This is a genomic window from Streptomyces afghaniensis, from assembly GCF_044327915.1.
GTDB lineage: Bacteria > Actinomycetota > Actinomycetes > Streptomycetales > Streptomycetaceae > Streptomyces > Streptomyces afghaniensis.
In genome coordinates this window covers 57,672-115,342 of record NZ_JBIRGJ010000001.1, presented here as the reverse complement: position 1 = coordinate 115,342, position 57,671 = coordinate 57,672, and the positions used below count along the sequence as shown (strand labels likewise).

Below are 57,671 nucleotides of genomic sequence, written 5' to 3'. Positions count from 1 at the left end.
TCCGTGCGATAGATCGCGTGCCCGAAGCCCATGATGCGCTCACCGGCGAGCACCCGCTGCCGCACCCAGGAGTCGATGCGGTCCGGGGTGCCGATCGCGTCCAGGGTGTCCAGCGCACGGCTGGGCGCACCTCCGTGCAACGGCCCCGACAGGGCCGCCACCGCGCCGGCGAGGCACGCCGCCACGTCCGCACCCGTCGACGCAATGACCCGAGCGGTGAATGTTGATGCATTGAATCCATGATCAATGGTTGAGATCAGGTATTGCTCGATCGCCCGTGCGTGCCGCTCGGTCGGCACCGAGCCGGTCAACATGTACAGATAGTTGGCCGCGTACGACAGATCCTCGCGCGGCTCCACCGGCTCGAGCCCCTGCCCCAGCCGGTGCAGCGCGGTGAGCAGCGTGGGTACGGCCGCGGTCGCCTCGATGGCGTCCTGCCTGCGCCGGTCGGCGTCGATGTCGTACCCGGGCCGGAAGCCCTTGGCCGCGCCCAGCAGCGACAGCGCCGTGCGCATCCCGGCGAGCGGGCCGGAGCGTCCGCCGGCCGCCGCGATGGCCGGCAGGGCCGCGCGGACCTCGTCGGGCAGCCGGCGCAGCGCCGCGGTCTGCGCCGCGAAGGCCGCGCTCTGCACGGCGTCCGGCAGTTCGCCGTGCACGAGCAGGTGCCAGACGTCCTCGAAGGCGCGGGTCCGCGCGAGGTCGACGGCCGAGTACTGGCGGTAGTGGTAAAAGCCCTCGACGCCACGGACATCACCGATCCGGGTGTCGGTGACGACGACCCCGGCGAGTCCCCGTGGTGCGTCGATGAGAGCGGTTGCGGACCTGTTGACGGACATGTCTTCCTCCCTGGACTTGATTTGACTGTCCATGGTTGACTTGAGATGTGTCAATATTGATTCAATCAATAGATCAGTCAATAGGCCGCTAGGCGGTTACGGTGACCCCCATGCGCGATCAAGAACCCGCCCCCCTCGACCCGGAACGGCGGTTGAGCACCAAGGAGGCCGCCGAGCTGCTCGGCGTGAAGCCGGAGACCGTGTACGCGTACGTGAGCCGCGGTCAGCTCAGCAGCCGGCGGGTGACCGGCGGCCGGGGCAGCACCTTCGACGCCAGGGAGGTCGAGGCGCTCGCCCGGCGCAACAGGCGGGAGAGCGCGGGGAGTTCCGCCTCCGGCGGCGAGTTGTCCGTACGGACCCGCATCACGCTCATCGAGAGCGACCGCTACTACTACCGCGGTGTGGACGCGGTCGACCTGGCCACGCGGCACACCTACGAGGAGGTCGCGGAGTGGCTGTGGACCGGCCGGATGCGGCCGGGCAGCACGTTCACCGCGCCGGCCGCCTCGGTCGCCGTGGCCCGCCGCGCCGTCGACGCGCTGCCCGAACACGCCGCGCCCACCGACCTGCTGCGCGTGGCGACGATCGCCGCAGCGACCGCCGACCCGCTGCGCTTCGACCTGTCCGAGGGCGCCGTGCTCGGCACCGTGCGCACGCTCATTCCCACACTGGTCGCCGCCCTGCCCCCGGCGTGGCGCGACCGCCGTGACGAAGGCCCTCTGGCCCACCGTCTGTGGACCAGGCTGTCGGTGCACAAGGATCCCGACGAGGCATCCTTGCGCGCTCTGGACACCGCGCTCGCCCTCCTCGTCGACCACGACCTGGCCGCCTCGACCCTCGCGGTGCGCGTCGCCGCGTCGGCCCGTGCCCACGCCTACGCGGCGGTCTCCGCCGGACTCGGCGTGATCGAGGGCCCGCTGCACGGCGCGGCCAGCGGACTCGCGCACCGGCTGCTCCAGGACGTGCTCGACCAGGGCGACGCGGCACCGGTGATCGCGGACGAGCTGCGCGCCGGCCGCCGTATCCCGGGACTCGGCCACCGGCTCTATCAGGGCGAGGACCCACGCGCGCGTGCCCTGTTCGCCCTCCTGGAGCAGATCCCGCGCGCGGAACCCGCCCTCCTCGCGGCCCGGGACATCGTCGAGACCACCGCCCGCCACGCCCCGCTGCACGCCAACGTCGACCTGGCGCTCGCCGTGCTCACCACGTCCTGCGGCATGCCCCCGACCGCGGGCGAGACGATCTTCGCGGTGGCCCGTACGGCGGGCTGGATCGCCCATGCTCTGGAGGAGTACGGCGAGCGCCCCCTGCGCATGCGCCCGAGCGGTCTCTACACGGGTCCGAAGCCGCCACAGCCACTGCCGGAGTAAGCGGAGCCGCCACAGCCACTGCCGGAGTAAGCAACGGCGGGGCCGGAATGAGTCGCAGCCCAACTTAGGTTAGGCTCACCTCTGTGCGTACGTGCTCAAGCGTCTCCCGTGTCTCGGACGAGCCCGTTTCGGGAACCGCGGCCACCGCGAGGACCTGGCTGTTGCTGGAACAGCCAGGTCCGTGGGGTGCCAAGGCGCTCACTTCGAGCAAGCTGGACCCCGCGCTGGGCCGTGCCCTGGAAGCGGCGGCGAAGGACACGGGCGTCCGGATCGTGCTCATCCGCCGCCCCGGACGCCAGGCGGACCGCCGGATGCCCGCCACCCGCCGGGTGTACGCGGCCCACACCGTCCCGGGAAACGTATGGCTGCACGGCGCCACGACCTCGGACCCCGGGCAGCTCCTCGATCTCGACTTCGCCGCACTCGGCCGGGGCGACCACGGCACCTTCGACGCGGTGCTCGGGGGACGGCCCCACGACGGCGATCCGCTCGCCCTCGTCTGCACCAACGGCAAGCGCGACCGCTGCTGCGCGCTCCTCGGCCGCCCTCTCGCGGCGGAACTCGCCACGTCCGGGGTCGAGGGCGTCTGGGAGGTCACCCATCTGGGTGGTCACCGCTTCTCCCCGACAGCACTCGTGCTGCCGTACGGATACGCGTATGGCAGGGCCGAGGCGCACACCCTCAAGGAGGTCCTGCACAGCGCGCGTCAGGGCCGGATCGTCGTGGAAGGGTGCCGGGGCAGCTCGGCCTGGGAACGGCCCGGCCAGGCGGCCGAACTCGCCGTGCGCGCACAGACCGGCGAATACGCCGCGGAGGCACTGAGCGTCGTACGGACGGCCGGCGCGGCCCCGCGCTGGGAGGTGACCGTCGCCCACGCCGACGGGCGCCGCTGGCAGGTCGAGGTGGCCCAGGGCGCGGCCCTGCCGCCACGGCCGGAGAGCTGCGGAGCGGCAGTCCTCGGTTCGCCCGCGCGGATGGACGTGGTTGCGGTGCGCGAGGTGAGGGTGACGACGGCGCTCGCGAGCTGACCGGTCCGCCGGGCACGGTCCGACCGTCTCCTCAAGCATTGATCAAGAGATCCACGCCACACCCGTTACGGCACCTGGGCAGCCCCACGTACCTTCTTGGGTATGAGCCCCACTCCCCCCGCACGCCGCCTGCGCCTCGGCCTGCCCCGGCGGGTGTTCTCGCAGGTGCTGCTGATGCAGGTGGCGATCGCCGCGGGAGTCGCGGTCCTCGCGACCGGACTGTTCCTCGCGCCCCTGAGCGACCAGCTGGACGACCAGGCGATGCGCCGCGCGCTCGCCATCGCGCAGACCACCGCGCAGCAGCCGGGCCTCGCGAGGGAGGTGAGGGACACGCCTCCCTCACCGAACGGTCCGGTGCAGAAGGAGGCGGAACGGATCCGGAAGGCCACCAAGGCCGAGTACATCGTGGTGATGGACTGGCGGGGCGTGCGGTGGTCGCACACCGACCCGAAGCAGATCGGCGGCATCGTCTCGACCGATCCCGGCCAGGCCCTGGCCGGCAAAGAGGTCATGGAGATCGACAGCGGCACCCTGGGCCGCTCCGCCCGCGGCAAGGTGCCGCTGCGCGACAGTGACGGCACGGTCGTCGGTGCCGTCTCGGTCGGCATCGCCTACGACAGCGTCCGGGCCCGGCTGATCCACGCGATCCCGGGGCTGCTCGCGTACGCCGGAGGTGCCCTGGCCGTCGGTGCGCTGGCCGCGTGGCTCATCTCCCGGCGGGTCCACCGGCAGACCAGGGACCTGGCCTTCTCGGACATCGCGTCGCTCCTGTCGGAACGTGAGGCGATGCTGCACGGCATCCGGGAGGGCGTCGTCGCCCTGGACCGCACCGGTCGCATCCGTCTCGTCAACGACGAGGCGCAACGCCTGCTGGGCATCGGGGACGCGGTGGTGGGCCGCTCCCCCGACGAGGCGCTCGGCGCGGGCCGTACGGCCGACGTACTGGCCGGGCGCGTGACCGGCACGGACCTGCTCACCGTGCGGGGCCAGCGGGTGCTGGTCGCCAACCGCATGCCCACGGACGACGGCGGAGCCGTGGCCACCCTGCGCGACCGCACCGAGCTGGAGCAGCTGGGCCGCGAGCTCGACTCCACCCGTGGTCTGATCGACGCCCTGCGCGCCCAGGACCACGAGCACGCCAACCGTATGCACACGCTCCTGGGGCTGCTCGAACTGGAGATGTACGACGACGCCGTGGAGTTCGTGGGCGAAGTGGTCGGTGACCACCGGGCCACCGCGGAACAGGTCACCGAACGCATCGCGGACCCGCTGCTCGCCGCCCTGCTGGTCGGCAAGGCGACCGTCGCGGCCGAGCGGGGCGTCGCCCTGTGGGTGTCGGACCGGACCCGGCTGCCCGACCGGCTGATCGATCCCCAGGGGCTCGTCACCGTCGTCGGCAACCTGGTGGACAACGCCCTCGACGCCGTTGCGGGCAAGCCGCACGCGCGCGTGGAGGTGGAACTGCGCGCCGAGGGCCGTACGGCGATCCTCCGGGTGCGCGACACGGGCCCGGGAATCCCGCCGGAGCACCAGGAGTTGATCTTCACCGAGGGATGGTCCACGAAGAAGCCGCCCGCGCACCGCGAGCGGGGCATCGGGCTCTCCCTGGTGCGCAGGCTCGCCGAGCGGCAGGGTGGCAGCGCGACCGTCGGGGAGGCTCACGGCGGGGGTGCGGAGTTCACCGTCGTCCTGCCGGAGGCGCTGGCCGACGCGGGCCCGGAGCCGGCCCTGACCGTGCCGTCAGCTCCGCAGACCGCCAAGGAGGAGTCCTGATGATCGAGGTCCTGGTCGTGGACGACGACACAAGGGTCGCGCGGGTCAACGCCGCCTACGTCGAGAAGGTGCCGGGCTTCCATGTCGCGGGTGAGGCCCACAGTGCCGCGGAAGCGCTGAGCCGGCTGGAGACGCTGCCCCGGCTCGACCTGGTGCTCATGGACCACTACCTGCCGGACGAGACGGGGATCGCGGTCGTCCAGGAGATGCGCCGTCGCGGCCACCAGACCGACGTGATCATGGTGACGGCGGCCCGGGACGTGTCCACCGTTCAGGCGGCGATGCGGCACGGCGCCTTGCAGTACCTGGTCAAGCCGTTCGCCTTCGCCGGGCTGCGCGCCAAGCTGGAGGCGTATGCGGAGTTGCGTCGCACCCTCGACGGCGGCGGTGAGGCGGAACAGGCGGAGGTGGACCGCATCTTCGGCGCACTGTCGGCCCCCTCCGAGCCGGACCTGCCCAAGGGGCACTCCCCCACCACCGCGGAGCTGGTCCGTCAGTCCCTGATGAACGCCGACGGGCCCCTGTCCGCCCAGGAGATCGCCGAACGCACCGGGGTGAGCCGCCAGACCGCCCAGCGCTATCTGAAGCTCCTGGAGCGCACGGGACGGGCCAGGCTGACCCTGAAGTACGGCGACGCGGGCCGCCCTGAACACCGTTACGTGTGGGCGACCCGCGCCTGAGCGGTCAGTGTGAGGCCGGTTCGGTTGTCAGCCCGTGGCCTTCTTCGCGAACTCGGTCGTGTAGGTCCGACTCAGGTCGATCTTGGCGTTCTTGATGTTGGGGTTGAACGCCTTGAGGACCTTCTCGACCGTCTCGGGACCGTCCGCGGGCATCACGCCGTCCTTGGTGAACATCGGCAGCGTGCTCTTGATCGCCTGCGCGTAGAGGGCCTTGTCGCCCTGCGAGTAGTCGGCCGGCATCTTCTCGGCGATCTGGGACGCGCTGTGGGTGGACATCCACGTGAGTGTCTTGACGAATGCGTCGACCAGCTTCTGGACGGTGGCCTTGTGGCTGTTCACCCAGTTCGTCTGCATGTACAGACTTGACGACGGATAGGGACCGCCGAGCGCCTCCTGGGACCCCTGCGGCGTCCGCATGTCGAGAAGGATTTTGCCTGCCTTCTTGTCCAGGACCTGCGCCACCGTCGGATCGGTCGTCATGCCGCCGTCGATCGAGCCCTTCTGGAGCGCGGAGATGAACGTCGGGCCGGCACCGACGGCGACGGGCGTGAAGTCACTGACGTTCACACCGTTCTTGACGGCGAGGTACTTGGTGAGGAAGTCGGTCGAGGAACCGAGGCCGGTGATGCCGAGCTTCTTCCCCTTGAAGTCCTTGGGCGAGGTGATGTCGCCGGCTGCCTTGGCGGAGACGATTTCGACCTCGCCCGGGGCGCGCGAGAACTGCACGACCGACTCGACCTGCTTGCCCTTGGTCTGGAGGTCGAGGGTGTGGTCGTAGAAGCCGACGGCCCCCTGGACCTGTCCGGAGACCAGCGCCGTCTCGGCCTGGACGCCGGCGGGCTCGCTCAGCAACTGCACGTCGAGTCCCTCGGCGTCGAAGTAGCCGAGCCGCTGGGTGAGCATGGCGGGCAGGTAGATGACCTTGTCCAGGCCACCGACCATGATCTTGACCTGCTCGCCCTTGCCGCCGCCTCCGCTGCCGGAGCCGGTCGACGCCGTACTGGCGGCGTCGTTGGCACAGGCGGTGAGCGAGGAGAGGGCGAGCAGGCCGGCGGCGGCCAGGGCTGCGTATCGGGCGTTGGTGCGCATGGCGGTTCACGTCCTTGTGAGGGGGAGGAGAGGGGGCGTCCGGGGTGAGTGTCAGTGCTCGGAGTCCGCGGGCTTCCAGCGGAAGATGCGGCTCTCGGCGAAGGTGAGCAGGCCTTCGGCGAGGAGCGCGACGACGGCGAGGATGACCATCGCCGCGTACACCCCGGCCGCGTTGAAGGTGCCCTGGGACTGCGCGACGAGCAGGCCGATGCCCTTGGTGGCGCCGATGTACTCGCCGACGATGGCGCCGATGAGGGCGAAGCCGAAGCTGACGTGGAGGCTGGTGAAGATCCAGGACGTGGCGGACGGGATGACCACCTGCAGAGTCACCCTGCGGTCGCTCGCGCCCAGGATCCGGGCGTTGGAGACGAGGTTCCGGTCCACCTCGCGGGCGCCTTGGAAGGCGTTGAAGAACACCGGGAAGAAGACCAGGACGACGGCCGAGGCCACCTTGGAGGCCGGGCCGAGCCCGAACCAGATCACGAAGATCGGCGCAAGGACGATCCTGGGAATCGAGTTGAGCACCTTGATGTATGGACCAAGAACATCGGCGAGCAATGTGATCCGCCCCAGCGCGATGCCAAGCACGACACCCGTGACCACACCGAGGACCCAGCCGAGCAGCGCCTCGTAGAGCGTGTACCAGATCTGCTCGCCCAGAGATCCGAGCGCCGTCCCGTGCATGACCCAGGTGGAGATCTGGTCCCAGATCTGCGAGGGCATCGAGAAGTTGAACGGATCGATGACCTTGGCCCGGGACAACGCCTCCCACAGGCCGAGGACTCCGACCAGCAGCAGCGCCCTGACGAGGTTGATCAGGACTTTCCGCTTGCGTGCGGCGCGGGCGCGCGAGTGGGCACGGTCCGGCGCCTTGGCCGCCTCCACGACCGGGGGGCCGATGGTCTCAGGCGACATGCGCGGCACCCCTCTCGCGGGTGATGCGCACCTCTTCGCCGAGGGACTCCCAGATCTCTCGGTAGATCTCTATGAACCGCGGCTCCAGGCGCACCGCCTCGACCTTGCGGGGCCGCGGCAGGTCGATGGTGAAGACCTCTTTGACGGTCGCGGGCCCGGCGGTCATCACGACGACCTTGTCGGCCAGGGCGATGGATTCCTCCAAGTCGTGCGTGACGAAGACGACCGAGGCGCGAGTGCCTTCCCACAGGTCGAGCAGTTCGTCCGACATCAGCGCCCTGGTCTGCACGTCGAGTGCCGAGAACGGCTCGTCCATGAGCAGGATCTCGGGGTCGTTGACGAACGTCGCGGCGAGCGCGACGCGTTTGCGCTGACCGCCGGAGAGCTGGTGCGGGTAGCGGTCCTCGAAGGCCTCGAGGCCGACCCGGGCCAGCCAGTCGCGCGCCTTCCGCTTCGCCTCCGCCTTGGGCACGCCACGGAAGCGCGGTCCCGCCATCACATTGGACAGCACCGTACGCCAGGGAAAGGTGGCGTCCTGCTGGAAGACGAAGCCGACCTTGTCGCCGACGCCGCGCACCGGCTCCCCGGCGACCAGCACGTCGCCCTCGGTGGGCTCCTCCAAGCCGCTGACCAGGGTCAACGTGGTCGACTTGCCGCAGCCCGTGGGGCCGACGACCGCGACGAACTCCCCACGGCCGACCGTGAGATCCAGGTCCCGGACGGCCGTGTGCAGGCCTCCCGACGGGGTCCTGAACGTCTTGCTCGCGCCCCGCAGCTCAATGGCGGGGCTGGTGTCTGCGCTCATGGCCGGGGACGGTAGGTCCGGCTCGGGAGGCGGCATCAGCCTTGTGAGCGCATACCGTTCTTTTGCTCGCAAGAGCCTGTTGTGCTCGTTTTGCGCGGGATACAAAAACGTAGCCGAAACAAGGGCTTGACGCCCGCATGGCCTTGAGGGAAAGAGGCCCGATGATTGACGTCCTGGTCGTGGACGACGACTTCCGTGTCGCCGAGATCAACGCCAAGTACGTGGGAAGGGTCCCCGGCTTCCGGGTGGCGGCCCGCGCGCACAGCGCTGCCCAGGCTCTGGCGGCGGTGCAGCGCGGTGGGATCGATCTGGTCCTGCTGGACCACTATCTCCCCGACGGGACAGGCCTCGAACTGGTCCACCACATGCGGGAACAGGGTCACGGCACCGACGTCATCATGATCACCGCGGCCGGAGATGTGGCGACCATCCAGACCGCCATGCGCCTGGGCGCCCTGCACTACCTGGTCAAACCGTTCACCTTCGCCGCACTGCACACCCGCCTGGAGTCCTACGCCGCCCTGCGTCGCACCGTCGAGCGGGTCGGCGGCGGCCGCGCCATCGCCGTCCAGGAACAGGTCGACCGCATCTTCAGCGCCCTGCGCACCACCCCGGTCCTCGCGTCACCTGGGCTGCCGAGCGGCCACTCGGAGCCGACGACGGAACTGATCTGCCGCGTCCTGCACCGCGCCGACCACCCGCTCTCCGCCCACGAGGTCGCCGCCGAGACCGGACTGAGCCGCTCCACCGCCCAGCGCTATCTGCGCCGCCTGGAGCAGTCCGGCCGCCTGCGCCTCTCCCTCAAGTACGGCGACACGGGCCGGCCCGAACACCGCTACGCGTGGGTGGCGCCCTAGCGGACGTCCCCTGGCCCCACGGCCGTACAGGAACCGCCCCTACGCCGCTCCCGCCCCGGTCAGCGACCGCACCTCGGTCTCCGCGTGCTTGGCCTCGTCCGGGAGCTCCGCCGCGGTGACCGTGCCCAGCCAGCCCGCGAGGAAGCCCAGCGGGATCGAGACCAGGCCCGGGTTCTGCAACGGGAAGTACTGGAGATCGACGTTCGGGAACAGCGAGTCGGGGCTTCCCGAGACCACCGGGGACAGCACCACGAGCACCAGGGCCGGCACCAGGCCACCGTAGACGGCCCACACGGCACCGCGTGTGGTGAAGCCGCGCCAGAACAGGGAGTAGAGCAGCACCGGAAGGTTCGCCGATGCGGCGACGGCGAAGGCCAGGCCCACCAGGAACGCGACGTTGAGATCCCGCGCCAGCAGACCGATGGCGATCGCCACCACCCCGACACCGACGGCCGCTACCCGGGCCACGGCCACCTCGCTGCGGGGTTTGCCGCCCCGGCGCCGCACAGACGCGTACAGGTCGTGGGCGACCGATGCCGATGACGCGAGCGTGATCCCGGCGACCACGGCGAGGATCGTGGCGAAGGCGACTGCGGCGACCACCGCGAAGAGAACCGTTCCACCCGTGGATCCGGCACCACCGCCCAGGTCGAGCGCCAGCAGCGGAACCGCTGTGTTCCCGGCCGCGTTCGACCCGCGTACCGCGTCCGGCCCCACGATGGCGGCCGCGCCGAACCCGAGCACGATCGTCATCAGGTAGAAACCGCCGATGAGCCCGACGGCCCAGACGACCGAGCGGCGCGCGGCGAGCGCGGTGGGCACGGTGTAGAACCGGGACAGGATGTGCGGCAGCCCGGCCGTCCCCAGCACCAGGGCCAGCCCCAGACTGATGAAGTCGAACCGGGCGGTCCAGTCCCCGCCGTACTTCAGCCCGGGCGCCAGAAACGCCTCCCCGTGACCACTGCGCTCGGCCGCCGTGAGCAGCAACCCGTCCAGGTCGCCATGGAAGCGCACCAGTACGAGCACCGTCAGCGCGATCGTGCCGCCGAGCAGCAGGACCGCCTTGACGATCTGGATCCATGTCGTCGCCCGCATCCCTCCCAGCGACACATAGATCACCATGAGGGCGCCGACGCCGATGACGGTCCAGGCCCGCGCCGCCCCGCTCGTGCCCCCGAGCAGCAGCGCCACCAGACTGCCCGCGCCGACCATCTGCGCCACCAGATACAGAACGGACACGGTGACCGAGGAGGTTCCCGCCGCGATCCGTACCGGCCGCTCCCTCATCCGCGCCGCCACGACGTCAGCGAGCGTGAACCGGCCGCAGTTGCGGACCAGTTCGGCCACGAGGAACAGCACCACCAGCCAGGCCACGAGGAAGCCGACGACATACAGCAACCCGTCGTAGCCGAACAGCGCGATGAGCCCGGTGACCCCGAGGAAGGAGGCGGCCGACATGTAGTCACCCGCGATGGCAAAACCATTCTCCATGGGCGAGAAGAGCCGCCCGCCCGCGTAGAACTCCTCCGCCGAGCCGCGCCGCTTGCGGCTCACCCATGTCGTGATCGCCAGCGTGACCGCGACGAATCCGCTGAACAGCAGCAGCGCCAGCGTCTGGTGCTCACCCGTCACGAGACACCGCCGTTCGCACCGCGCGTCAGCTCCTGTGTGTCCCAGCGCAGGTCGAGCGCCGCCCGGTCCCTGCGCAGCCGCGCGTGCCGCGAGTAGCCCCAGGTGAACAGGAACGTGGTCAGGAACTGCCCCAGCCCCGCCAGCAGCGCCACGTTCACCGCTCCCAGCACGGGCCGGGCCATCAGCTCCGGCGCGGTCGTGGCAGCCACGACGTAGGCCACGTACCAGGCGAAGAACGCCACGAAGGCCGGCACCACGAACCTCCGGTACCGCCGCCGCACTTCCTGGAAGGCCGCGCTGCGCTGCACCTCCAGATACACATCGGCCGCCGCGACCCCGGTCTCGCCCTCCCCGGGCGCCGACGGAACCACCTCCGGAGCCGGCACCGCGGCACCGGCCGACTCGCCCCACCCGGAGGCCAGGGCGTCGTACCAGGGATCGTCGTACCTCAGGTGTCCGGCCTCCTCGGCAGGGCCGGGGCCGACACCGTCGAGTCGCTCGACCGGACTTTCCTGACCAGCCCCATGTCTGCGGGGACGGCCCTTGCTTGGCTGCATGCCCAAGGATGGACAGAACGGGAAGATCCCCGACTCTTCTTCCCCTCGCTCTTCACCCCATCAGGTGACTCAACCCGCTGGTGGCCGCACCAGCCCCTTTCCGTACGCGTAACGCACCGCCTGCGCACGGTCCTTGAGCCCCGTCTTGGCGAACAGGTTGTTGATGTGGGTCTTCACGGTCGCGGTGGAGACATGCAGCCTGCGGCCGATCTCCTGGTTGCTGAGCCCCTCGGCGATGAGCAGCAGCACCTCCGTCTCCCGCACGGTGAGCCCGTCCGGCGCCTCGGGCGGCGCGGCAGGTCTGGCCTCGCTCTCGGTCAGACGCTCCAGCAGCCGTCTCTGGATGCCGGGCGACAGCCCCGCGTCCCCTGACAGCACACTGTGCACGGCCCGCACGATCTCCTCTCCGCCGGCGTCCTTCGTGAGGTAGCCGCGCGCTCCCGCCGCCAGTGCCGGGAAGAGCGACTCGTCGTCGGCGTACGTCGTGAGCACCACGACCTGCGTCCCGGGATACTCCGCGCGGATCCTGCGGGTCGCCTCCACCCCGTCACAGCGAGGCATGCGCAGGTCCATCAGCACCACGTCCGGAGCGACTTCGGCGACGAGCCGCACCGCCTCCTCCCCGTCCCCTGCCGCGCCGACCACCTCGATCCCGGGCAGCAGACCGAGCAGCATCACGATGCCCTCCCGCACCACGGTCTGGTCGTCCGCGACCACCACCCGAGCGGCCTTCCGCTCGGCCTCCTCCGTCATACCGGCACCTTCAACGTCACCACGTACCCCTCCTCGCCCGGCCCGGCCTCGAGCGAACCGCCCAGCAGCTCTGCTCGCTCCCGCATGCCGAGCAGACCGTACCCGGCTCCCGTCCCGGTCAGTTCGCCCGGCGAGCCGCCCGAGTCCCGCACATCCAGGGTCACTTCGTGCGGGTTGTAGTCGAGCCGCAGGCACACCTTGGCGCCCGGGGCGTGCTTGCGGGCGTTCGTCAGGGCCTCCTGAGCCGCTCTGCGTACGGCCTGCGAAGCCTCGGCCGGCAGCGCCCTGCGTTCACCCCTGATGGTGATCTCGGCGCCGTCGGTGGTTCCCACCAACTGGTTCAGGAACTCCTCCAGCGGGGTCAGCTCCCCGCGCAGGGCGGACAGCGCCTGCCGCGTTTCCGCGAGCCCGCCACGCGCCATCTCCCGTGCCGCCACCACTCGTTCGAGAATCTGGTCTCGCTCTCCTCCGCGCTCGATCAGCAACCGGGCCGCCTCCAGATGCACGAGCTGGGCAGACAGGCTGTGCGCCAGCACGTCGTGGATCTCCCGCGCTATGCGGGCTCGCTCCGCGAGCGCCGCCGACTCCGCCTCGGCCGCACGGGCGGCCCGCTCCTGGGCGAGCAGCCGCTGGGCACTGCCGCGGGCCTCGGCGTCCAGGCGCAGCGTGTACCCGGCCAGGGCGAGGCCGACGCCGGTGACCACGGAGGTCAGCGCGTCGTCGTTGTTGACGACCCCGAACGAACCGAGTGCCACGCCCGCTGCGCTGAGAGCGACTGCCGGTGGAAGCCGCTCCAGCGCCGAGACGGCGCACCCGCACCACATGACCAGGGCCGCGACTTTGAAGCCCGACATCTGGGCCGCGACGGCGACGCCCTGAAGCAGCGCGAGCGACGCCAGCGACGGCCACAGCCGGTGCTGGAGCGTGGTCCGGAAGAACACCCAGGCGAGCAGAGCCGCCAGAAGCACTCCGCCGGCTCCGGCAGCCGCCTTCCAGCCACGCGCCTCGCTCTCGGCGAAGGCTCCCCACATCAGCACGCCGAGCACCAGAGCCCTCACCGTCCAGGCCAGCAGGCACCGGGAGCGTGAGAGTCCCTCGCGGCTCAGCGCCTCCCTGGAGGGCCAGCGTGTCCAGGCGTTCTCCTTCACACGCGCTCCTTCCCCGCAGGCGCCAACGTGCTGTCACCGTACGCCCGGCCCGAGTTCACGGCAGGGCGCAGCAACCGACCGCGCCAGGCCAGGATTCCGGCCCTGACGAGCAGGGTGCCGGCAAGCCCCAGCAGCACGGCTGAGCTGTCCTGGTGAACGCCCACCGCGGCACCCAACGCGAAGAGACCGGCGCGCAGCCCGATTCCGACGACCCAGACGGCAACGCTCGCCGTGCTGCTCTTGCTCCACACGGTCCCGTCCGGCTCCGCCCATATGCGGGTGGTCCAGGCCCAGCCCGCCCCGGTGGCCAGGCCGACGAGCAGTTCGGCACCGAGCAGCAGCGCCGAAGCCGTGTGGTAGCGGTCGTCGAGTATGCCGGGTTCGCGCAGTGCGACAACGGCCAGTATCGCGGGCAGAAGCCACCAGCGGCGCTCGCCGTCGATGGGCGTTGCCCGGAACTGCCGGGCCAACACCAGCACGGCCACGACCACGATCACCAGCGCGTCGACGAGCCCGGCCATCACGACCTCCGTAAGCAGGAAAGGGGATGCCGGCAGCGGTGCCGCCGACGCCTTCGACGTTACGGAAATCGCCAGGTCATGGGATCGGAGTGCGGGTGGATCACGGGTGGATCCCCGACCGGGCGCCTCTCCACCCACGGGTGGAGAAAGGGCTCGGGCGCAGCGGGTGGAGAAGGTGCTCAGGCACAGCGATCTGGGCCGCGTGGGAGACCCCCCGGTCCGTCCGCTGGCACGACAACGGTCAGGCAAGGCACAGAACAGGCGTCCAGGGTCCACGTCCCGGCTGAGCCGGTCCCAACCGGAACCGCCAGAGCCGGCCTTGGCCGGAACTGGTCGTCACCGGAACTGGTCCCGGCCGGAAACCGGTCCTGGCCGGAACCGGTCCTGGCCGGACGCCCACCAGGATGGCTGGAGCCGAACCAGGCCGTATCAGCACCGTGCCTGCACCGCGCAGGCCCAGCACGACCAGCACCTGACCCCGCTCAGACCACCAACACCCCGGCCCCGCCCTGCCCCGCCCTGTCCAAGCCCAGCGCAGCGGCTACGCGTCGATCCGCGACCGGTCCAGCGTCGCCGCCGAGTTGGAGATGAACTCCTTTCGGGGCGCGACGTCGTTGCCCATCAGCAGATCGAAGACCTGCTCGGCGGCCTCGAGGTCGGAGAGGTTGATCCGGCGCAGGGTGCGGTGACGCGGGTCCATGGTCGTCTCGGCCAGTTGGTCGGCGTCCATCTCGCCGAGACCCTTGTAGCGCTGGATCGAGTCCTTGTAGCGGATGCCCTTGCTCTGGAGCTCCATGAGCTTGTCGCGCAGTTCCCGGTCCGAGTACGTGTAGACGTATTTGTCCTGGCCCTTCTTCGGCTGGACGATCTCGATGCGGTGCAGCGGCGGCACGGCCGCGAAGACTCGCCCGGCCTCGACCATGGGCCGCATGTAGCGGTGGAACAGGGTCAGGAGCAGCGTGCGGATGTGCGAGCCGTCGACGTCGGCGTCGGTCATCATGATGATCTTGCCGTAGCGAGCCGTGTCGATGTCGAAGGTCCGGCCCGATCCGGCTCCTATGACCTGGATGATCGCGCCACACTCGGCGTTCTTGAGCATGTCCGTCACAGACGACTTCTGGACGTTGAGGATCTTGCCCCGGATCGGCAGCAGCGCCTGGAACTCGGAGTTCCGGGCGAGCTTCGCCGTACCGAGCGCCGAGTCGCCCTCGACGATGAACAGCTCACTGCGGTCGACGTCGTCGCTGCGGCAGTCGGCGAGCTTGGCCGGCAGCGAGGAGGACTCCAGGGCCGTCTTACGGCGCTGTGCGTCCTTGTGCTGCCGGGCGGCGATGCGCGTACGGGCCGCGGCGACGGCCTTCTCCATCACGACACGGGCCTGCTGGGCGGCGTCCCGCTTCGTGGACGTCAGGAACGCCTTGAGTTCCTTACTGACCACGTTGTTCACGATGCGGCGGGCCGCCGAGGTCCCGAGGACCTCCTTGGTCTGGCCTTCGAACTGCGGCTCGGCGAGACGCACGGTGACGACCGCGGTCAGGCCCTCCAGGGCGTCGTCCTTGACGATGTCGTCCTCGGCGACGCGCAGGAGCTTCTTGGTGCGCAGCACCTCGTTCATCGTCTTGGCGACGGCCTGCTCGAAGCCGGCGACGTGGGTGCCGCCCTTGGGGGTGGCGATGATGTTGACGAACGACCTGAGCGTCGTGTCATAGCCGGTCCCCCAGCGCAGCGCGACGTCGACGCCGAGTTCGCGGGTGACCTCGGTGGGGGTCATCTGGCCATGGTCGTCCAGGACCGGGACCGTCTCCTTGAAGCTGCCCTGCCCGGAGAAGCGGAGGATGTCGCAGACCGGCTTGTCGTTCGCCAGGTACTCGCAGAACTCGCTGATCCCGCCGTCGAAGCGGAAGGACTCCTCGCCCTTGCTGCCGCCCTCGCCGAGCCCGTACTCGTCGCGCACGACGATGGTCAGGCCGGGCACTAGGAACGCGGTCTGGCGAGCGCGCTGGTGCAGGTTCTCCAGGGAGAGCTTGGCGTCCTTGAGGAAGATCTGGCGGTCGGCCCAGTACCGCACGCGCGTGCCGGTGCGGGTCTTGGGGATCTTCTTGGCCTTGCGCAGGCCGCCCTTGGCCTCGAACTTGGCGTCCGGGCCGTTCCCGGCGAAGGCGCCGGGGACACCGCGCCGGAAGCTGATCGCGTGGGTGTGCCCACCGCGGTCCACCTCGACGTCCAGACGGGCGGACAGGGCGTTCACCACGGAGGCGCCGACACCGTGCAGACCGCCGGAGGCGGCGTACGAGCCGCCGCCGAACTTGCCGCCGGCGTGCAGCTTGGTCATGACGACCTCGACGCCGGAGAGGCCGGTCTTGGGCTCGACGTCGACCGGGATGCCCCGGCCGTTGTCCCGGACCTCGACCGAGCCGTCGTCCTGGAGGATGACCTCGATGTGGTCGCAGTAGCCGCCGAGAGCCTCGTCGACGGAGTTGTCGATGATCTCCCAGAGGCAGTGCATGAGGCCGCGGCTGTCGGTCGACCCGATGTACATACCGGGGCGCTTCCGCACGGCCTCGAGCCCCTCGAGGACGAGCAGGTGCCGCGCGGTGTAGTTGGAACCGTCCCGGTCTGCTCCTGCCAGCAGAGCTGTGGACGGCACGGACGTCTCGGCGGTCACGCGGTTCGCTCCTCGCTGAATTTCAGATGGGGCCCTCATGGGTAAGGGCGCGGCTTCAGTCACCGGTGAGAGGGTACCGAGGCCTGGTAGAGCCGTTGTAACGCCACCCTCGTCGGAAACTCACCCTAGTCCAGACTCGTATGCCTGTTCGATCCCTCGTTGGAGTGAAGCACACATCACGTTCCCTTCCAGGCATGAACCATTTAGGCTCCGGGCACGTCCTCATGAACAACCGGCAACCCAGCCGGGAGGACCGACCACCAATACAACGCGAAGCTCCGTAAGACACATAGACACGCAATACGGCACATTCGCCGCCAACCGGCAGCAGACAGCCGCCTCGCAAGATTTTTTTCGAGGAATAGCCACGAGCGGGAACGTTTTGGGGCTGGTTGGATGTTGACCCTGGTACGACAGCTCGTCGAGCTAGAGAAGAGGCGACGTGACTACTGTTCTGACCCCTGCGAGCCAGTTGACGGCCGCTGATCGCTGCGACCGCTGCGGCGCCCAGGCGTACCTGCGCGTCGTCCTGCTCAGCGGCGGAGAACTGCTCTTCTGTGCCCACCACGGGCGCAAGTTCGAGCCGGAACTCAAGAAGATCGCCGCTGAGATACAGGACGAGACGGAGCGGCTGACGTCCGCTCCCGCGACTGCCTCCGAAGAAGAGCGCTGACACCTCGCGTCCGACGACGAGCCAGCCCGGCACAGGCCGGTGAACGGGCGGCTGCCTCCATTACCGAGGCAGCCGCCCGTCCTCGTCCCCGCGAGGTCTCTCAGGGCCCCCGGTGCGCACGCCGCACGTTTCTTCACACCCGCGTCCAGTCGAACGTGCACATAACCTTCACGCCGGTGTCAGGCTTCAGCCCCGTGTCCAGCTTCACGCCCGTGTCCAGCGGAGCGTGCGCATGATGTCGGACACCCGCATGTACACCCCGGGGCTGCCTGCCCGACCGCAGCCGATCCCCCAGGACACGAGCCCGATCAACCGCCCCTGGGCCACCAGCGGCCCCCCGCTGTCGCCCTGGCAGGCATCCCGGCCTCCCTTCGCCTCTCCGGCGCACAGCATGCTCCTGGCGTCGTAGATGCCGTCCGCGTCTCCCGGATACGCCTCCTCACAGAGAGCGTCGGGCAGCACACGCACGCGTGCCGCCCGCAGGCTGTTCGGATACTCCCCGGCGCCCGAGACGTCACCCCAGCCGTACACCGTCGCAGCTGCGCCCACGGCGTACGCGGGATCACCGTGGGCCGCCATCGTGATGGCCGAGCCGGCGGAGAGAGGCTCGGCCAGGGTGAGTACGGCGAAGTCCCCGACGTTGCTGACACTGTCGTAATCCGGGTTCACCCAGGTTTCTCGCACGGCGACCTCCTGGCCACCGCGGTCCGAGAGCAGGTCCGTGCGACCCGCTATGACCCTGAGGTCGCGTACGCGCTCCGGTGGACCGCCCAGGACCTCCTCGTCCAAGCAGTGGGCCGCGGTGAGCACGGTGCTGCGGCCGACCGCCACTCCGCCGCAGAACTGTCCCGCCCGCGTACCCCCGAACCGGTCACGACTGGACAGGGCCACCGTCCAGGGGCTCTCCGATGCGTCGACGGGGAATCCTCCTATGACCACCCTGTCGGCGGCCACAGGCGCACTGGAAGCCACTGACAGGGCGGATACGGCGGCTGCCACAACCAGCGGTCGGGCCAGGGCCCGGACAAAGCGGCGACGCATACACGCTCCTCACTCCGTGGTATCGGCCAGACACCCAGAGTGATTCACGCTGTGGCAGGCCGCATCCGCGGAGGGGCATGAAAAAGGCCCGGTCCCCCATGAGGGAACCGGGCCTTCCGCGTCGTACGACCCGCGACGACTAGTCGAGGTAGTCGCGCAGCACCTGCGAACGGGACGGGTGGCGCAGCTTCGACATGGTCTTGGACTCGATCTGGCGAATCCGCTCACGCGTGACGCCGTACACCTTGCCGATCTCGTCGAGGGTCTTCGGCTGACCGTCGGTGAGACCGAAGCGCATCGAGACGACGCCCGCCTCGCGCTCGGACAGGGTGTCGAGCACGGAGTGCAGCTGCTCCTGGAGGAGCGTGAAGCTGACCGCGTCGGCCGGGACGACCGCCTCGGAGTCCTCGATGAGGTCACCGAACTCGCTGTCGCCGTCCTCGCCCAGCGGGGTGTGCAGCGAGATGGGCTCGCGGCCGTACTTCTGAACCTCGATGACCTTCTCCGGGGTCATGTCGAGCTCCTTGGCCAGCTCCTCCGGGGTGGGCTCGCGGCCCAGGTCCTGGAGCATCTGGCGCTGCACGCGCGCGAGCTTGTTGATGACCTCGACCATGTGCACCGGGATACGGATGGTGCGGGCCTGGTCGGCCATGGCGCGGGTGATCGCCTGACGGATCCACCAGGTGGCGTACGTGGAGAACTTGTAGCCCTTGGTGTAGTCGAACTTCTCGACCGCGCGGATCAGACCGAGGTTGCCCTCCTGGATGAGGTCCAGGAAGAGCATGCCGCGGCCGGTGTAGCGCTTGGCCAGAGAGACCACCAGTCGGAGGTTGGCCTCCAGGAGGTGGTTCTTGGCTCGGCGGCCGTCCTCGGCGATGATCTCCAGCTCGCGCTTGAGCTTCGGGGCGAGCTTGTCGGCGTTGGACAGCTTGTCCTCGGCGAACAGGCCGGCCTCGATGCGCTTGGCGAGCTCGACCTCCTGCTCGGCGTTGAGCAGGGGGACCTTGCCGATCTGCTTGAGGTAGTCCTTGACCGGGTCGGCCGTGGCGCCGGCCGCGGCGACCTGCTGGGCGGGCGCGTCGTCCTCGTCCTCGTCGGAGAGCACGAAACCGGCGTTCTCCGTACCCTCGGGCTCCTCGCCGGCCTTTCCGGGTGCGGCCTCCTCGAGCACCTCCTCTTCGAGAAGCTCGACGTCGTCCTTCTTGGCGCTGGTCTTCTTCGCCGCGGTCTTCTTGGCGGGCGCCTTCTTCGCGGCCGCCTTCTTGGCGGTCGTCTTCTTGGCTGCTGCCTTCTTGGCGGGGGCCTCGTCCTCGACGGCGGACTCGGCGGCGGGCTCCGCCGGTGTGGCGGTGGCGGTGGCCTTCCTGGTGGTCACCGCCTTGGCCGCGACCGTCTTGGTGGCGGTGCGCTTGGCGGGACTCTTCGCTGCGACGCTCTTTCGGGTGCGCTTGGGCTCTGCGGCACTGACCATCAGCGTCACACCCTCTTCCTCGAGGATCTGGTTGAGGCTGCGCAGTACGTTCTTCCACTGAGTGGCCGGAATCTGGTCAGCTTCGAAGGCCCGACGCACGTCATCGCCGGCGATCTGCCCCTCAGCCTTTCCCCGCTCAATGAGAGCCATGACAGAGACGGACTCGGCGATCTCCGGCGGGAGCGTACGGGATGTGCTGGCCGACACGAACAACCTCTCGGAACGTTGGAAAACGGCTTCCGGCCCCGTCCACAGTGGACAGGAGCCGACCGCCGGCTTGGGGGTGGGCCGACGGCGCGGGCGGGGGCCGGGAAGATTCACAGCGCCATGAACGGCGTCCGTATTCCCTCCGCGGCTGTCACCTCTTAGGTCATCGCGTTCTTCCCGCGAGCGTTACGCCCAATTCGCGTGGCCCGAGTCACACCCCGTAAGCAAACAAAAACGATCAAACATGGGCAAAGTGGGGCACACTTGGTTGTTACCCGGCCGCTCCGGCGGACCTGCGGCCCCTTCGCGCCGTCGGACCCCGCAGGATCGCGAGGATCCTGCGGGGTCCGACGGGAGGCGGATCACCGAACGGGCGCTGCCACAGGAGGGGGGTGGCACACCCGGCCGCACCGCCCGCGGAACGCGGTCAGTGCTCGCGCGGAGCGGGCACCACGCGTTCCACCTCGGGATGGACCGCGAGGAGTTGCCGCATCGCCGCCTCTGCCGCGGCTCCGTCACCCTTGGCGAGGGCGTCACAGATGCGGCCGTGGTGTCCCAGCGACGTCTCGTTCGGCCGGTCACAGCCCGTGACCGGACCGCCCGAGACCTGGAGAGCCGCGGACACGATCCCGGAGAGGTGCTCCAGCATGCGGTTGTCGGCGACCTGGATCAGCAGCGAGTGGAACTCGGAGTCGGCGCGGGAGAAGGTGAGCGCATCACCCTGGGCCATCGCGTGCCCCATGATCTCGACCATGTCCGTCAGGCGCTGCTGGACGTCCTCGCGCCCGTGCCCGGCGGCGAGGCGGGCGGCGAGCGGTTCGATCGTCCAGCGCAGCTCGCTCAGCTCGCGGCGCTGGTCGTCGCGCTGGGGCCCGAAGGCCCGCCACTCGATGATGTCCGGGTCGAGAAGATTCCAGTCGCTGACGGGGCGCACGCGCGTGCCGACGTTCGGGCGGGCGCTCACCAGGCCCTTGGCCTCCAGGACGCGGAGCGACTCGCGGACGACGGTGCGGGAGACCTCGAACCGCTGGCCGATCTCCTCGGGCACCAGCGGACGGTCGGCGCCCAGGTCACCGGAGACGATCATCTGACCCAGCTGCTGGACGAGTTGGCCGTGCAGCCCGCGTCCGCGGCTGCCCGCGGCGCGCCTGCCCACCCGGCCCAGCTCGGGGTCCGCGCCGTCCCAGGCAGGGGCGCCGACGCGGTCGACGGCGGGCGCCTCCGCGTAGGGGTAGCGGTCGAGTTCGCCCGGGCTCGCGAGGCCGGAGTCAGCGGAGCGGGCGGCGGTCATCATGGTGTGCGCAAGGGTACTCACGCATCCTTTGTCGGCGCCCTCTCCAACTCCCTTGAGGTCTTTGGTGAAAAGCACACGAAAGGGTGATCGCTCACGCCGTCGCAATTGACGCCTTATCGGAAAGAAATGGGCGTTCTGCAGGGAGTTGTACGCATGGCCGAACCAAGGGTTACGGACAGTCGTCACCGGAACCGGCCCCGCAGTGCGGTGAGCAGGTACGCGCAGAGCAGTGCGGTCAGCGACAACGTCAGTGCGCCGCCGACAGGTTGGGAGATCAGGCTGAGCACGGCTTCCAGGTAGCGCTCTCCCCCGAAGGGCCATCGCGGCAGGAGAACCTCGCGCAGTCGCATGGGAAGTCCCGCCGCGGTCCGTACGGAGGGCCCCTCCAGGACCTTGTGCACCGCGGGTACGACGAGAAGCGGCACGGCGGCCACAGCGGCGAGCCCGGCCGTGGTGGACCGGAAGACGCCGGCAGCCAGTACGCCCGCCCAGGCGCAGCCGACCACGAGCCCGATCCAACTCGCACTCATCGAAAGCCAGTCGGCGGGAACCTGGGCGAGTTCCCGTCCGTAGACGAGATAGAGCACTTCGGCGTCGCAGCCGACGGTGAGGGTGGCCAGCACCAGCGCGGTGGCCGTGGCGACGAACAGTTTGGCGGCCAGCAGCCCCAGCCGGCGGGGCACGGTGCCGCGGTCCGCGGCCAGGGCGGGGTGGCGGAACTCGTCACCGAAGGCCAGCGCACCGAGCAGTCCCGCGCCGAGCGCCGCGGGCGGCAGGGGCAGCTCCTGTGGCCACGCGGCCAGCAGACGCGGCTGCGGGGTGTGCCCGATACGGGCGAGCACGACGGCAGTCACGGCGGACACGGCGAGCACGGCAGCCCCGGTGACGAACCCGGTGCCGATCCCGGCGGCCCGGCGGATCTCGTAGCGGAGGGGGCGGAGGGGGCTGGGGGCGGGGCGGACGGAGATGGGAGGCGGCAGAGGGGGCAGCGCGTCGAGGGTGTGCGCCGTGCGTACGCCGGCGGGGTGGAGCGCGAGAGGTGCCGTCGCCCCCTGAGGGCGGGCCTCGGCGTGGGACGGGTGGCCGGCCGAGGGGACGTCCGGGCGCTCGGGCGGCGCCGCGACGGGCTGCGCGTGCCCGGCGGAGGGCAACGGCTCGTCGGCGACCGGCTTCGGCGCGTCAACGGCAGGTCGTGACTCAGCCGGGGGTGGCGGCTCGGCGGTAGCGGCCCCGGGTCCGGCGGTGACCGGGACCGGATTCGGCGCATCAACGCTAGGCCGTGACTCAGCCGGGAGCGGCGGCTCCGCGGTAGCGGCCCCGGGTCCGGCGGTGACCGGGACCGGATTCGGCGCATCAACGCTAGGCCGTGACTCAGCCGGGAGCGGCGGCTCGGCGGTAGCGGCCACGGGTCCGGCCGTGACCGGGACCGGCTTCGGCGCGTCGTGGGAGGGGCGCGGGCGCGGCTCACCGTTCGCGGCCTGGGGCGCAACGGTCACCCGGTGCGCGTCGGCGACCTGCCCTGGCCCGGCACCCGCGCTCTCCGGCTCGATAGCAACACGCTCGAGCCTGTCAGCCGACGTGCGCCCCGTGTCGGAGCTGTGCGACTCGCCCGGCGTCCGCCCTGCCTTGCGCACGTCCGGCTCCCGGCCGCCCTGCGGCTGCCCTGCCGGCTCTGCTCCCGCTCCGGGCCCCATGTCGCCGACCTCGTCGGCGAGTTGATGGACGACGATGCCGTGGCGGAACGCCGTCTCGCCGATCTCGGCGCAGGTACTGCCGTACACGGAGAGGCGGTTGCCGCCTTCTCGTACGACTTCGACGGAGCGGCGCGCGGTGCGGGCCTGCTTGGCCAGGAGGGCCGCCAGACGGACCGCGTGGGGGCTGCGTACAGCGACCCGGGGGCGCAGACGGGTGCGCGAGAACTCCGCGACCTCCTGGTCGGCCACGACCCTGCCCTGTTCCAGCGTGACGACGCGGTCCGCGGTGCGCGCGGCCTCCTTGGGGTCGGCCGTGGTGAACAGGACCGTGCCGCCGTGGGCGGCGTGTGCGCGCAGCATGCCGTGCAGCCAGTGGCTCTCGCGGGCAGACAGACCGTCGGCCGGGTCGTCGAGGACGAGCGTGTGCGGATCGGCCAGGAGGACGCAGGCCAGGCCCAGGCGACGGTCCATGCCGCGCGAGAGGGTGCCGAGGCGTTCGTCGCGCAGGCTCACGAGCCCGACCGCCTCGAGGACTTCGTCGGCACGCCGGACCGGGACCCCCGCCGCGGCACACAGCATGCGCAGATGACCGCGGACCGTGCGGGCCGGGTGCCCCGGCACGTCGCCCAGCAGCACACCGACCTCGCGCGAGGGATGGGCGATGCGGTGCAGGGGGCGGCCCCGGAAGTAGACGATGCCGCGACCCTGTTGGAGTTCCAGCATGAGTCTGAGGACTGTCGTCTTGCCGGCACCCGGTGCTCCGAGCAGCGCGGTGACGCGGCCCGCTCGCGCCTCGAAGGAGACGTCATCGGCCGCGGGCGGAAGCCCTTTGCGGGCGTTGCTGGTCAGTCCGAAGGCCTGGATCACCTGCAGCAAGATAGCGCGCTATGTCCGTTTTTTCGGGCAGCACGAGGCCTGCCTCGGGCACGACAATCATCATTGTCCGGACAGCGGGCGCCTGACGTTCCGGACCCGCGTCAGACCTCGGGGCGCAGCATCGGGGGGTTGAGCAGAGTCGCGCCACCGGCACGGAAGAGCTGGGCCGGACGTCCGCCCTGGCGGGTTGTCGTCCCGCCCGTGGGGACGAGGAAGCCCGGTGTGCCGGTGACCTTGCGGTGGAAGTTGCGCGGGTCGAGCGCCACGCCCCAGACCGCCTCGTAGACACGGCGCAGCTCGCCGACGGTGAACTCGGGCGGGCAGAACGCCGTGGCCAGTGACGAGTACTCGATCTTGGAGCGGGCCCGCTCCACTCCGTCCGAAAGGATCTGTGCGTGGTCGAACGCGAGCGGCGCGACCGGTTCGGCGTCCCGCCCGTAACCGCCCTGCCGCAACAGTTCCTCCACCGGAGCCCAGCGCGCGTTGCTGGCGTCGCCGCCGGCCCTGGGCGCGGGCAGGTCGGGAGCGAGCGCGAGGTGGGCGACACTGACGACCCGCATCCTGGGGTCCCGCTTGGGGTCGCCGTAGGTGGCCAGCTGTTCCAGGTGCGCCCCGTTGTCCTGGGCGGGGACGGACGGGTCGTGGACGCGCAGTCCGGTCTCCTCGGCCAGCTCGCGGGCCGCGGCCTGTGCCAGGTCCTCGTCGGCCCTTACGAAGCCGCCGGGGAGCGCCCAACGCCCCTGGAACGGCGGTTCGCCCCTGCGTACCGCCAGCGCACACAGGGCATGGCGGCGCACGGTCAGCACGACCAGGTCCACGGTGACGGCGAAGGGTGGAAACGCTGACGGGTCGTAGGGCATGCGGCGATCATAGTCGTCTGCCTGACGATAAACACTCCCTTCGCCGGTCGCATCGGCGACTGATCCACTTCGGTCGGACATGGACTCCACTGTGGCGCCCGGTTCTCCAGCGGTTGAACGTCGTACCAGGTCACACCCCCAGTTGGAGTCCGTCGGCCGCTTCCTCGACCATGGCGAGGCCGAGTCGGCTGACCCGCACGGAGAACGGGGCGCCCGCGATCCGCAGGCCCGTGAAACCGATCTCGCCCAGGGGCGCGCTGCGCATGGGGCGCAGGGTCACCGTCCCGGCCGGGGCGTCGGGGCGGATGCCGACGAGCGTGGTCAGCAGCAGCACTCCGGCTGCCGCCGGAGTGGCAGCGGGGCGGCAGGCCGCCGGGTGCGGGAGGGGGGCGCTCCCCTCCGTGCGCTGTTCGCCCGCGTACATGTCGGGCAGCCGATGGTCGAAAGTCTCGGCGGCCGCGAGTACCCCGCGCAGCAGCGAGGTCGCCTCCTTCTCGTATCCGGCGGCGGCCAGCCCCGCGACGGCGACTGCGGTCTCCTGGATCCGTACGGCCCCGGCGCGGTGGCCGAACGGATTGAACCCCGGTTCCTTGGCGCCCAGTCCGCGCAGGCCCCAGCCCGAGTCCATGACAGGGCTGCCGAGCAGTCGGGCGAGGTTCTCGGTCCGCACCTTGTCGAGCAGGCCTGGTGCCAAGGCGCCCTCACCCAGCAGGCCGGTGTCGAGGAGGTGGACTGCGGCCGCGCCCAGATGAGGCACGGGGCTGCCGTCCGAGGCACGGGCTGCCGCGGGCCGGCCTCCCCCGAGGTCGTCGACCCAGAAGTCCCTGCGGAAGGCGGTCCGCAAGGCCTGCGCCCACTGGCGGAGTGCTGGTCCGCCCGTGCGGCCGCAGGTGTCGAGCAGGTCGGCGCCGAGGAGCGCGGCACGGTGGGCGTGGGCCTGTGTCTCGCAGCGGACGGGACCGCCGGGATGCGGGTCGCGGAGGTACGTGTCGTCGCCCACGGTGGTGCGCAGCCAGGTCAGACAGCGCTCGGCGGCGGGCAGCAGCTCCTCCGTTTCCTGGTCGCCGAGGCCCCAGCGGCGGGCCTCGGCGAGCAGTACGGGGAAGAGCAGCGTGGCCTCCGTGCCGGTGCACTGTGGCGGAAGGTGCGGGCCCGCGTCCCGTCTCGGGCCGGGGATCATCCCGGACTGCGCTCCCGGGCCGGTGAGTTGGGTACGGGCGAGGATCCGCAGCGTCCCGGCTGCCAGGCCCGTGCCGAGCGGCAGGGCCATCCGGGCGGCCACGAGCGCGTCGGCGGGGGCCAGACCGCAGCGCCAGGGTGCCCCGGCCGCGAGGTGGGTGTCGGCGGGGTTCGCGGGATCACGCAGCAGGAGGGCCTGGAGGTCCTCGATGCTCGTCCTGAGGAAGCCGGGGACTCTGGGGTCGTCGCCTTCCGCTCGCGCGGCGGCGAGGGGGCTGGTCGCCGCGCGGCCCACGGCTCGGAGGGGACCGGCGCCATCGGGTCGCACCCGCAGCTCCACGCTTCTGCTGCCGCCCGGCGGCAGGTCGAGCTCCCACCGCAGCAGCCCGGCCGAGGCCAGGGCGTCCGAGGGAGGCGGTGCGGCCGTGACGGACGCGTTGCCGCTGGCGCAGGACCAGCGCAGGCCGGAATCGTGGACACTGGCGGGGAGTTCCGGTCCGGCGCGGCCCGAGGCGATCGACCCCAGGTCGGCCAGGTCCGTGCCCAGGGAGACCTCGACCGGCAGGCGCAGCGGGCGCGGGGCCGCGCTGTGCAGGGTGATCCGCTCTGTGCCGTCCGCGAGACGGTTGCGTTCCACGATCACGTCCGGATCCGGGCCTGCCTGCGGTGACGTGCGGAGCGTGCCCACGAACCTGGCCCGGTCGGCCGCAGCCATGCGGGCCTGCACGGCGAGTGGCTCCCGCCCGGCCACACGGATCTCGCACCGCGAGAGCACGCGCCGCCCCGCGCGGTAGAACCCTTCCAGTCCCCTGCCGGTCATCTGCCCTTCCTCCGTCGAGATGGCCAGACCGGGAAGCGCGACACAGATCATCATGGTGTGGGCCGGCGGCAGGTCGGCGGACCAGCGCAGTCCGGGGATCGTGGCGCCCCGGGGAGGCGCGACAGGCTGCCCTGCGGAGGACGGGCCCCGGCTCTCGGCCAAGGGCGGCGGGGCGGAGCCGTACCCCGACGCGGAACCGCCGGCCGGGGCGGCCGACCGGGGGCGACGGTTCGCGCCTGTCTCTTGAGGTGACGGATGCCTCCGGTCCGGTGTCGAGGGCGGACACGCGTCCGGGCCGATGGGCACCGGGGCCGGTGAGGCACCTCCGGGGAACCTGGGACCGAATCCGTCGACGCGTGCCGCCGGCCGCGCAGGGGCCTTCTGGACTCCCGGCCGTGGAGCGCCTGCACCGGGCAGGCCGGGGCCAGACCCGCGAGGCGGCGGGGACCCACCCGGGGCGTGGCGGTCGTCGTCGGCGGCGGAGGAGGGCGGAGTCGGCTGTTGCATGGGGAGGCTTCCTCTGCGCTCTGTGCGCCTCGATCGAGTTCGGCGCCGGTGCCGGAGGGCTCCGACGGGGCAGGGGCGGTTCGGCGTCACGGCCCGTCCAGGCGTTCCGCCACTCAGGTGAACGGCGTGCACCTCCTCCGGGTCACGCCCGTGTCCCCGTCCCGCGCGCGTCGCGGCCCCCCAGAGGACACTCATTCCTCCACCTCCGTGCCCTGCCCGGGCTGTGCGCTTTCCTTGCCGATGTCCCGGCAGGGCATGGCCGTGTTCCGCGAATGCACAGGCGTGCCGCTCGTGCGTCCGCTGCCGGACCGCGCGGTGCCGGCGGGCGCTCGCCCGGTACGTGTGCCGGCGTCTGCGGCACCGGCAGGGCGCGTAGTGCCTGCCTGCGTACGCCGACGGGGAGCCCGGCTGCCCGGCACACGGTCTCCCGCGCGGGTACTGCCCTGGGCCGTGCCGACGGCACCTGCAGCACCGGCAGCACCGGTGGAACGGATACGGCGTCGGCGACGTGAGGGCACCGTCGTGGATGCGGGCGCCGGCTCGGACTCGGCCGCGGCTGCCTTGTCGGACTCGGCCGCGGCTGCCTTGTCGGACTCGGGCACGGTTGCGTTGCCTGTGGCGGACTCGTCGGCGGCGGGCCGAGCCGGGGAGGCGTCGTTGCGCGCGACGGAGCCGGCCGACCGCCCGGCGGAGTCGTCCGCCCTGGCCCGGGAGCCGCCCACCTGCTCGACGCAGTCGTTCGTCCCTGCCAGGGAGCCACCCACCCGCTCAACGCAGTCGCCTGTCGGAACAAGGCAGTCGTCCACCCGCTCGAGACGTTCTTCCGCCCGAGCCAGGGAGCCGCCTGCGCCGACGTCCAAGCCGTCGGCCCGAGCCACCGAGTCGGCGGCTCCCGAGCGCCCACGGCCGTCGCGTTCCGCTCGCAGGCAGCTGCGGATCGACTCCGGGTCGAGGCCTTCGTTGCATGCCTGGTGCAGAAGACGGGCGAAGAGATAGTCGGGATCCGCGCCCAGGGCCATGGCGAGGGCTTCCCGGGCCTCCAGTTCGTCGCCGGTGGACCATGCGACCCAGCCGGCCAGAGTGAGCGGCGCCGCGGCGTGCTCGCCGTAAGGTCCGACGCAGCGGCGAGCCAGTGACCGCCAGAGGCGCAGGGCGGGTCCGGCCTCGTCGCCCTCCATCCATTCGGCCGCGCGGTCACGGGTCGCGCGGTCCTGGAGGCCGAGGATCAGCCGGGCTGCCTCGTCGTGCGCGAGGAGTTCGTCGTCGCGGAGATCCGCCAGGAGCATGCCGGAGACGGGGTGTGCCCCGGCGAAGCGGTCCAGGATCCGCCCGGCCAGTTGCAGTGTCTCGTCGGCCACGTCTGCACGGCCGGCGTCGTCCAGGATCCTCGGGACCAGTGCCAGGCTGGCGGTGTCCAGGGCGGTCTCCTGCTGGAGAGCGGCGGCGTTCTCCCAGGGGAGCAGCCGGGCGCGCAGCTCCCGCAGTGTGCCGCGCACCTGGATGCCCGCATACGTGGCAGCGGCCGCCAGCACCGATGTGCCGGGCAGGCCCATGGGAGCGCCCTCGGGCGGGCAGCACACCGCGTTGTCACAGCAGAAAGACCAGTAGCGGCCGTCGGAGATGCACAGCGCCTCGACCACCGTCACGTCCAGGGAACCGCACTCCACGCGCAGCCTTTGCGCCAGCGGCTTCAGCCGCTCCATGACCTGTCGGCCGGACTCGCCCTTTCGCGGTTCCTGGCAGAGGAAGGCGACCATCGACTCGGGGCGGGCCCCTCGGCGCTCGCTGCCTGTCACCAGTCCGTGGGCCAGCTGCCGAGCCGCTGACGGCCAGTCGTCCGCGTTCGCAGGAATGCCGAGGCGGGCCCGGCCCCCGAACCGGCCGCGTCCGTCCCTGTCGTGCAGGGCGACCAGGACGATGCTGTCCTCCGGGCGGTACCCGAGCAGATACGGCAGTGCGTCGGCCAGTTCGGCAGGGGTGCGCAGGGTGACCTGGTTCTCGCCGCCGCGGCCGTCGTATGCGGGGCTGGGGACGTGCGGCCCGGTCGCCTCGCTCGCCCGCTTCCGCGGTCCACCGTGCTTGCGTCCCCCGTGCTTGTGCTTACCGGGCATGTCAGATCCGGTGATGTCGCCGTTCTCAGAGGATCCAGTGGCTTCGCTGTGGTTCGTCATGCGGAGACGATCTCGCGGAACCCGAAGATCCGCTTGAGCCTGTGGATAACTCCGATCAGGGACACGACACTGAAAACACCGAGGTGTCGGATTACCCCATGCACCGCTCGCGCTGTCAGTGCCGTCCTGTTGTATGGAACGCATGGAGCACACGAGCAACGCGGATCTCCGGGCGGCGGCCGACACTGTCCTCGCCCGTCTCGTCGGGGACGTCTCCGGAACGGCCCGGCTGCGCGAGGACCAGTGGCGGGCGATCGAAGCACTGGTCGCCGACAAACGCCGCGCCCTGGTCGTCCAGCGCACGGGCTGGGGCAAGTCCGCGGTCTACTTCGTGGCTACCTCGCTGCTGCGGGCGCAGGGCAGCGGGCCGACCGTGATCGTGTCCCCGCTGCTCGCGCTCATGCGGAACCAGGTCGAGGCAGCGGCCCGGGCCGGCATCCACGCCCGGACCATCAACTCCTCCAACACCGAGGAGTGGGAGGCCGTTCAGGACGAGATCGCCGCGGGTGAGGTCGACGTCCTGCTGGTGAGTCCTGAGCGGCTCAACAATCCGGACTTCCGGGACCAGGTCCTGCCCCGGCTCGCGGCCGCCACCGGCCTGCTGGTGGTGGACGAGGCGCACTGCATCTCCGACTGGGGCCACGACTTCCGGCCGGACTACCGCCGGCTGCGCACGATGCTCGCCGACCTCCCGCCCGGTGTGCCGGTGCTCGCGACCACCGCCACAGCCAACGCGCGCGTGACCGCCGACGTCGCAGAACAGCTCGGCACCGGCGGCAGCTCGGACGCCCTCGTGCTGCGGGGCCCGCTGGACCGGGACAGCCTGAGTCTGAGCGTGCTACGGCTGTCGGACGCCGCGCACCGGATGGCCTGGCTCGCCGAGCACCTCGACGAACTGCCGGGGTCCGGGATCATCTACACGCTCACCGTGGCCGCCGCCGAGGAGGTCACCGCCTTCCTCCGTCAGCGCGGGCACACGGTCGCCTCGTACACGGGCAAGACGGAGAACGCCGACCGGCAGCAGGCCGAGGAGGATCTGCTCGCCAACAAGGTGAAGGCGCTGGTCGCCACGTCGGCACTCGGTATGGGCTTCGACAAGCCAGATCTGGGCTTCGTGGTGCACCTCGGTTCGCCCTCCTCCCCGATCGCCTACTACCAGCAGGTGGGCCGCGCGGGACGCGGCGTGGAGCACGCCGAGGTGCTCCTGCTCCCCGGGAGGGAAGACGAAGCGATCTGGGAGTACTTCGCGTCGCTCGCCTTCCCCCCGGAAGACCTGGTGCGCCGCACGCTCGACGTCCTCGGGCACGCGGAGAAGCCCCTCTCGCTGCCCGCCCTGGAGCCCCTGGTGGAGCTGCGCCGCTCCCGCCTGGAGTCCATGCTCAAGGTCCTTGACGTGGATGGGGCGGTGAAGCGGGTCAAGGGGGGCTGGATCGCGACCGGGCAGCCTTGGACGTACGACGCCGAGCGGTACGCGTGGGTGGCACGGCAGCGCAAGGCCGAGCAGCAGGCGATGCGCGAATACGCGTCGACGTCGGACTGCCGGATGGAGTTCTTGCAGCGCCAGCTGGACGACGAGGCCGCCAAGCCGTGCGGTCGCTGCGACAACTGCGCGGGCCCGCGCTTCACCGCGGACATGTCCGGGGAGGCGCTCGACGCCGCGCGCGTGGACCTGGGGCGTGCGGGTGTCGAGGTGGAGCCCCGACGGATGTGGCCGACCGGGCTGCCGGCGATCGGGGTGGACCTCAAGGGACGCATCCCGGCCGGCGAACAGGCCGCTCCGGGACGTGCGTTGGGACGCCTGTCGGACATCGGCTGGGGCAACCGGCTTCGGCCCATGCTCGCGGCCCAGGCCCCCGACGAGCCCGTGCCGGACGACGTGGCGAAGGCCGTCGTGGGCGTGCTGGCCGACTGGGCCAAGGGGCCCGGCGGCTGGGCCCCGGGCGTGCCGGACCCGCAGCCCCGCCCGGTGGGCGTCGTCACCGTCGCCTCCCGCACACGCCCCCGGTTGATCCACTCCCTGGGAGCGCGTATCGCGGAGGTCGGCCGACTGCCACTGCTAGGGGCTGTCGAGTACGCGGGTGAGGTGTATCCGGGGCCCCGGAGCAACAGTGCCCAGCGGCTGAAGGCGCTCGACGGGGCACTGGTCGTGCCGCCCGCCCTCGCGTCCGCCCTCGCCGAGGCCCAGGGCCCGGTGCTCCTCGTGGACGACTACACGGAGACCGGCTGGACCCTCGCGGTCGCGTCCCGCATGCTCCGGCGCTCCGGTGCGCAGGAGGTGTTGCCGCTGGTGCTGGCCGTGCAGGGCTGACAGCACGTCGAGAGGCGCGGTCACCGCATCCTCGCCGGACATCGGCCCCTTGCCCGGATACCGCCACCTGCCCGGTCTGGCACACCTCTGGACACCGCGCACCCCTGTGACGTACGAACGTGTCGTGCTCGAACGCCCCATGGGTGGCCCGGCGACGCACAGGGTGAGGATATTAGCCGCGCATCATCTGATAACGGTCGACTGCGCCAATTGCTCGTTGCCGCATTCAAGTTCGACAGGAAGAATTGAGGTCCGCTCCCGCACGGCACGACCGCCGATCCGGTAGGGCTTTGCTGCGGTGCGCGCTCCCAGATTCCGACCCCGCCCGCAGTGTGGGCGCGTAGCCGAAGGGAGGACCGTGACCTTCGGATTCGCTCCGGCCTCGGCAGCGGCGTCGACGTCCGCCGCTTCCGCCAACCGCTTGCTCGAACCCGCGGAATGGGCCGCCGCCGGGATCCCGTTGCTCCGCAACCCCCGTGAAGTCGTCAGCGGACTGCACGCCCGGCACCACCCGCAGCCGGCGACCGCTGTCATCGCCGTACTCGATCCGGACGAGCGGCTGCGGGCGAGCGCCTCGTTCGTCCGCCGGGCGGCCCCGGCCGACGGCTGGATGTTCCGCAACGTCTTGCTGGCGCAGCTGCGCCGGATCATCCCGCACGATCTGCGACGCCGCACACCGGTGCGCACCGCCGTGCTGCTCTACTGCCGTGAGGGCGACGCGCGTTGGACCGAAGAGGACGGCGCGTGGATGTGGGGGCTGCGCGACGCCTGCACCCTGCACGGGTTGCGCTGCGGGGCGTACATCACGCTGACCCGCGACGGTTGGCAGGTGCTCGGCGAGGGCCGCGGCGGACGCCGCCCGCACTCCGCGTCGGCACCGGAGCCGTTCGACACGTCGGAGGCACCGCCGCCGCTGCCGCGCACCGGTGGCGCCGCCTCCGAAGTGCTGCGCCGCGCTGCGGCGGCACGCTGAGGTCTCTGGACAGACCGTCCCTGAGCAGACGTCCCTGAGCAGACAGTCCCCGAGTAGACCGTTCCGCGCGGACTGGGGTCCGCACGGACTGGGGGGCTGCACGAACTGAGGGCTGCACTCCGCCGTACGGCACGCCACGGTTCCTGCGACCGGCAGCCGGAACGAGCACCCTGACAGCGCTGAGGCCACTCGGGCAGAGCCGCGCGCTGCGACGGCGTCCAGCCCTCCGGGCTCGCCGAACCACCCGCCGTGCAGAGCCGCCGCAGCGGCGCCTGAGGTCAGCCCCGGGCGCCCGACCGGACGCCACGGCACCTACTCAGACGCTCGTGCCCAGCACCGAGTTGATCCGCTGCGGATCACCGCAGACGATCAGCAGGGCGGTGGCCCGGGAGTGGGCAAGGGACAGGGCACTCGCGGCTGCGGCCTCGGCACCGCCGTTGACGGCGACAACGACCACAGGACGAGACGCGGCGCGGCCGGCGACGGTGGCGTCCGTGTAGAAGACATCGTCACCGGCGTCGTGCTGGGCCCAGTAGGCGGTCTCGCCGAACGACAGCTCGTGGGCAGCCCACGGGTGCTGTTCGCCGGTCGTGATCACCAGGACGTCTCCGGGGGCGCGACCGGAGTCCAGGAGCAGGTCCACGGCCTCCTCGGCGGCGTCGAGCGCGCCTTCGGCGGAAGCCGGGATCAGCTGGATCTGCGGGGTGGCCGGAGCGGCGGCACCGGCTTCGGGACCCGACGGACCGGGCTTGGCGGCCGCGTCACGCGGCGTGCGCTGCACCGGCGGCGCGGGCCGGAGAGGACCGGGACGACCGGGACGCGACGGAGCCGCGGGACGGGGGCCGGGTACGGGGCGAGGGGTCGGCGCGGTGCGGCCGCTGGCCGGAGTGGCGCGGGGACCCTGGGCACTCTCGTGAATCTGAGGCTCCTCGGGAATGAGAGGCATGGGTTGATATTTATCAAACGTTGGTACGGCCCGCGTCGGCGGGTGGCGCATGCGTGCGAACGAAACCGTCAGAAATCGAAGCCCAGCTGACCCTCGATTTCCGGAACGCTTCCGTCCGTCCAGCTGCGGACCTTCTTGAGGTGCCGCCACTGGGGCAGCGCATCAAGATACGCCCACGACAACCGGTGGTAGGGGGTGGGGCCCCGCTCCGCCAGTGCGGCCTTGTGCACGGGTGAGGGATACCCGGCGTTGTCCGCAAAACCGAAGTCTGCATGGTCGATACCCAGTTCGGCCATCATTTTGTCGCGCTGAACCTTGGCGATCACCGAGGCCGCCGCGACCGCCACGCACGACTGGTCGCCCTTGATCACCGTACGGACCCGCCAGGGCGCACCGAGATAGTCGTGCTTCCCGTCGAGGATGACCGCGTCGGGGCGGACCGGCAGGGCGTCCAGGGCACGCCCTGCGGCGAGCCGCAGCGCGGCCGTCATCCCCAGGCTGTCTATCTCCTCCGGGGAGGCGTGACCCAGGGCGTACGACGTCACCCACTTCCGCAGTTCCTCGGCGAGTTCGGTGCGTCGCTTGATGGTGAGCAGCTTCGAATCGGTGAGACCCTCGGGCGGCCGGCGCAGTCCGGTGATCGCCGCACAGACGGTGACGGGACCGGCCCACGCACCGCGCCCCACCTCGTCGACACCTGCAACGATCTTCGCTCCGGTCGTGGCTCGAAGGGAGCGCTCGACGGTGTGAGTAGGCGGTTCGTACGGCATGGCGACCCTAGGTTACGCCGCCCGGAACCGCGCGCGACACCCCGGTCGGCCCTGGCGGTGCCACGGCACTCGCCGACCCCTGTCAGGCGCCGCTCGCCCGCAGCAGCGGAACCATCAACTGGTCGATCATCTCCTCGATTTCCTGGTCCCGCCATTCACAGCCGCACATCTTGGAGCGGTACATCATCATCGCCGGGATGGCGTCGAAGACGTATCCATTCGCAGCGTCGGAACGCACCTCGCCTCGCCTGATCCCGCGCTCGACGACTTCCCGCAGCATCTTGATGGTGGGCTCCACGACCCCGTCGAAGATCACGGCATGGAAGCGCTCGGCCTGCGTCGTGTCGCATTCGTGAATCACCGAGCGAAGCGCGAAGCCCGGGCGGGAGAACATCGCGTCGCGGGCTCTCCGGCAGAGCGCCAAGAGGTCCTCACGCACGCTCCCCTCGTCCGGTACCGCGTCGAAGTGCGGCAGCCCGGCGCGCAGAGCGTCGGCGACGAGGTCCTCCTTGGACGGCCAGCGCCGGTAGACGGCGGCCTTGCCGGTCTGGGCACCGGCGGCGACGCCTTCCATCGTCAGGCCGTTCCAGCCGACGGTGCTGAGTTGGTCCAGCGCGGCGTCGAGGATCGCGCGTTCGAGCACGGCGCCGCGGCGACGGGCGGCCGTCTGAGCGGGGGCATCCGCCCAGCTCGGGGTAACCATCGAACTTTCTCCAACGAGCAGATGAAGCGGGGATTTCGGGGTTGGGGGACGTGCCGGACGGCGGCAAAGGGGGACGCGCCGCACGACGACGCCAAAAGTGAACGCTTGCGTTCACTGTCGGGGACTCACTACCTTTGACGCGGCAGTGAACGCGAGCGTTCACTAACGCACTCGTGGGGGACCCATAGTGACAACCTCTCCATTGCTCAAGGACCAGAAGCCAGCTCCGGCACGCCGGGAGGGACACCCCGGCATCGCGCTCACCGTCATCGCGGCCTGCCAACTCATGGTGGTACTCGACGCGACGATTGTGAACATCGCGCTCCCGCACATTCAAGACGCACTCAAGTTCAGCACCACCGACCTCACCTGGGTCGTCAGCTCCTACACACTCACCTTCGGCGGTCTGCTGCTCCTCGGCGGCCGCGCCGGTGACATCCTCGGGCGCCGCCGGGTGTTCATGACCGGCATCCTGCTGTTCACCTTCGCCTCGCTGCTCGGCGGGCTCGCCCAGGAGCCGTGGCAGTTGCTTGCCGCGCGGGTCCTCCAGGGCGTGGGAGGCGCGATCGCGTCGCCCACCTCGCTGGCGCTCATCACCACCACGTTCCCCGAGGGTCCGGAGCGCAACCGGGCCTTCGGTGTCTTCGCCGCGGTGTCCGCCGGTGGTGGCGCCATCGGCCTGCTCGCGGGCGGCATGCTCACCGAGTGGCTCGACTGGCGCTGGGTGCTCTTCGTGAACGTGCCGATCGGCGTGCTGATCGCCGTACTCACTCCGCTCTACATCAGCGAGTCGGAACGGCACACCGGACGTTTCGACATAGCGGGCGCGGTGACCTCGACCGCGGGCATGGCGTCCCTCGTGTACGGCTTCATCCGGGCGGCGGACGAGGGCTGGCGGGACAGCCTCACCATCGGGTCCTTCGTCGCCGCCGTGGTCCTGCTGCTGGCGTTCGGGATCATCGAGTCCCGGGCCAAGGAGCCGATCACGCCGCTGCGGATGTTCACCGACCGGAACCGCTCGGGCACGTACGTGATCATGCTGAGCCTCGCGGCGGCTATGTTCGGCATGTTCTTCTACATCGTGCTGTTCGTGCAGAACGTGCTCGGCTACAGCCCGATCGAGGCGGGGCTCGCCTTCCTGCCCGTGACCGTCGTGATCGCGCTCGGCGCGGGCCTGTCGCAGCGGTTCCTGCCGGTGCTGGGCCCCAAGCCGTTCATGCTCCTGGGCTCGGCGCTCGCGGCGATCGGACTGGCCTGGCAGGCGCTCATCAGCTCCGACAGCTCGTACGTCGGCGGGGTTCTCGGTCCGATGCTGGTGTTCGGCTTCGGCATGGGCCTGAACTTCGTGACGCTCACGCTCACCGCCGTGTCCGGTGTCGCCCAGCACGAGGCGGGCGCAGCCTCCGGACTGCTCAACACCACGCAGCAGGTGGGCGGATCGCTGGGTCTGTCCATCCTGACGACCGTGTTCGGCACGGCGACCAGGGACGAGGCGGAAAAGCAGCTTCCGCAGTTCATGGCCGAGGGCTCCCCTGAGCAGAAGGCGGAGTTCGCGACGACGCATCAGCTGCCCGCGCCGTGGGGGCACGAGGTACTGGCCCAGGGCATCTCCGCCGCCTTCGTCCCGGCCGCGGCCATGGCCGTCCTCGCCCTGGCCACCGCCTGGTTGGTGATCCGGGTCCGCAAGAGCGACCTGGAGGCGCTCTCCGGCTCGGCCGGGCCGGGGCTGGGCTGACGCAAAGGCATGGCTAGACGGCTCCGGCGGCTTCCCGGCGGGCTCGACACGGGCCCGCCGGCGGCTGCCGGGCCGGTCCGCGACCGGCCGCGCACGTCCGACGCGGCGTGCGAATGCCTCCCACCAGTGGATCAGAACAGCCGACAGGAACTCCATGACCCCCCTTCCCGCTCCTCTACGCACCTCCAGCGTGCGCGCCCTCAGGGCTCGCACAGCGGACGTCACGACAACGAGCGGCCGGTCACGGAGAGTTCCCGATGCGCACGGAGAGTTCTGATGGCTAGACCGAAGCTGATCCAGAACTCATGCAGGACCGCTAGACCGACGCAGGCACCCAGTCCGGCAGCAGCTCGGTGCGTTCCACCCACTCGGCCGGCGGCGCCCCCGCCTTCCCCGAGGCGATCACGCCGCCCACGATGGCACAGGTGGTGTCGACGTCCCCGCCGACCTGCGCGGTCGTCCAGAACGCCTGCTGGTAGTCACCGAGACTTCGCGCCGCCGACCAGAGAGCGAAGGGCACGGTGTCGTGGGCGGTCGTCCGCCGTCCGCACCCCAGTACCGCCGCGACCGTGGCCGGGTCGGCGTAGTCGAGCATGTCCCGGGCCCGGCGCAGTCCCGCACCCACCGCGCTCTTCTTCGGCACCAGCTCGATGACCCCGTCGAGGAGGGCTTCGGGACCGGGCGGCCCGCCGGGGGCGGCGGCGAACGCGGCGGCCGCGGAGACGGCCATGGCGCCGACGACGGCCTCGCGATGCTGGTGGGTGGTGTAGGCCGAGATCTCCGCCTGGTGCGTCGCCTGCTCCGGGTCGTCCGCGTACCAGGCGCCCAGCGGGGCGATCCGCATCGCGGCGCCGTTACCCCAGGAGCCCTGTCCGTTGAAGAGCGCGGCGGCGAGTTCCCGCCAGTCACCGCCCTCCCGGACGAGCCGCAGCAGGCGGTTGACCGCGGGGCCGTAGCCCCGGTCGAAATCGTGGTGCTCGGCGAAGGAGCGGGCCAGGGCGTCCTGGTCGATGCGGTGGTGAGCGAACAGGACAGCGACGACGGAGCCGGCCATCTCCGTGTCGTCGGTCCACTGCCACGGCCCGGTCGGAAGCTCGCGGCGCTTCAGCAGCGGGTAGTTCACGGGCACGAAGTACTGGGAGCCCAGGGCGTCCCCGACGGACAGTCCGCGCAGGCTGGCCAGGGCGCGGTCCAGGCGCTCGTCGGTGGAGGAATCAGCGGTCATCGCCCTGCCACTCTATCCAGTGATCCCGTAGGGCTCGGGATCTCGCCAGCGGTCGAACGGCCGGTCAAGGGTGTACTTGCCGTCGTCTCCCAGAACGAGCATCCGCACCTCGCCGTTCCCCGGGTTCGACAGCGACTCGAACTCGGCGACCGTCCAGTGGAACCACCGCATGCAGAACAGCCGCATGGCCAGACCGTGGGTGACGATCAGGACGTTCGGCGGATGGTCGGGATCCTCGAAGCTGCGGAACAGGCTTTCCAGGAAGCCGCCGACCCGGTCGTAGACGTCGGCGCCGGACTCGCCCTGGGCGAAACGGTAGAAGAAGTGGCCGTACGCGTCACGGTAGGTCTTCTGGAGGCGGACCTCGTCCCGGTCCTGCCAGTTGCCCCAGTCCTGCTCGCGCAGCCGGGGTTCCTCGCGCACCCGTATGAGCCCGGGGTCGAGGCGGAAGGCGCGCAGTGTCTCGTGCGTGCGGCGGTACGGGGAGACGTACACGCTGACGCGTTCGCCGCCGAACAGCTCGCGCAACCGCTCGCCCGTCGCCTCCGCCTGCCGCCTGCCCCGCTCGGTCAGTGCCAGGGCGTGGTCGGGTTCACGCTCGTACACGGAGTCATCAACATTGCCCGTTGACTCGCCGTGCCGGACAAGGACGATGCGCCGTGGTCGTGCCATGCCAAAACCCTAGATCGGGTGAGGGCCCGTCGAGCACTCGTACCGTGCCCATACAGCGTAGGTCACACACATCCTGCACCACAGATCACACAGGTCGCACGGCCGTCCGACCGGGATCAATCAGTCCAGGCCCGTCCGGACCGGCCGAGATCAGACGGTCCAGCTCGGTTCCATGTCCACGACGTCCCCGGTGAGCGCCGCCACGTCCGCCTCCGTCTGGGCCCGCAGGGCGAGCCGCTCCACGCGTTCGGTGCGGTATTTGCCGTGCTCGGCGGCCGACCGCCACATCGACAGAATCATGAACTCGTTCCCGGACGCCTCGCCGAACAGCCCGCGCACCATGCCCGGCGAGCCGGCCATCGCCGGGTTCCAGACCTTCTCCTGCATCAGCACGAAGTGCTCGACCCGCTCCTCGTGGACACGGCAGAGCGCCACGCGCAGCAGGTCGGCGTCCGTGAAGCGCGGTTCGAAGCCGGTCTTCACGTCGAAGCGGTAGTCGAAGAGCCTGACCTGGGCGTCCTTGAACGTGCCCGACTGGGCCGACGCAAGCCGGTCGTGGGACCGTGCCATGAAGGAGTCGTAGAAGGCGCGGCTCTCCCAGAACGCGAAGATGTGCGCCACGTCCTGCCGCCCCCGGCTCCAGCCACCCCCCTGTCCCCGAAACCCCGGCTCCCCCAGAAGCCCCGCCCACTTCCGCTGCCCCCGCTCGAAACCGCGGCGGTCCACCACGGTGCAGCGAATCCACTTGACCAGCACCGCGCCATGGTAAGGCCACGGAGCGTGGCGCCGGTCACTCTCGGCTGGACCGCTCTCCGGCGCGCGCACGCGCATGCGTGGCAGGATGGGCAACCAGTCATGGCTGCCCGGCAGTTGCGGCGATCGGGCGGGTCGGTACGGGGAAGGGGACGCTGGTGGACGGGCTGAACAAGGGGCTGCGCAAGGTCGAGATCGCGGTGCGGTGGGATCCCAGTCCGGCGGGACAGCCGTCCACCGACCTGGACCTCGTCGCGGCGACCTACCTGGCGGAAGCCCCGCACGGTGATCCCGCCTATGTGGTGCACTTCGACAGCCGCTCCCCCGACGGCACCATCTATCTCAACCGGGACAGCAAGGACGGCCAGGGCTTCGGCTACGACGAGGTCATGACGCTGGAACTCGACCGGCTCGACAACCGCTACGCGCGCGTGGTGGTCGGAGTCGTCATCCAGCAGCGCCCGGCGGAGCGCACGTTCGTCAGTGTGGTGAACCCCGGGCTGCGTATCCGCGAGGGGTACACGGTCCTGGCCGAGGACGACTTCGGCCGTGTCCTGGGGGCCACGGCGGCGACGGTCGCGGAGTTCGTCCGGGACGGTTCCGGGCCCTGGGACTTCCGCCCCGGCCTCCATGGTTTCGAGGGTGACCCCCTGGACTTCGCCAGGACGATGGGTGCCGCACACCGGCCGTGAGGTCTCCCCGAAGAGCCCGCGGCAACCAGGGGTGAACTCGGTCTTCCGGACGGCTGGGACTGCGAGGCCCGGCTGGTCGACGGCCGCTGGGTCGAACGCCGCCGACCGCTCCCAGGGACGCACCTTGGGGCTGTTCCTGCGGGCTTTGCACAGGGCGGACACCGATGAGGCCGTGCGACGCGGAGTGCCACCCGGGCGGGAGGTACTCCGGGAACGCGCCGCCCTGACGGACGACTTCCGGGCGCGCGTGCTGCCCCTCCTGCCGTCGGACCGGCACGAAGCGGCCTCCGGCCTGCTGAAGGCCGTCAGCACGCTGCCCGCCGGGGCCCTCGTCCACGGGGATCTCGGACTCGGGCGTCTGCTGGCCCGGGACGGTGTCCTCACCGGGGTCATCGACTTCGGTGACACGCACATCGGAGACCACGCCGTCGATCTGGCATGGGCGTGGTACGAGGTCACGCACGGGTTGGACACCGGCGACCAGTACGCCGTCCGTTCAGGGCTGGACGGCGTACTGGACAGGCTCCCCGGCATCCGCAGTCTGTGACGACGAGAGGGGCACCGGCCCGAAGGCGGTGCCCCTCTGTCATCGGCTCAGGCGCTCGGCGTCAGCTGCAACCGCTGGTGGAGCCGCAGCCCTCGCAGATGTAGCAGGAACCGGCGCGCTGCATCTTCGTGCCGCAGGAGAAGCACAGCGGGGCGTCGGCCTGGATGCCCAGCTGCATCTCCACCAGTTCGGCACTGGTGTGGGCCGTCTGCGGGGCGGGCTTGGCCGCCTCTTCGTTCTTCGGCGCGGAGACGGCCTTCAGCTCCTGGGCCCGCGGCGCCGACTGGGCCAGGCCCTCGACGTCCACCTCGTCCTCGTTCGGCTCGTACGAACCGGTCTCCAGGTGACGCTGACGCTCCTCGGCGGAGTGGATGCCGAGCGCGGAGCGCGTCTCGAAGGGCAGGAAGTCCAGCGCCAGGCGGCGGAAGATGTAGTCGACGATCGACTGCGCCATCCGCACGTCCGGGTCGTCCGTCATGCCGGCCGGCTCGAAGCGCATGTTCGTGAACTTCGAGACGTACGTCTCCAGCGGCACGCCGTACTGGAGACCGACGGAGACGGCGATGGAGAAGGCGTCCATCATGCCCGCGAGGGTCGAGCCCTGCTTGGACATCTTCAGGAAGACCTCGCCGAGACCGTCGTCCGGGTAGGAGTTGGCGGTCATGTAGCCCTCGGCACCGCCGACGGTGAAGGACGTGGTGATGCCGGGGCGTCCCTTCGGAAGGCGCTTGCGGACCGGGCGGTACTCGACGACCTTCTCGACCTTGGCCTCGACGGCGGCGGGCTCCTCGGTCTTCTCCTCCCACTTCTTGGTGGAGAGCGGCTGGCCGACCTTGCAGTTGTCGCGGTAGATCGCGAGCGCCTTGACGCCCAGCTTCCAGGCCTCGAAGTAGATCTCCTCGACCTCCTCGACGGTCGCCGTCTCCGGCATGTTGACCGTCTTGGAGATGGCGCCGGAGATCCACGGCTGGATCGCGGCCATCATGCGGACGTGGCCCATCGGGGAGATGGCCCGCTCGCCCATGGCGCAGTCGAACACCTCGTAGTGCTCGGGCTTGAGACCGGGCGCGTCGATCACATTGCCGTGCTCGGCGATGTGGGCGACGATCGCCTCGATCTGCTCTTCCAGGTAACCGAGACGGCGCAGGGCCTGCGGGACCGTGCCGTTGACGATCTGCATCGAGCCGCCGCCGACCAGCTTCTTGAACTTGACCAGCGCGAGGTCGGGCTCGACACCGGTGGTGTCGCAGGACATCGCGAGGCCGATGGTGCCGGTCGGGGCGAGCACGGACGCCTGGGAGTTACGGAAACCGTTCTTCTCGCCGAGGCGCAGCACGTCCTGCCACGACTCGCTGGCAGCGGCCCACACCGGGGTGTCCAGGTCGTCCATGCGGACGGCCTTGTCGTTGGCGTCGGAGTGCTGCTTCATGACGCGCTTGTGGGCGTCGGCGTTGCGGGCGTAACCGTCGTACGGGCCGACGACCGCGGCGAGTTCGGCGGAGCGGCGGTACGCCGTGCCGGTCATCAGGGAGGTGATGGCGCCGGCGAGGGAGCGACCGCCGTCGGAGTCGTAGGCGTGGCCGGTGGCCATCAGCAGGGCGCCGAGGTTGGCGTAGCCGATGCCGAGCTGGCGGAACGCGCGCGTGTTCTCGCCGATCTTCTGGGTCGGGAAGTCCGCGAAGCAGATCGAGATGTCCATCGCGGTGATGACCAGCTCGACGACCTTCTGGAAGCGCTCCGCCTCGAAGGACTGGTTGCCCTTGCCGTCGTCCTTCAGGAACTTCATCAGGTTCAGCGAGGCCAGGTTGCAGGACGTGTTGTCCAGGTGCATGTACTCGCTGCACGGGTTCGACGCGGTGATCCGGCCGGACTCGGGGCAGGTGTGCCAGTTGTTGATGGTGTCGTCGTACTGGATGCCGGGGTCGGCGCAGGCCCAGGCGGCCTCGGCGATCTTGCGGAAGAGCGACTTGGCGTCGACCTCCTCGATGACCTCACCGGTCATCCGGCCGCGCAGGCCGAACTGGCCGCCCTGCTCGACGGCCTTCATGAACTCGTCGTTCACACGGACCGAGTTGTTGGCGTTCTGGTACTGGACGGAGGCGATGTCGTCCCCGCCCAGGTCCATGTCGAAGCCCGCGTCGCGCAGGACGCGGATCTTCTCCTCTTCCTTGACCTTGGTCTCGATGAAGTCCTCGATGTCGGGGTGGTCCACGTCGAGGACGACCATCTTGGCGGCGCGGCGGGTGGCGCCACCGGACTTGATCGTTCCTGCGGAGGCGTCGGCACCGCGCATGAAGGAGACCGGACCGGAGGCGTTGCCGCCGGAGGAGAGCAGTTCCTTGGAGGAACGGATCCGGGAGAGGTTCAGGCCGGCGCCGGAGCCGCCCTTGAAGATCATGCCCTCTTCCTTGTACCAGTCGAGGATCGACTCCATGGAGTCGTCGACGGACAGGATGAAGCAGGCGGAGACCTGCTGGGGCTGCTTGGTACCGACGTTGAACCAGACAGGGCTGTTGAAGCTGAAGATCTGGTGCAGGAGGGCGTACGCCAGCTCGTGCTCGAAGATCTCGGCGTCGGCGGGCGAGGCGAAGTACTTGTGGTCCTCTCCGGCCTTCCGGTACGTCTTCACGATGCGGTCGATCAGCTGCTTGAGGCTGGTCTCGCGCTGCGGGGTGCCGACGGCACCGCGGAAGTACTTGCTGGTGACGATGTTGACCGCGTTCACCGACCAGAAGTCGGGGAACTCGACGCCACGCTGCTCGAAGTTGACCGAGCCGTCGCGCCAGTTGGTCATGACGACGTCACGGCGCTCCCAGGCCACCTCGTCGTACGGGTGGACCCCAGGGGTGGTGTGGATGCGCTCGATACGCAGGCCCTTGCTCGCCTTGGTGCTCTTGGCGCGGGAACTCCGTGCCGGACCACTCGCCGTCTCTGTCATGCCGCCTCCCTGTACGGGCGAAAACGCCCTGAAGTGCCCCGTTGTTCCCGTGGCACGGTGTTCTGTCTGGTGTTGCGGGCACCCACTCACCTCGCCCGCAACAGGTCTTCACATCGCCGCCGTCCGGCCGGGCCCGGAGCTGCCGTCCGGGTCCGGCCCGCCGGTCAGTCGGCGGCGCCTGCGGGCTCGGGGACGTGTCCCGTCCCTCCGGGCCCGCGGTCGTCTTCCTGACTCCCCGCCCCCGCGTCCTCGCGGTCTCCGTCGTCCGCGCCGGGGCGTCCCGTCTCGTCCCTGAGCTCCTCGATGGCCGCCTCGAAGTCCTCGAGCGAGTCGAACGCCCGGTAGACGGAGGCGAATCGCAGATATGCGACGAGGTCGAGCTCCTGCAACGGGCCGAGTATGGCCAGTCCCACGTCGTGGGTGGTCAGCTCGGCGCTTCCGGTGGCCCGCACCGCCTCCTCGACCCGCTGGCCGAGCTGGGCGAGCGCGTCCTCGGTGACGGGCCGTCCCTGACACGCCTTGCGCACACCATTGATGATCTTGGTGCGGCTGAAGGGTTCGGTGACTCCGGACCGCTTGACCACCATGAGCGAGCACGTCTCCACGGTCGTGAAACGACGGGAGCAGTCCGGGCACTGGCGGCGCCTGCGGATGGACGTGCCGTCGTCGGTCGTACGGCTGTCGACGACACGGCTGTCGGGGTGCCTGCAGAAGGGGCAGTGCATGAACTCCAACCCTCCTCACAGCAGACTCATAAGCGTCGCTGGGCTTCTTTCGCCCCACGAAGCAGCCCCAAGCATAGGCGATGACCATGGGCACGAAGACCCGGGGGACCACAACTTGTGGGCTGCTGCTGCAATCCAACCACTAGATGTGGGGATTGGCTCATACATGCACGCCGTACGCGCGCGTCGCATTGCATAGACGCAGGTGACACGCGACCGGCCGGCCGCGCCGACCTCGTACGTCCTCGACGGCACCACCCAACACGCCCGGGTCGACCTCACCGGCCGCATCCGTACACGCTCAGCCGTATCGCTGCGACACATGCGGAGATACCGTGGGCGCGGCGAGGAGGGGACGTGGGACTCCCGCACAGATGGGGGCTGGTCCCAGGGCAGGAGAATGCCGGATGGCAGACTGAGGCAACAGCCCCGAGGTGATCGCCCCGGCGGTGAAGAGTACAGCAATGGGCGCTTTTGCCCGCCAGGTGGAGCGGTAGCCAATACACCCGGACACATGATCGCGTCAGCCGATTCGCGATTTTTCACTCGAACGTGTGTTTGGCGCAACCTTTCGAAAGCAACTACCGTTGTCCAGCAGGGAGACCATCGAGAGGGGCCGACGTGACCACCACCGCAGACAGTGCCGCCATCACTGCCCAGGACCGCTCCCAGGGCCGACTGGAGCCGGTGCACGCGATGACCGAAGCCACGAACCCTGAGGGGCACAAGCGCTCCCTGCCGGGACGACCTCCCGGCATCCGGGCGGACAGTTCCGGACTCACCGACCGCCAGCGCCGCGTGATCGAGGTCATCAGGGACTCCGTGCAGCGGCGCGGCTACCCGCCGTCGATGCGCGAGATCGGCCAGGCCGTGGGCCTGTCCAGCACGTCCTCCGTCGCACACCAGCTGATGGCACTGGAGCGCAAGGGCTTCCTGCGCCGCGACCCGCACCGTCCGCGCGCGTACGAGGTGCGCGGTTCCGACCAGGCCGCCTCCGTGCAGCCCACGGACACCGCGGGCAAGCCGGCCGCGTCGTACGTCCCGCTGGTCGGCCGCATCGCCGCCGGTGGCCCGATCCTCGCCGAGGAGTCCGTCGAGGACGTCTTCCCCCTCCCCCGCCAGCTCGTCGGCGACGGTGAGCTCTTCGTCCTGAAGGTCGTCGGTGACTCGATGATCGAGGCCGCCATCTGCGACGGCGACTGGGTCACGGTCCGCCGCCAGCCGGTCGCCGAGAACGGCGACATCGTGGCCGCGATGCTGGACGGAGAAGCCACCGTCAAGCGCTTCAAGCGCGAGGACGGCCACGTCTGGCTCCTGCCGCACAACGCGGCCTACGAGCCGATCCCCGGCGACGACGCCACCATCCTCGGCAAGGTGGTGGCCGTACTGCGCCGCGTCTGAGACCGCGCACCGCGTCGGGTGGGCCCAGTCGGCCCACCCTCTGACCGGGCCCCGGAACCCCTGCGCCGGTTCCGGGGCCCTGCGCTGTCCCGGCCCCGGTAGACGGCTTCCGGGGGTTCCGATACGCGGCGTCGGGGCGCAGTACTCCTGGTGCGGGGGCCCAGTACTCCTGGCGGGGGGCCGGCCCACGGCTTCGTCGCCGCAGACCGGCCCCGGGCTCAATCGGCTTCCGCCTGCTTCGCCACCGCGTCGATCGCCGCCAGCGACTTCCGCACCTGGTTACGGTCCGTCGTGTACCAGAAGTCGGGCAGTGACGCCTTCAGGTAGCTCCCGTAACGGGCCGTCGCCAGACGCTGATCCAGCACGGCGACCACACCGCGGTCCCCCGACGCCCGTACGAGACGACCGGCTCCCTGGGCCATGAGGAGCGCGGCGTGGGTGGCGGCGACGGCCATGAAGCCGTTGCCACCCGCGTCCTCCACGGCCTTCTGGCGGGCGCTCATCAGGGGGTCGTCCGGGCGCGGGAACGGGATCTTGTCCATGACGACCAGCTGACAGCTGGGTCCGGGGACGTCCACGCCCTGCCACAGCGACAGAGTGCCGAACAGACAGGTCTTCGGGTCGGCCGCGAAGTTCTTGATGAGCTCGCCGAGCGTCTCCTCCCCCTGGAGGAGGATCGGGAACTCCGGGATCCGGGAACGCAGTTCCTCGGCGGCCAGCTGGGCGCCCCGCATGGAGGAGAACAGGCCCAGGGTGCGGCCGCCCGCCGCCTGGATGAGCTCCGTGAGCTCGTCGAGCATGTCCCCGCGGTCGCCGTCCCGCGCGGGACGCGCCAGGTGCTTCGCGACGTACAGGATGCCCTGCTTGCGGTAGTCGAAGGGCGAGCCGACGTCGATGCCCTTCCACTGCGGGAGGTCGTCACCTTCGGTGCCCTCCGGGGCGAGCCCGAGGGAGGCACCCACGCCATTGAAGTCCCCGCCCAGCTTCAGCGTCGCGGATGTCAGAACCACGGAGCGGTCCGCGAAGAGCTTTTCCCGCAGCAGCCCCGAGACGGACATGGGGGCGACCCGCAGGGAGGCACCGAAGCGGTCGTGGCGCTCGTACCAGACCACGTCCCACTCGGAGCCGTTGGTGATCCGCTCCGCCACGTCGTGCACGTTCTCCACGGAGGCCAGCGCCTGCTTGCGGACCGCGTCCTCGTCCTGGACGGACTTGTCGCGGGTGGTGCCGATGGCGGAGATGACGGTGCGGCACGCATCGCGCAGTGCCATCAGGGCGTAGCCGAGATCCTCGGGGATCTCCTCCAGGCGGCCCGGCAGCGCGAGCTCCATCAGCCGTTCGAAACCCTCGGCAGCGGTCTGCAGCTGGTCCGCCGCCTTCTCGTTGACGAGTTTCGCGGCCCGGCGCACCGCACGGTTGACCTGGCCGGGGGTGAGCTCTCCGGTGGCGACACCGGTGACGCGCGAGACCAGCTCATGGGCCTCGTCGACGATCAGCACCTCGTGCTGCGGAAGGACCGGGGCGCCCTCGATGGCGTCGATCGCGAGCAGTGCGTGGTTGGTGACGATGACCTCGGCGAGCTTGGCGCGCTCGCGGGCCATCTCGGCGAAGCACTCCGCGCCGTACGCGCACTTCGAGGCCCCGAGGCACTCCCTCGACGACACCGACACCTGCGCCCAGGCCCGGTCCGAGATGCCGGGTGTGAGGTTGTCGCGGTCGCCGGTCTCGGTCTCGTCGGCCCAGTCGCGCACCCGCAGCAGGTCCTGGCCCAGCTTGCTGGTGGGCGCGGCCGCCTCGAACTGGTCGAAGAGGCCCTCTTCCTCGTCCTGCGGGACTCCCTCGTGCAGACGGTGCAGGCACAGGTAGTTCGACCGGCCCTTGAGCATCGCGAACTCCGGGCGGCGGCGCAGCAAGGGGTGCAGCGACTCGACCGTTCTCGGCAGGTCGCGCTCGACCAGCTGGCGCTGAAGAGCCAGGGTGGCGGTCGCGACGACCACACGCTCCCCGTGCGCGAGCGCGGGCACCAGGTAGCCCAGCGACTTGCCGGTGCCGGTGCCGGCCTGGACCAGCAGGTGGGAGCCGTCGTCGATCGCCTCTGCGACGGCTTCGGCCATGGCCACCTGACCGGGGCGCTCCGTACCGCCGACGGCAGTGACGGCAGCATGCAGGAGTTCGGGGAGTGAGGGCTTCGTCATAGCGCGACCACCCTACGACCCAGCACTGACAAACGGGTGATCAAGGCAGGGACGGGGGACGGGATCAAGACCTTGGACTCCTCGGTGGCGGTGGCTCGGATGGGCGGACGGGACGGGGGTGGGGCGGTCCTGCGGGGAACATGACCGGTTCGGGAAGGGCCGGGGGCGGGGCGTCACGAGCTGGGGGCGGGCCGAGCTGTCGGCGGGCCGAGCCCTGGGCGGGGCCGGGTGGCGGGAACTGTGAGGGGCGGCATGGATCGGGCCCAGGCCGTCCGCTGTGGCCGCGTCCGTTGTAACCGCGAAGGAAGGCCGGCGAGCGGCTCGAGAAATTGTTGTGGTGGGGGTGGGAACTGCGGCGGCACGCACCACGTTCAATGAGTGATGACGCGGTGACACAGCGCTACAACAAGTGCCGAAGGGACCGGTCTCGGACCATGAGGGCGGCTCGCTTGTCGGGCAGGTCGACCTCGGCGGAGAACCGGAAACCGGCAGTCAGGAAGGCGGCGATGGAGGGGATGTTGCGAATGTCGGGTTCCGCGATGACGCGTGCGCAGGAGGGACGCTGCGCGAGTACGAGATCGGCCACGGCTCGGAGCAGCAGACCGCCGAGACCACGCCCTCGGTCGGCGACGGCGCCGACCAGGAGGTGGAGCCCCGTGTCGTGAGGCCGGGCCGGGTAGCGGCGGGCCAGCGCATCCAGGTCCGCCCGGTAGATCTCCCAGTAGCTCATCGGTCTTCCGTCCAGCACGCCGACGCACGGCACGCTTCGTCCGTCGCCGGTCAGCTGGGACATCACGTGGTTCTCGGTCACGTCCTGGGGCCCGGACAGCTCCCAGAAGGCCGCAGCGGCGGGGTCGTTCATCCAGCGGCTGATGAGCGGAAGATCGCGTTCGAGGCGCACGGGGACGAGGTGGAAGACGCCCGCGGGTGTGTCGGTCGGGCCCCAGTCGGCAACGCGGTCGAGGAGATCGTCCTCGGTCGGAAGAGCTGAGAGGACCGAGAGGCCGGAGGCCTCACGGCTCGCGGCGGTGGATACGGAGGGCTGTGCCGTGCCCTGGTCCGGGCGCCGTGCTCCGGGACTGTCGGACACCTCGTCCGCGGTGAAGGCGAGGAGTTCGTCCGGGAGCCGTAGGTCCATGGTGTCTTCGCCGGGGCCGCTCGCACCGGAATCCGCAGCGGGGTCCGCGTCGGCTCCCGTGCTGGAGTCGGCATCGGAACCTGCCTCGAAGCGGGCGTCGGAGCCGGCACCGGCGTTGACGTCGGCCGTGGCGGGGACAGCGGTACCGGCATCGGCTGCCGGATCAGCGGAAGGCACCAAACGCTCCTCTCAGGAAAGGGGGTGCGGCGTGTCCTCAGGAATGAACGAGGTCGGTTGTGTTCAAGGACCGTCAGGAGGTCAGGAGTGCAGGGGGTTGGCGATGGTGACGTAGACGGACTGGGTGTCGACCGGGCCGACGAGTTCGTCGAGGCCGTGGAGCCGGGTCAGCAAGTTGGCCTTGGAGCGCAGCACTGGTGAATCGAGCAGCCGGCTCGGCAGCGTGGAGCGCGACCGGGCTGGACCGGCGGCGACGGTGCCGAGGAAACGGCGGAAGGCGGCGAGCAGCAGCCGCTCGTCGGCCAGCCCCTGGGAGCCGAACGCGCCGATGAGGCCGAGGACGTTGTTGACCGCCAGGTAGTAAGCCAAGCGCTCGTCGGTGACCTCGTCGCAGACGAACGTGTCGCTCCGCTCCCCGATGCCGGGCAGCCGGGCGTCGAGGTCCGCGCGCCGGGACTCCCGGAAGTAATAGCCCTGGTTGTCACGGTAGCGGCCGCCCGCGGGCCATCCGTCGGCGTCCAGCAGGAGCAGGGTGTTCTGCTGGTGAGCCTCCAGGGCGATGCCGGCCTCACCGTCCAGCCAGAGAACGGGACGCACGACGTGCTCGAGGTAGCGCAGGAACCACTCGGCCGCGACGGCTCCGCGGGGCCGGCCGGTCCTGCGGGCGAGACGCAAGACGACTTCGGCCAGCCGGGACCGAAGAACAGGGCCATGGATATCCGGACGGTCGGGAGCGGTTCCCGGCCGGGCAGGAGAGCACGGGCGCGGCGAGACGAATCCGGCGACGCAGGAGACATCGTCCGATGGACTGAACGGGTTGTGCCGGATCACCACGTCCAGTCCGGGCAACGGGGCGCCGTCGGAACCTCCGGCGCCATCGGAACTCCCGGACTTACTGGGTTCCTTGGTTCCATCGGTTCCATCGACAGCGATCCAGGCCGGGTCGCGGACGATGTCGAAGCACGGATGCACGGCCCGCCACTGCTGCGCGAGTCCGCTGCGGAGCAGGCGGTGGACCTCGACGCCGCGGTGGAGTTCCTTACGGAGGTTCTCGCGACGGGAGTTGGTGATACGCAGGCCCAGCGACAGCTTGAGCATCGCGGGGGCACCGGTTTGGTAGACGGTTCGTACGGAGGAGGTGGGGTGCCAGGGAGTGCCGTGGGCGCCGAGGTCGCGGAGCAGTCCGCTGTCGAGCAGGGCAGCGGTCTGCGGGCGGTGCCGGATCTCGCGTGCCTGCCAGGGGTGAAGGGGCAGTAGGGCGTACCCGTCCGGCACAGGCATGTCGGTCCCGGCCAGGCGTGCGGTGAGTCGAGCCGCGGCGACAGGGCGGCCGCGTTCGGTCCAGGCGGAGTCGGTGGCGAGGACGGAAGGGTCGACAGCCATCCAGTGCAGGGGGAAGGAGCCGCGCAACTCGGGCGAGTACAGCCGTGCTTCCGCCTCGGAGAGACCCTCGCGGCTCTTCGGGGTCGGATGCAGCGGGTGTCCGAGGACGAGTGACTGTTCCGCGGCCAGGAAGAGGTCGGGGCCGTCGTCCGAGAGGTCACGGCGGTCCCTGGGGAAGGAGAGGAAGGAGGTGACGCGGCGGACGGAGTCGGCGACACCCGCGGCGAGTTCGACGCCGTCGACGCCGCGGCCGCCGTTACCGTGGCCGGGGCCATAGCCGTATCCGAATCCGTAGCCGTAGCCGTAGCCGTAGCCGTAGCCGTCTGCGGAGGTCTCCCTGGAGAGCAGGGCGGCGACCGTGATGGCATCGGCCGGTGGGGCGTGGTCGGGAGCGTCGGCCAGGCGCGGGAGGCCGAAGCGGTGCCAGCCCGTCGGGGACCAGTAGCGGACGGGGACGAGCAGGGCCGTGGCGCTGGCGGGTAGGGGGATGCGGAGGACGCCGTCGGCGGGGGCGGGCTGGCCGGTCTCGCGCACCCAGCAGCGCAACAGCGTCTCCACGGCTGCTGCCTGGGCGGCGATGTGCGGCTCGGGGTGCTCCAAGGGGTCGGCGACGACCCCGCCGACCCTCAGCTCGCCACCCGGCACCTCATCACCGTCCTGCGCCTCGGCGAACTGCCCCGCCCCAGGCCTCTGAAACGGGACCGCCGGGTTCGCCGGGTTCGGCGGGTTCACAGAGACCGTCGGACTCACCGAATCCACCGAGTCCACCGCGTCCACCGAGTCCACCGACACCCCCAACGCCCGGACATCAGCAGAGCCTCGTCCCAGCGTCGTGGCGTGGTCGTCGGGCTTGGGGATGGCGTTCAAGACAGGTACCTCGTTGGGTGGTTCCGGGCGTGGTTGGAGGGTCACGGCATGAGCTCCCACGGCATTGAGGCTCACGGCATGAGCCCGCATGGCATTGCGGCTCACGGCGTCTACGGCGCTGCTGCCGCGCCTCCAGCACATCGAACCGCCGCCCGGACGGCGTCGGCCAGGCGGTCCTGTACGGCGGCCGCCTGTTCGTCGGTGATCGTCAGCGGCGGCAGCAGCCGGACGACGCCGGCGTGTCGGCCGCCGAGTCCGACGATGAGGCCTCGCCGCAGGCACTCCCGCTGGACCGCGGCCGCCAGTTCGGGGGCGGCGGGAAGAGGCTTCACCGCAGCTCCAGCCGCCTGCCCAGCCCTCTCGGTCTCGCCCTCCGGGTCCACGAACTCCACCCCGACCATCAGTCCCCGCCCCCGCACATCCCCCACACACGGAAACTCCCCGACCAGTCCTTGGAGTTGACTCAGCATGCGCGCCCCGAGAGTCGCCGCGCGTTCGGCGAGGTGGTTTTCCCGGACGTGGGTGAGAGTGGCCGTGCCGGCGGCCATGGCGAGTTGGTTGCCGCGGAAGGTGCCGGTGGCGGCGCCGCGTTCAGGGACGTCGAGGTCGTCGCGGTGCACCACGACGGCCAGCGGGAGGCTGCCTCCGATGGCCTTGGAGAGGACCATCACGTCGGGGGTCACTCCGCTGTGCTCCACGGCCCAGAAGGCGCCGGTCCGCCCGACGCCCGTCTGGATCTCGTCGGCGATCAAGGGGATGGACCGGTCGGCCGTGAGCTGCCGCATGCGCCTGAGCCAGGCGTCCGGTGCGGAGATCACCCCGCCCTCGGCCTGGATGGGTTCGACGATCATCCCGGCGGGGAGCGAAGCGCCCGGCCCGCAGTCGTCGAGGACGGACTCGGTCCAGCGGGCGGCGAGGTCGGCCCCGCGCTCGCCCCCGACGCCGAAGGGGCAGCGGTAGTCCTGCGGGTAGGGCAGACGGGTGACCCTTGGGTCGTGGGCGCCGTCGGACGCGTCGAAAGCCCCGGCCGTCCTTCCGTGGGAGGCGCCGGTGAACGCGATGAGGCCGGTCCGGCCGGTCGCCACGCGCACCAGCTCACAGGCGCTCTGCACGGCGTCGCTGCCGGCTGGTCCGCAGAACCGCACGCGGGCCCGGCCGGCGAGCCCTGGGGGCAGGGTGCGGAACAGCTCGGTGATGAAGGCGTCCCTGACGGGGGTGGCAAGGTCGAGGGCGTTCAGGGGCGCGCCGGAGTCGAGAACCTTGCGGATGGCTTCCAGGACGACCGGGTGGTTGTGCCCGAGGGCGAGCGCGCCGGCGCCGGAGAGGCAGTCCAGGTAGCGGCGGCCGTCCGCGCCCTCGATGGTCAGCCCCCGGGCCCGCACCGGCACGATCGGCAGGGCGCGGGCGTAGGTGCGGGCCGCGGACTCGCGCGCGGACTGGCGGCGCAAAATCCCTTCGTGCCCGGCGCGCGCCCCCGGGGTCGTGCCGTCGACAGCACCGGGGAGGGCCCTCACCGGCATACGCCCCACAGCGGCCTCCTCGGACGCACATCCCCCATGGGTGGATTCCGCCACGACTTCCCTGACCTCCCACTGGGCACGGGCACAGAGGACCCGCACACAGACAGCAGGCCCCGCACCGCTACCAACCGCGGTCCGCTCACCGGGTTACGGGTTGCCTCAAGATCTTTTCCGTGACGGAACTGTTGCGGTTCCGTCGGGCCGCCCCCACAGCCACCGCATAGTGTGTGGTGCCGTTCCCGGACGCCGTGAACTCGGCCTGAACTCCCCATGAGTCGGCGGAAACCAGGGCCTGAGCACCGGTTCGTCCATGTTCGTACACACCAGGGGGAGTCACATCATGCGATCCATACGTCCGTCGTCCATCGCGAGCCGAGGGGGGAGGGCGCGCCGCAGGAACTCCCCCGTGCTGGCCGCCGTCGCCCTCGCCTCGGCCCTCGCGCTGACCGCCACCGCCTGCGAGTCGGGCGACGCCGCGGCGGGCGGTGAGCCCTCCGCGTCGGCCGGCTCCCCCGACGACGGCAAGCTGAGGATCCCGGACGACATCAAGGACCGGCTCCGCGAGCACGGGATCGACATCGACAAGTGGAAGAACGGCGCCTGGAAGAACTGGGACCGGGACGACTGGCTGCGCGAGGCCAACGAGTACATCAACCCGATCATCGAGGGGCTCTGGGACCCGGACCGCATGCGGGACGCGGAGGAGCCCGACCAGGGTGTCGACGACCGCGACCTCTCCGGTGACCAGGGCGTGACCGATCCCACGCCCGAGCCGGTCGAGGCCCAGGCGGTGCCGCCGTCGTACCACGCCAACGCGCCCACGGCCGGAAAGGTGTTCTTCGACTCCCCCAAGGGCTCGGCCGTCTGCTCGGCGACGGTGGTGAAAGACCCGGCCCACCCGGGCAAGTCCAACCTCGTGTGGACGGCGGGACACTGCGTGCACGCGGGCAAGAAGGGCGGCTGGTACCGCAACATCGCGTTCGTGCCGTCGTACAACGACGACGGCAAGCCGGTCGCGGAGCTGGAGAACGCCACGAGGGAGGACGTCGCTCCCTATGGCGTCTGGTGGGGAGACTGGGCGCAGACCTCGGACCAGTGGATCGAGCAGGGCGGCTCGACGGGCGGGGACGGCGCGCCCTACGACTTCGCCGTCATCCATGTGACGCCGGAGAAGGGCAGCGGCGGCAAGTCGCTGGAGGAGACGGTCGGTTCGGCGCTGCCGGTCGACTTCAAGGCTCCCGCCGTACCGCAGGTGAAGAACGTCACGGCGATCGGCTACCCGGCCGCGTCGCCGTACGACGGGCAGAAGCTGTACCGGTGCCAGGACCAGCCGGGTCGGCTGTCGGTCACCGCGTCGGATCCGACGATGTACCGCATCGGCTGCACGATGACCGGCGGTTCGTCGGGCGGCGGCTGGATCGCCACGGGCTCGGACGGCAAGCCGGCGCTGGTGTCCAACACGTCGATCGGCCCGGTGACGTCGGGCTGGCTGGCCGGCCCGCGCCTGGGCGAGGCGGCCAAGGGTGTCTACGACTCGGTCAGCGAGAAGTTCGCGGGCCGCTGACGGCCTGCTGATCACAGTCGGCGGTGGGGTGGCACGCCGGTCGCACCGGCAGCCCACCCGGTGCACCGGCAACGCACCGGTGTACCGGCAAACGCGCCGGCGCACCGGCCCGTGGACTCACGGAAACCTTCACCACCCCACCCCGGTACACCCTCAACTCCACGGGCATAGTGGGGTTTCGCGCCTGGGGCACCGGCGCTCACACCAATGACATGCACACGCAGCACCACACTGTCACGCACCAACGGGGGTCATCGCACCATGCGTTCCACACGTACGCCCGCGGCACCGAGGCGCGGGCGGCGCACCGTTCTCGCCGCCACCGGGCTCGTCGCAGCCCTGGCGTTCACCGTGACCGCCTGTGAGGGTTCGGCGGACTCGGCGAGCGACAAGCCCGACGCCACCACCTCGCAGGCCGCGGACGGCGGCGGCAAGGTCAAGATCCCGGCCGACCTCGCCGGCAAGCTCAAGGAGCACGGGATCGACGTCGACCGGTGGAAGGACGGCGGCTGGAAGGACTGGGACAAGGACAAGTGGCTCAGTCAGGCCAAGGACTTCGTCAACCCGGTGATCGAGGGCCTCTGGAAGCCGGAGCGGATGCAGTCCGCCAAGGAGGCCGACAAGACGGTCACGACGAAGGACGCGTCGGCCGGCCAGGGCGTCAGCGACCCGGATCCGGCGCCGGTCCGGGCGCAGGCCGAGAAGACGCCGTACCACCGGAACGCCGCCCCGGTCGGCAAGGTCTTCTTCGACTCCCCCGACGGCCCGGCTGTCTGCTCCGGCACGGTGATCAAGGACGTCAACCACCCGGGCAAGTCCAACCTGGTGTGGACGGCGGGCCACTGCGTGCACGCCGGCGGCAACGGCGGCTGGTACCGCAACCTCGTGTTCGTCCCGGCCTACAACGACCTCGGCAAGTCCGAGGCGGAGCTGAGCAACGCGAACCCGACGGAGGTCGCCCCGTACGGCAACTGGTGGGCGGACTGGGCCTCGACCTCGAACCAGTGGATCCAGGGCGGTTCGGAGACGGGCGGTGACGGGGCGGCGTACGACTATGCCGTGCTGCACGTGAAGCCCGAGCAGGGTGCCAAGTCCCTGGAGGAGACCGTCGGTGCGGCCCTGGACGTCGACTTCTCCGCGCCATCCACGGCCGAGGCCGCCAAGATGGGCGCCTGGGGCTACCCGGCGGCGCCGCCCTACAACGGGCTGAAGATGTTCAAGTGCGTCGACGTCCCGGGCCGGTTCTCGCTCAGCCCGAGCCTGCCGACGATGTACCGCATCGGCTGCACCATGACCGGCGGTTCGTCGGGCGGCGGCTGGTTCCGGGTGCTGAACGGCAAGTCCGTGCTGGTCTCCAACACCTCGATCGGCCCGGCCGACAACACCTGGCTGGCCGGCCCCCAACTGGGCCGCGACGCCGAGGCGCTCTACCAGAACATGAGCAAGACGTACGGCGGTCGCTGACCGGGGCATGCTGAAGGCCCGCTCCCTGCGGACAGGGGGCGGGCCTTCTCGCATCAGGCCTTACATCAGGCCCTGAGCCGTCAGAGCGCCGGCGCCGGGACGTACGGCGCGAGCTCCGCCGCCAGTTCCTCGTGCACCCGCACCTTGAGCAGGGTGCCCTCGGGAGTGTGCTCCTTGGAGAGGATTTCGCCCTCGTCGTGGGCACGGGCGACCAGCTTGCCGTGCGTGTAGGGCACGAGCGCCTCGATCTCGACCGAGGGGCGCGGCAGCTCGTTGTCGATGAGCGCGAGCAGCTGATCGATGCCCTGGCCGGTGCGGGCCGAGACGGCCATGGACCGCTTCTCGACGCGCAGCAGCCGCTGGAGCGTCAGCGGGTCGGCCGCGTCCGCCTTGTTGATCACGACGATCTCGGGCACATCGGTGGCTCCGACGTCCCTGATCACCTCGCGCACGGCGGCCAGCTGCTCCTCCGGGTTCGGGTGCGAACCGTCCACCACGTGCAGGATCAGGTCGGACTCACCGACCTCCTCCATCGTGGAGCGGAACGCCTCGACCAGGTGGTGGGGCAGATGGCGGACGAACCCGACCGTGTCGGCCAGCGTGTACAGCCGGCCGCTCGGGGTCTCGGCCCGGCGCACGGTCGGGTCGAGGGTCGCGAACAGGGCGTTCTCGACCAGCACGCCCGCGCCCGTGAGGCGGTTGAGCAGCGAGGACTTGCCGGCGTTGGTGTAGCCCGCGATGGCGACCGAGGGCACCTTGTGGCGCTTGCGCTCCTGGCGCTTGATCTCGCGGCCGGTCTTCATGTCCGCGATCTCCCGGCGCATCTTCGCCATCTTCTCGCGGATCCGCCGCCGGTCCGTCTCGATCTTGGTCTCACCGGGACCACGGGTGGCGAGGCCGCCGCCCTTGCCGCCGCCCATCTGCCGGGACAGCGACTGACCCCAGCCGCGCAGCCTCGGCAGCATGTACTGCATCTGCGCGAGCGCGACCTGCGCCTTGCCCTCTCGGGACTTGGCGTGCTGGGCGAAGATGTCCAGGATCAGGGCGGTCCGGTCGATGACCTTGACCTTGACGACGTCCTCGAGGTGGATCAGCTGGCCCGGGCTGAGCTCACCGTCGCAGATGACGGTGTCCGCGCCCGATTCGAGGACGATGTCACGCAGCTCCTCGGCCTTGCCGGAGCCGATGTAGGTGGCCGCGTCGGGCTTGTCGCGGCGCTGGATCACACCGTCGAGCACCAGCGCACCGGCCGTTTCCGCGAGGGCGGCGAGCTCCGCGAGGGAGTTGTCCGCGTCCTGCACGGTTCCCGTGGTCCAGACGCCGACGAGCACGACCCGCTCCAGACGGAGCTGTCGGTACTCGACCTCGGTGACGTCCTCGAGCTCGGTGGAGAGGCCCACCACACGGCGCAGGGCCGCGCGATCGGAGCGGTCGAACTGGTCGCCGTCCCGCTCTCCGTCGATCTCGTGGCTCCAGGCGACGTCCTCTTCCATCAGGGCATCGGCCCGAAGACCCTCGGGGTGGCTGTGCGCGAAGCGCTTGGTGTCCTGGGA

Annotated in this window: 44 protein-coding genes (2 of these 44 cut by a window edge); 14 read left to right on the top strand and 30 right to left on the bottom strand. The window is 70.6% G+C overall.

Annotated elements, in window-relative coordinates; translation table 11 throughout:
* Window positions 1–836, bottom strand: the 5' portion of a protein-coding gene (locus ACH4G3_RS00470) for a citrate synthase/methylcitrate synthase (RefSeq protein WP_397622359.1). Its footprint begins 325 nt before the window's first position; the window shows 836 of its 1,161 coding nt (coding positions 1–836); it begins with the start codon at window positions 834–836; its stop codon lies beyond the left edge, outside the window.
* A 110-nt stretch (window positions 837–946) separates the two neighbouring features.
* On the opposite strand from ACH4G3_RS00470, the gene ACH4G3_RS00465 reads away from it, so the two are divergent.
* From ACH4G3_RS00465 to ACH4G3_RS00450, 4 genes are all read left to right on the top strand, one after another.
* Window positions 947–2,206: a citrate synthase family protein gene (locus tag ACH4G3_RS00465; protein WP_397622358.1), complete on the top strand. Its 1,260-nt coding sequence runs from the start codon at window positions 947–949 to the stop codon at window positions 2,204–2,206.
* 83 nt (window positions 2,207–2,289) lie between these two features.
* A complete protein-coding gene (locus ACH4G3_RS00460; RefSeq protein ID WP_397622357.1) occupies window positions 2,290–3,234 on the top strand; it encodes a sucrase ferredoxin in 945 nt (314 codons plus the stop codon).
* Between the two features lie 102 nt (window positions 3,235–3,336).
* On the top strand, window positions 3,337–5,007 hold the full coding sequence (locus ACH4G3_RS00455) for a sensor histidine kinase (protein ID WP_397622356.1): 1,671 nt from the start codon (window positions 3,337–3,339) through the stop codon (window positions 5,005–5,007).
* Window positions 5,007–5,687, top strand: a complete 681-nt coding sequence (locus ACH4G3_RS00450) for a response regulator (RefSeq protein ID WP_020273699.1) — start codon at window positions 5,007–5,009, stop codon at window positions 5,685–5,687. The genes ACH4G3_RS00455 and ACH4G3_RS00450 overlap by 1 nt, the downstream gene beginning before the upstream one ends.
* A gap of 27 nt (window positions 5,688–5,714) precedes the next feature.
* On the opposite strand, the gene ACH4G3_RS00445 is transcribed toward ACH4G3_RS00450, so the two are convergent.
* From ACH4G3_RS00445 to ACH4G3_RS00435, 3 genes are read right to left on the bottom strand one after another with little or no spacing between them, the layout of a single operon-like run.
* Window positions 5,715–6,776 carry an ABC transporter substrate-binding protein gene (locus ACH4G3_RS00445; RefSeq protein ID WP_397622355.1) on the bottom strand — a complete coding sequence of 354 codons (1,062 nt, stop codon included), beginning with the start codon at window positions 6,774–6,776 and terminating at the stop codon, window positions 5,715–5,717.
* Window positions 6,777–6,827: 51 nt separating this feature from the next.
* On the bottom strand, window positions 6,828–7,691 hold the full coding sequence (locus ACH4G3_RS00440; protein ID WP_397622354.1) for an ABC transporter permease: 864 nt from the start codon (window positions 7,689–7,691) through the stop codon (window positions 6,828–6,830).
* Window positions 7,681–8,496, bottom strand: coding sequence for an ABC transporter ATP-binding protein (locus ACH4G3_RS00435; protein WP_397622353.1), 816 nt, complete (start codon window positions 8,494–8,496; stop codon window positions 7,681–7,683). Before ACH4G3_RS00435 ends, ACH4G3_RS00440 begins: the two co-directional genes overlap by 11 nt.
* A gap of 161 nt (window positions 8,497–8,657) precedes the next feature.
* Here ACH4G3_RS00435 and ACH4G3_RS00430 point away from each other — a divergent pair, with 161 nt between their 5' ends.
* Entirely contained in the window at window positions 8,658–9,353 is a 696-nt protein-coding gene (locus ACH4G3_RS00430) for a response regulator (RefSeq protein ID WP_397622352.1), read from the top strand.
* A 39-nt stretch (window positions 9,354–9,392) separates the two neighbouring features.
* Here the strand turns inward: ACH4G3_RS00430 and ACH4G3_RS00425 are convergent, their stop codons facing one another.
* From ACH4G3_RS00425 to ACH4G3_RS00400, 6 genes are all read right to left on the bottom strand, one after another.
* Window positions 9,393–10,985 (bottom strand): solute symporter family protein, encoded by a 1,593-nt coding sequence (locus tag ACH4G3_RS00425; protein ID WP_397622351.1) that lies wholly within the window; start codon window positions 10,983–10,985, stop codon window positions 9,393–9,395.
* Window positions 10,982–11,542 carry a DUF485 domain-containing protein gene (locus ACH4G3_RS00420; protein ID WP_397622350.1) on the bottom strand — a complete coding sequence of 187 codons (561 nt, stop codon included), beginning with the start codon at window positions 11,540–11,542 and terminating at the stop codon, window positions 10,982–10,984. Before ACH4G3_RS00420 ends, ACH4G3_RS00425 begins: the two co-directional genes overlap by 4 nt.
* Before the next feature lie 69 nt (window positions 11,543–11,611).
* Window positions 11,612–12,295: a response regulator transcription factor gene (locus ACH4G3_RS00415; protein WP_397622349.1), complete on the bottom strand. Its 684-nt coding sequence runs from the start codon at window positions 12,293–12,295 to the stop codon at window positions 11,612–11,614.
* A complete protein-coding gene (locus ACH4G3_RS00410) occupies window positions 12,292–13,443 on the bottom strand; it encodes a sensor histidine kinase (RefSeq protein WP_397622348.1) in 1,152 nt (383 codons plus the stop codon). The genes ACH4G3_RS00415 and ACH4G3_RS00410 overlap by 4 nt, the downstream gene beginning before the upstream one ends.
* Window positions 13,440–13,964, bottom strand: a complete 525-nt coding sequence (locus tag ACH4G3_RS00405; protein ID WP_397622347.1) for a DUF1453 domain-containing protein — start codon at window positions 13,962–13,964, stop codon at window positions 13,440–13,442. The genes ACH4G3_RS00410 and ACH4G3_RS00405 overlap by 4 nt, the downstream gene beginning before the upstream one ends.
* 541 nt (window positions 13,965–14,505) lie before the next feature.
* A complete protein-coding gene (locus ACH4G3_RS00400; protein WP_397622346.1) occupies window positions 14,506–16,629 on the bottom strand; it encodes a DNA gyrase/topoisomerase IV subunit B in 2,124 nt (707 codons plus the stop codon).
* 442 nt (window positions 16,630–17,071) lie between these two features.
* Here ACH4G3_RS00400 and ACH4G3_RS00395 point away from each other — a divergent pair, with 442 nt between their 5' ends.
* Window positions 17,072–17,302 carry a DUF7455 domain-containing protein gene (locus ACH4G3_RS00395; RefSeq protein WP_010034922.1) on the top strand — a complete coding sequence of 77 codons (231 nt, stop codon included), beginning with the start codon at window positions 17,072–17,074 and terminating at the stop codon, window positions 17,300–17,302.
* Window positions 17,303–17,506: 204 nt separating this feature from the next.
* Here the strand turns inward: ACH4G3_RS00395 and ACH4G3_RS00390 are convergent, their stop codons facing one another.
* The 7 genes from ACH4G3_RS00390 to ACH4G3_RS00360 form a co-directional block, all read right to left on the bottom strand.
* A complete protein-coding gene (locus tag ACH4G3_RS00390; RefSeq protein WP_397622345.1) occupies window positions 17,507–18,343 on the bottom strand; it encodes a S1 family serine peptidase in 837 nt (278 codons plus the stop codon).
* A 139-nt stretch (window positions 18,344–18,482) separates the two neighbouring features.
* Complete coding sequence (locus tag ACH4G3_RS00385) at window positions 18,483–20,021, bottom strand: RNA polymerase sigma factor (protein ID WP_397616712.1); 1,539 nt, start codon at window positions 20,019–20,021, stop codon at window positions 18,483–18,485.
* A 427-nt stretch (window positions 20,022–20,448) separates the two neighbouring features.
* Entirely contained in the window at window positions 20,449–21,336 is an 888-nt protein-coding gene (locus tag ACH4G3_RS00380) for a FadR/GntR family transcriptional regulator (RefSeq protein WP_397622344.1), read from the bottom strand.
* Between the two features lie 161 nt (window positions 21,337–21,497).
* On the bottom strand, window positions 21,498–23,876 hold the full coding sequence (locus ACH4G3_RS00375; RefSeq protein ID WP_397623343.1) for an ATP-binding cassette domain-containing protein: 2,379 nt from the start codon (window positions 23,874–23,876) through the stop codon (window positions 21,498–21,500).
* Window positions 23,877–23,986: 110 nt separating this feature from the next.
* Window positions 23,987–24,745, bottom strand: coding sequence for an NUDIX hydrolase (locus ACH4G3_RS00370; RefSeq protein WP_010034909.1), 759 nt, complete (start codon window positions 24,743–24,745; stop codon window positions 23,987–23,989).
* 130 nt (window positions 24,746–24,875) lie between these two features.
* A complete protein-coding gene (locus tag ACH4G3_RS00365) occupies window positions 24,876–26,744 on the bottom strand; it encodes a glycogen debranching N-terminal domain-containing protein (protein WP_397622343.1) in 1,869 nt (622 codons plus the stop codon).
* Between the two features lie 698 nt (window positions 26,745–27,442).
* Window positions 27,443–29,422, bottom strand: coding sequence for a DUF4192 domain-containing protein (locus ACH4G3_RS00360; protein WP_397622342.1), 1,980 nt, complete (start codon window positions 29,420–29,422; stop codon window positions 27,443–27,445).
* Between the two features lie 142 nt (window positions 29,423–29,564).
* Here ACH4G3_RS00360 and ACH4G3_RS00355 point away from each other — a divergent pair, with 142 nt between their 5' ends.
* Together ACH4G3_RS00355 and ACH4G3_RS00350 are read left to right on the top strand one after the other, a co-directional pair.
* Window positions 29,565–31,730: a RecQ family ATP-dependent DNA helicase gene (locus ACH4G3_RS00355; protein ID WP_397622341.1), complete on the top strand. Its 2,166-nt coding sequence runs from the start codon at window positions 29,565–29,567 to the stop codon at window positions 31,728–31,730.
* Window positions 31,731–32,088: 358 nt separating this feature from the next.
* Window positions 32,089–32,703: a hypothetical protein gene (locus ACH4G3_RS00350; RefSeq protein ID WP_397622340.1), complete on the top strand. Its 615-nt coding sequence runs from the start codon at window positions 32,089–32,091 to the stop codon at window positions 32,701–32,703.
* 316 nt (window positions 32,704–33,019) lie between these two features.
* Here the strand turns inward: ACH4G3_RS00350 and ACH4G3_RS00345 are convergent, their stop codons facing one another.
* From ACH4G3_RS00345 to ACH4G3_RS00335, 3 genes are all read right to left on the bottom strand, one after another.
* Window positions 33,020–33,649: a hypothetical protein gene (locus tag ACH4G3_RS00345; protein ID WP_397622339.1), complete on the bottom strand. Its 630-nt coding sequence runs from the start codon at window positions 33,647–33,649 to the stop codon at window positions 33,020–33,022.
* Between the two features lie 68 nt (window positions 33,650–33,717).
* Window positions 33,718–34,419, bottom strand: a complete 702-nt coding sequence (locus ACH4G3_RS00340) for a ribonuclease HII (RefSeq protein ID WP_020274573.1) — start codon at window positions 34,417–34,419, stop codon at window positions 33,718–33,720.
* An 82-nt stretch (window positions 34,420–34,501) separates the two neighbouring features.
* Entirely contained in the window at window positions 34,502–35,122 is a 621-nt protein-coding gene (locus ACH4G3_RS00335) for a TetR/AcrR family transcriptional regulator (RefSeq protein WP_397622338.1), read from the bottom strand.
* Between the two features lie 187 nt (window positions 35,123–35,309).
* On the opposite strand from ACH4G3_RS00335, the gene ACH4G3_RS00330 reads away from it, so the two are divergent.
* On the top strand, window positions 35,310–36,857 hold the full coding sequence (locus tag ACH4G3_RS00330; protein ID WP_397622337.1) for an MFS transporter: 1,548 nt from the start codon (window positions 35,310–35,312) through the stop codon (window positions 36,855–36,857).
* A gap of 316 nt (window positions 36,858–37,173) precedes the next feature.
* Here ACH4G3_RS00330 and ACH4G3_RS00325 read toward each other — a convergent pair whose 3' ends face one another.
* The 3 genes from ACH4G3_RS00325 to ACH4G3_RS00315 form a co-directional block, all read right to left on the bottom strand.
* Window positions 37,174–38,082 carry an ADP-ribosylglycohydrolase family protein gene (locus tag ACH4G3_RS00325; protein ID WP_397622336.1) on the bottom strand — a complete coding sequence of 303 codons (909 nt, stop codon included), beginning with the start codon at window positions 38,080–38,082 and terminating at the stop codon, window positions 37,174–37,176.
* A 12-nt stretch (window positions 38,083–38,094) separates the two neighbouring features.
* Complete coding sequence (locus ACH4G3_RS00320; protein ID WP_010034874.1) at window positions 38,095–38,754, bottom strand: histidine phosphatase family protein; 660 nt, start codon at window positions 38,752–38,754, stop codon at window positions 38,095–38,097.
* Between the two features lie 150 nt (window positions 38,755–38,904).
* On the bottom strand, window positions 38,905–39,510 hold the full coding sequence (locus ACH4G3_RS00315) for a YdbC family protein (protein ID WP_397622335.1): 606 nt from the start codon (window positions 39,508–39,510) through the stop codon (window positions 38,905–38,907).
* A 155-nt stretch (window positions 39,511–39,665) separates the two neighbouring features.
* Between ACH4G3_RS00315 and ACH4G3_RS00310 the strand changes: the two genes are divergently transcribed.
* Together ACH4G3_RS00310 and ACH4G3_RS00305 are read left to right on the top strand one after the other, a co-directional pair.
* Window positions 39,666–40,199, top strand: a complete 534-nt coding sequence (locus ACH4G3_RS00310) for a TerD family protein (protein ID WP_397622334.1) — start codon at window positions 39,666–39,668, stop codon at window positions 40,197–40,199.
* Window positions 40,138–40,746 carry a phosphotransferase gene (locus ACH4G3_RS00305; RefSeq protein WP_397622333.1) on the top strand — a complete coding sequence of 203 codons (609 nt, stop codon included), beginning with the start codon at window positions 40,138–40,140 and terminating at the stop codon, window positions 40,744–40,746. Before ACH4G3_RS00310 ends, ACH4G3_RS00305 begins: the two co-directional genes overlap by 62 nt.
* A gap of 61 nt (window positions 40,747–40,807) precedes the next feature.
* Here ACH4G3_RS00305 and ACH4G3_RS00300 read toward each other — a convergent pair whose 3' ends face one another.
* Together ACH4G3_RS00300 and nrdR are read right to left on the bottom strand one after the other, a co-directional pair.
* Window positions 40,808–43,684 carry a vitamin B12-dependent ribonucleotide reductase gene (locus tag ACH4G3_RS00300; protein WP_397622332.1) on the bottom strand — a complete coding sequence of 959 codons (2,877 nt, stop codon included), beginning with the start codon at window positions 43,682–43,684 and terminating at the stop codon, window positions 40,808–40,810.
* A gap of 164 nt (window positions 43,685–43,848) precedes the next feature.
* Window positions 43,849–44,409 (bottom strand): transcriptional regulator NrdR, encoded by a 561-nt coding sequence (nrdR, locus tag ACH4G3_RS00295; RefSeq protein WP_397622331.1) that lies wholly within the window; start codon window positions 44,407–44,409, stop codon window positions 43,849–43,851.
* Between the two features lie 621 nt (window positions 44,410–45,030).
* On the opposite strand from nrdR, the gene lexA reads away from it, so the two are divergent.
* Window positions 45,031–45,810 carry a transcriptional repressor LexA gene (gene lexA / locus ACH4G3_RS00290; RefSeq protein ID WP_020274563.1) on the top strand — a complete coding sequence of 260 codons (780 nt, stop codon included), beginning with the start codon at window positions 45,031–45,033 and terminating at the stop codon, window positions 45,808–45,810.
* Window positions 45,811–46,028: 218 nt separating this feature from the next.
* On the opposite strand, the gene ACH4G3_RS00285 is transcribed toward lexA, so the two are convergent.
* The 4 genes from ACH4G3_RS00285 to ACH4G3_RS00270 form a co-directional block, all read right to left on the bottom strand.
* Window positions 46,029–48,005 (bottom strand): ATP-dependent DNA helicase, encoded by a 1,977-nt coding sequence (locus tag ACH4G3_RS00285; protein ID WP_397622330.1) that lies wholly within the window; start codon window positions 48,003–48,005, stop codon window positions 46,029–46,031.
* A gap of 400 nt (window positions 48,006–48,405) precedes the next feature.
* A complete protein-coding gene (locus tag ACH4G3_RS00280) occupies window positions 48,406–49,320 on the bottom strand; it encodes a GNAT family N-acetyltransferase (RefSeq protein ID WP_397622329.1) in 915 nt (304 codons plus the stop codon).
* Window positions 49,321–49,401: 81 nt separating this feature from the next.
* Entirely contained in the window at window positions 49,402–51,348 is a 1,947-nt protein-coding gene (locus tag ACH4G3_RS00275) for an IucA/IucC family protein (RefSeq protein ID WP_397623342.1), read from the bottom strand.
* Window positions 51,349–51,680: 332 nt separating this feature from the next.
* Window positions 51,681–53,090, bottom strand: coding sequence for a diaminobutyrate--2-oxoglutarate transaminase family protein (locus tag ACH4G3_RS00270; protein ID WP_397623341.1), 1,410 nt, complete (start codon window positions 53,088–53,090; stop codon window positions 51,681–51,683).
* A gap of 340 nt (window positions 53,091–53,430) precedes the next feature.
* Here ACH4G3_RS00270 and ACH4G3_RS00265 point away from each other — a divergent pair, with 340 nt between their 5' ends.
* Window positions 53,431–54,654 carry a trypsin-like serine peptidase gene (locus tag ACH4G3_RS00265; protein WP_397622328.1) on the top strand — a complete coding sequence of 408 codons (1,224 nt, stop codon included), beginning with the start codon at window positions 53,431–53,433 and terminating at the stop codon, window positions 54,652–54,654.
* A 261-nt stretch (window positions 54,655–54,915) separates the two neighbouring features.
* Window positions 54,916–56,118 (top strand): trypsin-like serine peptidase, encoded by a 1,203-nt coding sequence (locus ACH4G3_RS00260; RefSeq protein ID WP_397622327.1) that lies wholly within the window; start codon window positions 54,916–54,918, stop codon window positions 56,116–56,118.
* 80 nt (window positions 56,119–56,198) lie between these two features.
* Here ACH4G3_RS00260 and hflX read toward each other — a convergent pair whose 3' ends face one another.
* Window positions 56,199–57,671, bottom strand: partial view of a GTPase HflX gene (gene hflX / locus ACH4G3_RS00255; protein ID WP_020274556.1) — the 3' portion only. The gene runs 21 nt beyond the window's last position; the window shows 1,473 of its 1,494 coding nt (coding positions 22–1,494); its start codon lies off the right edge, out of view; the stop codon is at window positions 56,199–56,201.

Bases quoted from the DNA above. Each gene is read 5' to 3' on its own strand.
- ACH4G3_RS00345 (WP_397622339.1), bottom strand. From the start codon at position 33,649: ATGCCTCTCATTCCCGAGGAGCCTCAGATTCACGAGAGTGCCCAGGGT.
- ACH4G3_RS00305 (WP_397622333.1), top strand. From the start codon at position 40,138: ATGGTTTCGAGGGTGACCCCCTGGACTTCGCCAGGACGATGGGTGCCG.
- ACH4G3_RS00415 (WP_397622349.1), bottom strand. From the start codon at position 12,295: ATGACGGAGGAGGCCGAGCGGAAGGCCGCTCGGGTGGTGGTCGCGGAC.
- ACH4G3_RS00320 (WP_010034874.1), bottom strand. From the start codon at position 38,754: ATGGCACGACCACGGCGCATCGTCCTTGTCCGGCACGGCGAGTCAACG.
- ACH4G3_RS00355 (WP_397622341.1), top strand. From the start codon at position 29,565: ATGGAGCACACGAGCAACGCGGATCTCCGGGCGGCGGCCGACACTGTC.
- ACH4G3_RS00450 (WP_020273699.1), top strand. From the start codon at position 5,007: ATGATCGAGGTCCTGGTCGTGGACGACGACACAAGGGTCGCGCGGGTC.
- ACH4G3_RS00260 (WP_397622327.1), top strand. From the start codon at position 54,916: ATGCGTTCCACACGTACGCCCGCGGCACCGAGGCGCGGGCGGCGCACC.
- nrdR (WP_397622331.1), bottom strand. From the start codon at position 44,409: ATGCACTGCCCCTTCTGCAGGCACCCCGACAGCCGTGTCGTCGACAGC.
- ACH4G3_RS00325 (WP_397622336.1), bottom strand. From the start codon at position 38,082: ATGACCGCTGATTCCTCCACCGACGAGCGCCTGGACCGCGCCCTGGCC.
- ACH4G3_RS00370 (WP_010034909.1), bottom strand. From the start codon at position 24,745: ATGCCCTACGACCCGTCAGCGTTTCCACCCTTCGCCGTCACCGTGGAC.
- ACH4G3_RS00270 (WP_397623341.1), bottom strand. From the start codon at position 53,090: ATGCCGGTGAGGGCCCTCCCCGGTGCTGTCGACGGCACGACCCCGGGG.
- ACH4G3_RS00445 (WP_397622355.1), bottom strand. From the start codon at position 6,776: ATGCGCACCAACGCCCGATACGCAGCCCTGGCCGCCGCCGGCCTGCTC.
- ACH4G3_RS00440 (WP_397622354.1), bottom strand. From the start codon at position 7,691: ATGTCGCCTGAGACCATCGGCCCCCCGGTCGTGGAGGCGGCCAAGGCG.
- ACH4G3_RS00335 (WP_397622338.1), bottom strand. From the start codon at position 35,122: ATGGTTACCCCGAGCTGGGCGGATGCCCCCGCTCAGACGGCCGCCCGT.
- ACH4G3_RS00285 (WP_397622330.1), bottom strand. From the start codon at position 48,005: ATGACGAAGCCCTCACTCCCCGAACTCCTGCATGCTGCCGTCACTGCC.
- ACH4G3_RS00405 (WP_397622347.1), bottom strand. From the start codon at position 13,964: ATGGCCGGGCTCGTCGACGCGCTGGTGATCGTGGTCGTGGCCGTGCTG.
- ACH4G3_RS00265 (WP_397622328.1), top strand. From the start codon at position 53,431: ATGCGATCCATACGTCCGTCGTCCATCGCGAGCCGAGGGGGGAGGGCG.
- ACH4G3_RS00465 (WP_397622358.1), top strand. From the start codon at position 947: ATGCGCGATCAAGAACCCGCCCCCCTCGACCCGGAACGGCGGTTGAGC.
- ACH4G3_RS00365 (WP_397622343.1), bottom strand. From the start codon at position 26,744: ATGACCGGCAGGGGACTGGAAGGGTTCTACCGCGCGGGGCGGCGCGTG.
- ACH4G3_RS00390 (WP_397622345.1), bottom strand. From the start codon at position 18,343: ATGCGTCGCCGCTTTGTCCGGGCCCTGGCCCGACCGCTGGTTGTGGCA.
- ACH4G3_RS00360 (WP_397622342.1), bottom strand. From the start codon at position 29,422: ATGACGAACCACAGCGAAGCCACTGGATCCTCTGAGAACGGCGACATC.
- ACH4G3_RS00340 (WP_020274573.1), bottom strand. From the start codon at position 34,419: ATGCCGTACGAACCGCCTACTCACACCGTCGAGCGCTCCCTTCGAGCC.
- ACH4G3_RS00420 (WP_397622350.1), bottom strand. From the start codon at position 11,542: ATGCAGCCAAGCAAGGGCCGTCCCCGCAGACATGGGGCTGGTCAGGAA.
- ACH4G3_RS00300 (WP_397622332.1), bottom strand. From the start codon at position 43,684: ATGACAGAGACGGCGAGTGGTCCGGCACGGAGTTCCCGCGCCAAGAGC.
- ACH4G3_RS00455 (WP_397622356.1), top strand. From the start codon at position 3,337: ATGAGCCCCACTCCCCCCGCACGCCGCCTGCGCCTCGGCCTGCCCCGG.
- ACH4G3_RS00435 (WP_397622353.1), bottom strand. From the start codon at position 8,496: ATGAGCGCAGACACCAGCCCCGCCATTGAGCTGCGGGGCGCGAGCAAG.
- ACH4G3_RS00430 (WP_397622352.1), top strand. From the start codon at position 8,658: ATGATTGACGTCCTGGTCGTGGACGACGACTTCCGTGTCGCCGAGATC.